This window comes from Saprospira grandis DSM 2844 (genome assembly GCF_000275825.1).
Taxonomy (GTDB): domain Bacteria; phylum Bacteroidota; class Bacteroidia; order Chitinophagales; family Saprospiraceae; genus Saprospira; species Saprospira grandis_A.
In genome coordinates, this window is sequence record NZ_JH719942.1 from 434,240 (window position 1) to 483,815 (window position 49,576).

Genomic DNA, 49,576 nt, shown 5'->3' on the forward strand with positions numbered 1-49,576 from the left:
TTTTATGCCTAATTCACAAGGTTTTTTTTAATTAGCTGGTTTTCAACTTGTTAGATTTATGCAACAAGGCCTAGAGTAATGCTTAGAAGTAGAGATGGATTTTAATAATCTTTTCCTACCAAAACTATACATTGAACTTTCTTTATATATACTTATAGTCGCATCATTAGATTCTTTCTGTGGATGATATACCATCAGCGCTACTTCCATTGTGTCATTTTCAATTTTGCTGCTAGATAACTCTGTAATCTTCCCATCGGTCCAAGTTGTATCGCCCTCAACAATAGGTTTGGCTGGACTATCCTTATTTTTAGTTTTTTGAGGGGTTTCCTCCCCACAGCTGCTGAAAAATAAAAGGCTACTCATGCTTAGTAGAAGCAAGCTCATTTTAGATGGATATTCCATAGTCTTTAAATTTAGTTTTAAGTTCATTTTTAAGTGATTCTAATTTATTCGAACTTTGGTTTAAGTCATTTAATAAGCGGTGGAGTTCCCCCCTCACTTCATCCAAATTCCCCTCTACTGTACGGTTTTTTAAATGCTGTTTTAGCTTGGCCACAATCTTAATGAGTCGAGGCTCTTTGGCCTTAGCTTCTGCTACAAAAGCGCTGTATTTCTGCTGTTTTTGCTCACTAATTTCTTGCAGTTTGTCTTGCAGGGATTTAGAGAGTTTTAGTAATCGAAGTGATAGTTGATAATGTCGCTCTTCAATTTTTTCTGGCGTTTTGGCCTTAAGTATGGGAATAACATTATTGGCGACCAAGGCAAAGGTTTTCTTGTAGGCTCGGATAATGCTAATCATCTTTTGATCATCATTTTCTTGGTCTACTTCGGCCTCTATTTGGTCAATTTCTTTTGCTTCTAGACCTACTTCTTGTAGCCCCAAATCTCCCTTAAAGATGTCTACCGCAAAGCCCAATTTCTTAAATAGCTTTTTGCCGTTTTTCTTCATCTTTGCAGGCTTGCCCTTGCCGTCATTTAAGGCAATACGCATAATGGGCGGCTCCCCCTCTACTTCCTGAAAATAACAGACCCCCTTGGCAAAGTCTTTTTCTGCCTTTCGATCAGTTTTTAGTCCCTTATAATATTTTATTAATGGGCCAGATAACTTGCCCAGCAAAATTAACGTCCCTAGCGAACCACAACTAAAAGTATAATCAGATAAAACGATAACGCCAGTTTGCCCAAAAGCAGCCGCCCGTTTCACCTCTCGCTCAATCAACTTGATGTACTGCACTTCGGTCAAGTCTTTTAGCTCTTCTAACTTAATTTTAGATTTAAAAGCCATACGCTAAAGTTTTTACGGTTACTAGATACGACTAAGCTAACGGCTTTTTTTCGCAAATGCAAGTTATATCTTAAAGTTTATTCATTTTTTTGGGGCTTGCCCGCCCGATGGGCGGGCCGGGCTGTTTCGCAGCTCGCTATTCGCTCGGCCCTGCGCAAAATTCGCTACGCTCATTTTGCTGGGTCTGCGGCTTCGCCGCCCCCTTTTCCATCCCTAAGCCTGCGGCGGCTTCGCCGCCTGTAGGATGGATATATAGCTCTAGGTTGAAACCTAGAGCAACAAAAGCGGCCATACTAAACGCAACAAAAATGAGCCGATGGTTGAAACCATCGGCCCATAACGAATTCTAACAAAAAGCAAAGAAGGACTTTAGCCCGCTCTTTGCATAGCCCCACAACCATGGGCTTCAGCCCATGGGGCCAAAACCAACTAGTTCTGAAGAGGCTTCTTTTCCCTCTCCCCAGAAAAAGTTGAGGGACTAATTAAAAGCCGCAGGACCGAAAAACCTAATACCTCCTTTTCATATAAAAAACTTCTTATCTGCCCCCTCTCCCGCAAAACCCAAGAAAAAGTTGAGGGACTAATCAAAAATCTTCTGTGCGCCCCTTTTTGCTGCCTTGGGACAAGCCCCTAGGCGATGAACAGCAGGCGGCTTCGCCGCCATGGCCGAAGGCCAAACGGCCTAGCGATGGTAGGCAGTGCGGCAAAGCCGCAGACCCAGCAAAAACTTGTTTTTTGCGCAGGGCCGAGCGAACAGCGAGCTGCCGGACGTAGCGCCCGCCGAAGGCGGGAGGCCCCAACTACCCATTAACACAACTAAGATTGCTAGTCTTAAAGGTAATAGGCCTACTAGTCTGGAGAAATACCTAGTTTAAGAAATGAGGTAAGACAACTTTTTCAAATTTTTCTTTATAAAACTTCTTCCTTCTCTGAAAAAGAGCGTCATCGCTAGTTGTAGCTCCATTAACCTGTATCAACTTAATTTGCAGAACAGAATCAAATGGATAAATGCCTAGTAAAAATTTTTCATCACAACTATCCTCTTCAATAAGATCAGTAAATTTACACTCCCAATAAGTTGAGTCCTTAATGCTAAAGAGTCCACAGCTTGAAGTTGCTCTCTCATATAATTCCTGACTGTTTAAAGGTGTAGTATACAGTATTGAGTAATAATACTCTCCGTAAATTCCTTTAGGTGCAGGCTTCATAATTTGATAACAACTACCTAAACTAAGTAATAGAAATAAGTATATTTTTTGCATATCAATTTAAGTGATTTACTATTGTTTATGGCCTTACTCCTGCCCTTACCCCCCAAATTAGGACAATAGTTTAAGGTAGAAAAAAGTCGTATAATAAAGCACTAAATTCCCGCGCCTAGAGGGAGCGAAGCGACTGGCCTAGCGATGGTAGGCAGTGCGGCAAAGCCGCAGACCCAGCAAAAACTTGTTTTTTGCGCAGGGCCGAGCGAACAGCGAGCTGCGGAACGTAGCGCCCGCCGAAGGCGGGAGGCCCCAGCTGCACATCAATGTAGATAGGGCTACTAGAGCAAAGACAGTTGATACTATCAATTTAGACGGATAATTACTTAGCGTGACCTAATATATTTCCACTTATTAACTAACAAGAGTGTGTCTAGGGACAATATTTCCCCCTCTAAAGATACTTCAGAGTAGTATCGTCTAGCTTTTACCATTTCAGGATAGGGGATAAAAAACATTCTCAGATCTAAACATTTTCCATCCAACTTACTTATATCTATTTTAATTGTATGATAATTTTTCTTTTTTATTTCCAAGGATAAAACTTTAGCCTGCTCTGACAATAAAATAACTCCTGATCTACTAATTTCTTTTCTGATAAATAATCGTTTCCCATCTATTTCAACGTCATACATAACTGTAGCACTACTATCTTTAGAGTACTCTGAAAGATCATTAAATCGAATCTGTGTTTTTTGACCGATCACATCAGCACATTCGGCCAAACTATATTCAGACCGATCACTAATTTTTTCAAAATTCAATACAAAACTCTTATCTGATTTATAATCAACAGCTCCTCTTCCGAAAATATGATAATCCAATTCAAAGTCATTTTTTACAAAAAGCTTAAACATCCCTAAAGAATCAATCACTATCTCACTTCTCGCAAAAGTAACGCTATCGAAATACGAATAAACGCCCTTTAATTCATTTTGAGCAAAAAAAGAATTTACAATTAAAAACTTACAAGCCAAAATTAACAAAATTCTCATAAAACTATTGTTTTTTTAAGATCCCAAATGGGCGAAGCCGTATATAGGTGAATTATATCAATGTTCACAATAACAAAAAGATCCCTTCCCTATTTCATAAAGAATGCTGTCAATATCATTTGAATTACTTTTGTAATAAGACCCATTCAACCAGTAATATTCATTATTAATATAAACAAATGTATCTGATTTCATATTATCGCTACTCCTAATCAAAAAAACCAATCTAGAATCTACACCAACACTCAAATGAGATTTAATACTATTTTTCAAGACCCTTTCCTGAAACTCACTTAACCTCGAACTATCCTTTATTATTGCTTTAGCATATGATTTATCACTCAAAATTTGATCTGGTTTTATGTCTGAATAGGTCATACATAGTGGTGGAGTAATATCCTCAATATCATATGTAATACAACCCTCCGCCAATAGAAAACACCAGCAATAAGGCTCTATTGAAACAACTTGTGCTTCACTCCCATCTGTACAACCCAAACACGCTATAAATAAACAATTAACAATCAGCACCACTACACCTTTCATATTTTATTTACTTTTTTTAAAAAAAAATCATTTAATCAATAGCCTCAGCTCGACCTTAGGGATTAGATAAGCCCCGTAGATTTAAGTTTTTGGTAAGCAAAAATATCATGGCTAAGTCTTCAAAAAAATGAGCAAAAGGTTAGCTAAACCCATAACTACAAAATAAGGCTTTCTACAGCAACTTAATCTCTCTAATATCCGCTTCGCTTAAATCTAAAAGCAAGATGGCGCACCAACATGAATCAGGGTCTGTTCCAAGATAAATACTTTCACTTATTCGGTAATACTTAATTGGCCCCCTACTTTCTCCAATCGTTATAAGCATAGCCGTTTCGTTCATAAAAGCAGTCATCATCTCCAACCTATGATGTTGAAGGTCATCGTCTATTTCTATCCCTAGAGAACAGCTATAAAACTCATCACTCAACTCTAAACGATTAAATTCATCATCCTCTAGTTTTTTTATTTTTTCATTATTTAATGAGACGAGATCCATTCTAGACAGAGTTTTACTGCAAGAGTCAAAAGCGGATTGAATGAATACTCCACTATTTTCACTAAAAAAATCAATAAATATTGAATCCCCCCTAAGATTTTCTCTTAAACGAATCATAAAAGGAAGATAATAATAATAGTAATCTATCAAATAATCCAAGGGCTTATCAATAGGTTTAAAATTTAGTTTTAACATGGTTAAAATTTAGTTTTTGGATAAATCAGCATAAAGTGATTAACTGCTAGAATATTTAAGCTTAGTCAATAGCGGCTATGCTTAGCGCCCTAGGCTGAAGCCCAGGCTTGCTGACTTTAGCGAACTGAAGGAGAAAGTCCTTCTTCGCTTTCATTGCTTCTAAGGGCTCAAAACTGCCCAACCGCCAAAGAAGAAAGCCAAAAGAAAAAAGACAGCTGAGCGGCCCAGCGCTGCGGAGGGGTGGCGCGAAGCGCCAGACCAAGGGCGAAACGAAGTGTAGCCCGAAGGGCCGAACAGCCCTGTGAGCCCCGCAGCATAGCGGCGGCCAAGCGAGGCTATAGCCGAGCTGGCCGCGGGCCCCAAAAATAAGCCCCCTAAAGAAAACAATCCAAATCATTTTGCTCCCGACCAATGACCTCTTTTTCTAACCATCGATCAGAACGACTCTTGAAAATAATGAGACTATCATAATCTTCATCCATTATCTCTTTGGCCTCGGCCAACAACATGGATAATTCTTTTTCTATTTGCTTTATGTCTTCCGCAGATAAAGCTTCTACATAAGTCGTTTTTCGAGCAGTGAGATACTCTATGCAGCCCTGTGCAAACCACATAAGATTGATATAAAAAAGGCGCTATTTTTTTCTTACTCATAAAAATTGCTGTTCACTAGTCTGAAACTGCTGCTCGTTTAAGCCATCTTCTACACTATATAGGCTCTCCCAATTCAATAAATAGAGATAACCGTATTCCGATTTTTCTGGATCAATAAAAGGCGCTAACTGCATTCTCAAAGCAGGAGTATCAAATAAAGAGAAAACAAATTTGGCCATAATAGCCTGCAATTGCTTGAGCAAAATTTGCTGCTGGATATACTGCTCTGCTGGATTTAATATCAAGGCCAGATAAACAGCAAATACTTCAGCCGCATCTACTCCTTCCGGACCAATGGCTGCTGGGCAAAAGCGCTCTAAAAACAATCGTTGGTCTGCACTAAAATTTGCTTGTCCCAAATCATTAAATGGCAGGACCAAAGGAACATAAACACTGATATTCTTCTGGCGAATCAACTGAAAATCTTCTTGCGCCTTCTGATAGTCCAATTGCTGCAAATGGAGCAAATAACTCGCTAGATTTTTATTTAGCAGCCCCTTATTCCACTCATTGAGGGCAAGCATGACCTTTTGATACAGAAAATCAAAATCTTTTTGCTCTAATATTCGACGATAATCCTCTTGGGTAAGATCCTTAGTCATTTTGTAGCGCAAATCATTAGCATAAAGTACCCTGGGCTCATTATGCTTAAACAAGTAGAGTTCGGCGCCTTCCTTTTTTAGATTACGGTTGATTCTTCCTGCCAATTGCTCATCACTATCTAGCAGCGACTGATTTTTGAAACCAATATCCATATCGATATCTACTCCCGCCTCTACAACTTGAGTACTGACCACTAAAATCCGTTGATTTCTATACTCTGGATTTTTTAAATAGTGAATAATCGCCTTTCTTCGGGGGCCCAAAACAGTGCCCGACAACAAAAATATTTGGTCGAAAAAAGTGGCAATTTCCGCATCTTCTTTCATTTTCAGGATAAACTCGGCAGCAGATTTCTTAAAAATGAACTCAATAATGCTGTGTACCGATCCTTTGGGTTTAGCCTTACCCAAATCTAACTGGCTATAAGCAACAGAAGCCCTGAAAACCTCTTGCGCCAAATCGTCTAAACTAATGTTTTCTCTTTCTAAGAGACCAAAATCAAAGCGAAGCCGCTGGGCAAAATTGGCATTTTGAAAAAACCTTGTTTTGGCCTCCTTAAGCAAATAGTTCACCTTTTCCTGAAGCAGCCCTTTTTCTAAAATTAGTGCTTCTAGCTTTGGCAAGGTCGCCGACATCAGGACAAAGCGCATATTAAAATACTGCGCATATTTACTAATGAAATAGAATAACTTGTCCCATTGATCAGGTGGATAAGACTGTATTTCGTCTAAAACAACCACCGAATTGGCCAAACGATGTAAAATGTAGTTATCCGATTTTTTTGGACTTACTAAAAAGTTGAAAAAACGGACATGTGAAAGTAAGACTAAGGGATAATGCAAAAACTGATAATCAATAAAATTCATCTGATCTGCCCCATAATTAGCCTGTCCTTCTGCTGTATCTCCAGCCTTTTTTGCCTTAAAATCGGCTTTGGCATGCAGGGCAATCCACTCTTCTTCTCTCAGGCCTAATAGCTGAACAAGCGTTTCTGAAGTCTGCTCAATGAGGCTAGTAAATGGAAAAACATAATAGACTTTATTGGTCCTTGGGAAGCCTTCTAGCAAGCGCATTGCCGTTAGGACCGACAAATTGGTCTTGCCTCCACCTGTAGGTGCTTCTATATAGTAAAGCCGCTCTTCTTCTTCTAGAGTTTTTAATTGGTCTAAAAGCTCTACCGCCATAGCCTGCCGCAATTGATTCAGCGCCAAAGGCGATTTTTCTTTCGGCAAAACCAATGAAACCTGATTTTCCGCCAACTCATAAGTCGCTTTATTATAAGCCGTTGATATTTTTAGGGTTTGGGCCAACTCATTTTTTCGGGCTTTAGAAAAAACGCCCAACTCAAAATCTTCGGCAGTTAGGGATTGCATATATTGAGCTGTACCCAAATAATCTGAAGCAGTAAGCACAGAAAACAATAAGCGACTCAAGGCATAAATAGGGAAATTGTCCTGAGGGTTTAAGTGATTTTTTTTTAGTTCGCCATAGAGCTCATTTAGGCTAAATAAAGGCCTTTGCTCTTTCTGCGTCCAAGCATAAGCTTCAAAATATAGGCTTAAGTCAGCCTCTTGCCAGATGTCCCATTGTTCTATCTTGTAATCCTCTAAAGCGCTAGCATGATGTTTTAATATGCTTTGTGAGAAGGCATAAATTAGGCTAATTAAAGCAAAAAAGTGATCATCCTCTTCTGATTCCTCATCTAGGGAGGTCAAGGCTTGGACCAAATAAAGAACAGCAGATTGTGGTGCATGAAAACTTTTAAAGCTATGCTTAGCCAATTTTTTGAATTGTGGATTTTTCATTTTCTCCACTTGAAAATTGGGGTTCACCTTTCCAAAATCATGGAAAACAACCGCATTCAACATCCATATTTTGGCCCGATTGCCTAATTGAAGCTGTTCTTCTTTAGAAAACGCCTCAAAAACAGCCAAAAGCAAGCGATCGACAACCCCATCTAGCTGATGGGCTTCAAATAAGCGGCAAGACTGCTGCAAAACGCAATCTATATGCTCCGCTAAGGTTTCTTTATCTTGATTATGGGCCAAGCGATGCGCCAAATAAACATCGGCTTGCGCCAAATAATCTGCTGGTCCCTTCACCTCCTGGGCCAAAGTTGCCCAACTTTTTAGTTTAGTAGAGTTGGACATACTGTTGTTCTTCCTTTAAAAAGTAAAGTTGTGGGGGCTGAAAATCGGGCTTTAGCAGATGGCTAGTATAGCTAAAATCTTCTAAAATATACTGTTGTAGTTCTTGGTCAAAATCAACCGGAAGGCGCTCAAAGTAAAGGCTTCCTCCACTACTAAAGTTGGCGCCAAATCGGCTTCTTCGGTTAGGCGCTAGGGCGCCTGCTTGGCCCAATAGGCGCTGACCTTCTTTTCTAAATAGGCTACGGATTCGATATTGTTTATCGGCTATTTTTTGCTCCCAATCATAGCTTTGGTAATTTTCCCAATAGGCCGCATGTTCATTTTTGCCAAAATAGGGTAAATAATAAGCTTGCTGTTGAGCCAGGCGCTGATCGAGTTTTTGGGCCAGCTCATCGCCTTCTTCGATAAGAAAATATAAGCGATAGGCTGGGGCAATGAGCGTAGACTCTACTAAAATAAGCGTACTGTTTTTTTGGCCAAAGCCCGTTTTATTGACGTACCTAATATTGGTTTTGGCAAAATGGCAGTTTTCGGCATCTAAAGGAGCAATAGCCATTTTGAGATGGCTTAGCTGCTGATAATAAGCGGGCAGTTCTCCTTCTTTTTGGTAACCCTCTAGGCCCAAAATGGCCCCGACTAAGCCCAAAGCCGCAGGCCGATGCAAAAAATTGTAGCTCAGACTAATATTATTATTGGTCTCTGGCTTTCTAAAAAAGCCAAATTGAGCTTTTAAATCTATAGATATAATTTTAGTCATCTTTTCTGTGTGAATAAGTTTAGGAGTGTGGTGACCATTTGGCCCAGCGCTGCGGAGGGGTGGCCGAAGGCCAGACCGAGGGCGAAACGAAGTGAAGCCCGAAGGGCCGAACAGACCTGTGAGCCCCGCAGCATAGCGGCGGCCGACCTAGGCGAAGCCTAGCCGGCCGCGGGCCCCAAAAAATAATCTTAAAGCGCTAAAAGCTGAGCATGCTCCATCAATCCCTTAATGCTTTCTTTGGGAATATTGGTATAGATCTCTAGCTTTTCGGTGGCAGCTAGTACATCTGGGCGCTGCAAAATTCTACTTAGTGCGCTAAGATCTAGTACTTTATCCTCTGTCATTTCGATCAGTTCTACAAAAGAGGGCAAAACCATCTGCTCGCCTTCCTTGAGCTCTAGCCAAATCATCAGCTCATTTTCACAGCCAATTTTAGAGGCCGAATCATAATAAGTTACCCCTCTTCTTAACGCTTCTTTGAGTTTGCGGACATCCTCCTGACTAAGGAGCTGCAAGTTGGGCAATTGCTCCTTAAAGCTTTCAATATTTTTGGGGTTGAGGGAAAAATGGTGCACATAATGGCCCTCTTGCAAGCGAGACTGTGTCCCTAAGGTCGTTTGCATGCTATCACTTTTGCTCGAGTTACGGAAAGGCGACATAATCTGCTCGCTATAAATCATTTGCTCGGGAAAGCGATTGAGGGCAGGCGTAATCTGACAGCTGCCATGAATAGAAAGGTTGGCATTTTTGCTGGCATAAGTACCACCAAATAGGCGCACATCAAGGCAAGTGAATAAATTTTCGAGCACCTTTTTCTTATCCTTAGCCGTTTTTGCATCAAAGTGATAAGCATAGGTTTCATCCAAGTTTCGAGGTTGGAAGTCCTTATTATGGCTACTAAAATAGAATACTCGCTCCCCTAAGGCCTGCTTAAAATAGTTGCGGATAGAATACTTGAGCACCTTATCTGTGGCGTAAACTGTTCCATTGGGCAAACGACGAGGTTGCTGACTAAAGTCGGCATTATAGCTAGCATTGAGGGCTTTGACCATAACGCAGCCAAAAACACGATTTTTAAAGTTAGACATATCTTTATGTATTTACATCTCTAAACAATAGAGATAATTTAATGGATGGTAGAATTGATTTTAATCGGCAGCACTAGAGAAAAGCCTATTTTTGGCAAAAAAGCCCGCTAGAAACAGCGGCTGTCCTGCCTTAATTTTGTGCTCATTGGGGTAAGTCAGCAACAAAGCGGCTAGGCGCTCAAACTTTTTGGTAAAATTTTGATGCTTGTATCGGGCGAAGCGCTCACTAACAACGGCTTGTAGACCCGACATTTTTTGCTGCTGCAAATAAGCTTCTAGGCGTTGGTATTTATGGCCAGCGGCTTGACTTTTTGATTCTAAGTAAGCCGCTAGTTGTCCCGCCGCAAAAAGCATAGCCTCTAGCGGGATCTCCTCTTTATAGTCCTCGCTATTCAGCATATTGTCTAGTTGTTCCTGATAGGCTTGCAGTTGATTAGCCATAGTAGTTGTTTTTACAGATTGATTTGGGTTAAATTTATCATAGAGTGAAAAAAGGATATTGAGTTTCTGCACCAATTTCCATTCTTCTACTCGATCTTTTAGGTCAAGCTGAATGGCCGATAAACAAAGCGATTTAAATTCTGCTTGCTGAAAGGCAATAGCTTTAGATTTATAGATAAAATCGTAAAGAGCTTGTTGGTATTTAGCGATCAGTGCCGCTCGGTCTGCCGCTATTTTATCAGGCGTCTCAAAGAAGAATGAGGTTCGGAAAAACCGTTGATCAAAGAGGATCGGCAAAAGTTTTTCTTGCAACTCAAAGCGATTGACTAACTGAATGGGCCGAGTATCTCGTTGCAGCAAATCACTGACGATCCAGCTTTTTCCATCCTCTTCCAAAAAGTAATTAAAGCGCTCTACATAATCGAGTTCATGTACAAAGAGTCCATCTTTGGTCCGGGCAAAAAAGAGGAGATAAAAGTTAGTTAGACTTTTGTCCTTATTTTTTTGCCTTTTGACTAATCCCTTGAGCAGCTCAGCATAACTCTCTATGCTTCCATCTTCGGCAAAAAGGGCTAGACTTTCTGCCTGCAATTCTTCTTCATAAATAAAGAGCGGCAAAGGATTAGGGACCAATTTTCGGTTTGTAAAGGCCTCTTTGCCCATCAACAATTTTTGAAATTGATCCAAAGCATGCGCCTCCTTCAAATGAATCCGATAAGGCAATTTAAAGTAGGCTGTTCGATGCAGCAAAAAAGGCTTTTTGCCATCATAACCATTATAGAAGTTATTGCTGCCATAGACATCCTTTTCATCTTTGGCGCTAGCCTTTTGTCTATTGTAACTATCGCTATTAAATAGCTTTTGGTCCAAATAAGCTCTATGCGCCTGCTCAAATTTTGATTGTTCTACATTGAGATAAAAACAGATATAATCGCTTTCAGCTAAAGGTTCTACAACTTGTAGCTTTAGCTTAAGATCTTTAACCTTATTCGCCAAAGCCGCTTTTTCCTCTTTCTTAGCCGTTTTTAGCGCCCCTTCTAGTTCGGCCAGATCGGCTGATAACAACTCGTACTTTTCTTGCCGCTGACGCAAAGCAGTTTCTAATAAAAAAACAAAAGGATAACCTCCACGTAAGTCTTCTGCTGGAGCAAAAAGCGCCTGAAAGGCCTTAGATTCGGCGGAAAACTCCTGCTGCTCGGCCTCTGTCAAAAAACTAGCGGCTTTTTCAAAGTAGCTCCCAAAGCGATCAAAAATTTGACTTTTTTCTTTTTGCTGATTGGCCAAATATTTCTTTCCCCCCAAATAGTTTTCTCGTTTGAAGGCCACTGCAAAGAGCTGGGCACTATGAATAGCTTTAGAAGGAGCATCTAAGCCTTTATTCGCATCCACCATCCAAGCATTTTCTTGCCGTTCGGCCAATTTCTCCCAGCCCTCGGCTGCAGAGGAGGCCTTAGCATGAATATATTGCCATTGGTGCTCCTTTAGATCTAAGGAGATTTGCTGTTCGGCATCAATATTAACCAAAAAGTGAATACCTGCTTTCAAGCGCTGCCCTCTAGCCAAAATAGCCGCTGGCAGCTTATCCATAAACTCAATTATTTCTTGTACCATCTCCCCTATTTTAAAGCGCCAAATCCAATTCCCGTGCTATTCCCCAAGCCTGTCAACCAAGCCAAACGCAGGGCTTCTGCCGAGCCTTTAATCTCTACTGGACACAAACTGCCCTTATTCGCTATGCCCTTATACTTCAGTAAGCGCACTTTAGCCTGTTCATGATCTCGTAAAAAACGCAGCTTTACCTCCTGATTCGCCAAGCCCAAAGCAGCCAACTTAGCCCGAAACTTTTCCGTCAAAAGCGCATCGGCATCTTCCTGCTCATAGGTTAAAAAATCATAGCCCTTGGCCTGAGAACGAGGCCGTTTCAATAAAAGGGGACTGGCCATCCAAAACTTATGTGTCCCATCTTCAAAGTCTGGACAAGGCTGCATGCTCATTTCCCGCACCCGCATTCCACTAATAAACTCCTGATCCTCTTGCACCCCCGCAATAAAGCGTTCGGCCTGTTCCTCCTCATAAAAAGAGATAAACCAGTCGGCCCCTTTTCCAAAGTCTAAGCTTTTTTTGTCTCGACTCAATCGCCCAGCTTGCAAACTAGAAAAAGAAAAAAGAGCCTGCCCTCCATGCCAATCATTATTAGGGCCCAACCATTTATGAACAGCCCCAACAACAGCAGGCAAATGCCCAAAAGGAACGGCTTCTTTGGCGGCACTACAGCTCAAGTAGATTCTCATAGGTCCTTGTTTTATTCGTTTAAAGAATTGCCCAAACTTACCCCCTAACTATCCACCCTATGCAGACAATTGATAGCTAAGGGCAAAAAAAATCAGTTTTTCTTTCAAAAAACCGAAGCCTACAAACCAAATATAGTATGGCAAAAGAGGCTTTGTGTTTTATTTTTCTGTCTTTTAGGTTAGGCGAAATAATAATGACCCAATAATTGAATTGCAACTTATTATTATTCTTTTTTTTATTTTTTTCTTGGGGCCCGCGGCCGGCTCGGCTTCGCCTCGGTCGGCCGCCGCTATGCTGCGGGGCTCACAGGTCTGTTCGGCCCTTCAGGCTACACTTCGTTTCGCCTTCGGTCTGGCCTTCGGCCACCCCTCCGCAGCGCTGGGCCAATCCCAGCCTTGCCCTCAGCCAACAAAAAGCCCCAAAGCAGTATGACTCTGGGGCTTTCTCTTGCTATAAAACTGTAGTTGAAGATGATATTAAAGGGTAACCGACATGAGCCAACAGATTTCCACTTGGTAGTTTCAATTCCGTAAAGGTGCAATTAAAGGTGTAAGGACGTGTGGCGTTATACAAAAGCTTTGCTTGTTTCAATTCCGTAAAGGTGCAATTAAAGGGCTTTGGCCTTTATACTACCCAGGCTTGCCTAGACAAGTTTCAATTCCGTAAAGGTGCAATTAAAGGAGCTTGAACTTATGTCACAAAATGAGCTAGAAAAACGTTTCAATTCCGTAAAGGTGCAATTAAAGGTGGCCCAAACTATTGCCAGACTAATTGCCGATAATTAGTTTCAATTCCGTAAAGGTGCAATTAAAGGCCTTGGTTGGTATTCCCTCCGCTTTATGCTTATTGGGTTTCAATTCCGTAAAGGTGCAATTAAAGGAGCTAGATACTAAGCTAGTGGCCTACTACAACCGTGGTTTCAATTCCGTAAAGGTGCAATTAAAGGCAGCAAGGTTTACGGCCTTGCTTCGCTGGTTACCTCCTAGTTTCAATTCCGTAAAGGTGCAATTAAAGGAACAGCCATCAAGATAAAGCTAGAACGAGATGGCTGGTTTCAATTCCGTAAAGGTGCAATTAAAGGAAAGGCCATTGGGGCCATCCTACAAAAAGGAGACTGGTTTCAATTCCGTAAAGGTGCAATTAAAGGAGGGGTTATCCCGCACGTAGATAGACCCGCTTTTGCGTTTCAATTCCGTAAAGGTGCAATTAAAGGTATTATAGCGGTTGAATTTGTGAGGTTAATGCTGTGTTTCAATTCCGTAAAGGTGCAATTAAAGGAGCAAAAAGGCTTTCGTTTATAGAAGATATAGACATGTTTCAATTCCGTAAAGGTGCAATTAAAGGGCTTTGCCTTGCTTAATAGCACGTTTTCGCTCCTTTGTTTCAATTCCGTAAAGGTGCAATTAAAGGGGCCGCCAAACTATCCAGTTTGATGATGATACCCTGTTTCAATTCCGTAAAGGTGCAATTAAAGGGGGCCATCAATGCCCCAACTTTACCCCATCCAAAAAGTTTCAATTCCATAAAGGTGCAATTAAAGGAAAGAAATTGTAAGTGGACATTTCGACCTAGAAAAGTTTCAATTCCGTAAAGGTGCAATTAAAGGGGGCCCGCTCAAGTCTTTGGCAGGTGCTTTGGCTAAGTTTCAATTCCGTAAAGGTGCAATTAAAGGACAAAGGCAATGAAGCAAATAGAACGATGTCTCAATGTTTCAATTCCGTAAAGGTGCAATTAAAGGGATCAGAAGCAAATCGGCCGCCCCATCGCTATCTAGTTTCAATTCCGTAAAGGTGCAATTAAAGGTTAGAGCAAGTCAAGGGGCTTAGGCCTCAAGTGGAGTTTCAATTCCGTAAAGGTGCAATTAAAGGGAGTTACTTGCAAAAGGCTAAGGCAGATGCCAAAACAGTTTCAATTCCGTAAAGGTGCAATTAAAGGCTTGGCCTTCAGCTCTTCCTCTAGCTGCTCAACCCGCGTTTCAATTCCGTAAAGGTGCAATTAAAGGAAAAATCAAAGCGCCGCTTTGGCGTATTCGCCAAAATGTTTCAATTCCGTAAAGGTGCAATTAAAGGAAATCGACCTAGAGAGCGACAAAGCGGAGCAAGCGGTGTTTCAATTCCGTAAAGGTGCAATTAAAGGGTTGAATCGCCTAGTAGCTGGTTCTACATTCTACTTGTTTCAATTCCGTAAAGGTGCAATTAAAGGGTTCACTAAAACCCAAGCAAAATGCAAGTAGTTAAATTGTTTCAATTCCGTAAAGGTGCAATTAAAGGTAGTGCGGTTCATTACTACACCTTTCTCGAACTGCTGTTTCAATTCCGTAAAGGTGCAATTAAAGGAATTTTAGGATTGTCAAGATTGACGATGAGTATTTCTTGTTTCAATTCCGTAAAGGTGCAATTAAAGGAAAATAACTGTATATGAGTATGCTAACTAGACTGTAGTTTCAATTCCGTAAAGGTGCAATTAAAGGTCAAATGGTTTTAGACCGTTTACCTTTTCTAGTGGAGTTTCAATTCCGTAAAGGTGCAATTAAAGGCGAAGGGACCTGCAAAAATTGCGGCTCAACATTTAGTTTCAATTCCGTAAAGGTGCAATTAAAGGCTCTGCGACCAACTCCACCCGCTTCGAGGTGTATTGTTTCAATTCCGTAAAGGTGCAATTAAAGGCCGTTCAAATATAGCCTTTTTATTCCCTAAAAATGGGCCTTTCCAGCTCTTTTTCAGCCAGCAAAATCTGTCGACCTCCAATAACCGGAAAACCCTTGGGGATCGACAGATTCATAAACCATTATAAAACAAACAGTTAGAAATTTATTGTAATATATCCCCACTCTCCGCCCTCTTTTTAGGCGAGGTCGACAGATTTAGCCTGCTGGCCCAGCGCTGCGCAGGGGTGGCGCAAAGCGCCAGACCAAGGGCGAAACGAAGTGTAGCCCGAAGGGCCGAACAGACCTGTGAGCCCCGAAGCATAGCGGCGGCCAAGCGAGGCGATAGCCGAGACGGCCGCGGGCCCCAAAATAATAAGATCAAGAAGAACAGCAAAAGCCGCCTCCTAAACAGAGACGGCTTTTCTAATTGGGTGGCTGGAAATGACTAATCGCTACTTCTCGATGCCTAAAGCTTTAAGGCCGTTTACCGTGGCAATCTTGGCCAACTCCTCTACATTGTAAAAGTGACAAGCCTCTAACATGACCCGCATTTCGGTCCAAAGGTCGCCATCAGAAAAAGGTTTGTAGATATCGCAAATATTGTCTGTGCCAAAAGCAACATTGAGTCCCGCCGGAACCATCTCGTCTACAGGCGTGATGGAGTTGTGACTGGGGGCCAAACGCTCACTGCGGTTGTGGTCAATCCAAGCCGTGGGACAAGAAATGATGTGTACCTCCGCCTTCTTGAGCAACTTATATACCTGCTCCCGATACTGACGAGGATGGGCCGCCAAGGAAATACAATGAATGGCCGATACCTTGCCCTGCATGCCATGCTCTATGGTTTTATGCGCGAGCTGCTCGGTCTCCTTTTCTTCATCGCTATTGAACTGGTCTACATGTACATGCACCAATTTGCCCTTTTCCTTGGCCGTAGACAACAAAATATCTAAATGCTCATCTTCTCGACCAAAATCTTTGGCTGGCAAACCGCCAATGATGTCCACAAAGTCTACCGACATGTCAAACCATTTGCGGGCCTTGGGATCAATTACGCCCTTGAGCACCTGATTGGCAAAACGAATCTCTAAGTCGTTTTTGTAGTTCTCTCTAATCTTCATGGCCGCCTTGATGGCCTTGTCCTCAATCTTATCATCGACATCTATGAAGGTGCCAATGGCCTGCGCGCCCTGCTCAATAAAAAGCTCTACGGCCTGCGACATTCTGCGGTAAATATCATCTACCGTGGCGGCCTGCTTCATCTCATCGACCAAATGCCATTTTTCCTTGAGATAAGAATAACTGTACTGGAAATTATCGGGCGTAAGGGTATAGGCCCGATCGAGATGCGCATGCGTGTTTACCCATCCGCCTAATGTTTTGATTTTTTCCTGAACCAGTTGCTTAGGATTCATAACTGTTGCTGTTATTTGAAGAAATTTGACAAAAAAAAAGGAGCTGACGTTTCCGCCAACTCCATATAAAGTTAATCGCTAAGTAGGGCAGCCAATGCCGCCTCAATTTTATCGAATGAAAAGCCCTTGAGCGTAGACTGCATCAAGGTCTCAATCTTATCATTACACAAATTACCAATGCTGCCCTCATGCTGATGCTGAATATCTCGACTCGGCTCAAATTGCCCCGCCTCAATATCTTCCCCAATCTTTTTATAGGCATCGCGGAAGGTCATCCCCTCCAAAACCATCTGATTGACCACTTCTACTGAAAAGAGATAGCGGTACTTCTCTTGGTCCAATATGTTTTGCTTGACCTTTATCTGCTGTAAACTGTAATCCGTGATCGCTAGGCAATCTTTGATCTCTGCAAATACCGGCAAAAAGCTCTCTTTGATGATCTGTAGATCTCGATGATAGCCCGAAGCCAAATTAGCCGTGATCAACATGATCTCATTGGGCAAGGCCATGATCTTATTGCACTTGGCCCGAATCAACTCAAAGACATCGGGATTCTTTTTGTGTGGCATAATGCTCGAGCCCGTGGTCAAACTAGTCGGAAAGCTAATGAAGCCAAAGTTCTGACTAATATATAGACAAACATCCTGCGCCATCTTGGCCAAGGTCCCCGCAATGGAAGCCAAGGCTTCAGCTACCAAACGCTCGGTTTTGCCCCGCCCCATCTGGGCATAGACCACATTGTAGTTCAAACTATCAAAACCTAGCAAGTCAGTAGTCATCTGACGGTTCAAAGGAAAAGAAGAACCATAACCCGCAGCCGAGCCCAATGGGTTTTTATTCGCTACCTTAAAAGCCGCCTGCAACACTAAAAGATCATCCACCAAACTCTCGGCATAGGCCGCAAACCAAAGCCCAAAAGAAGAAGGCATGGCTACCTGATAATGCGTGTAGCCCGGCAATAAGACCTCTTTGTATTTTTCACTCTGCTGCAAAAGGGTATGAAAGAGCGGCAATACAAGCTCTACAACTTCTTGTATCTCTTCTCGGATAAAGAGCTTGAGGTCCAACAACACTTGGTCATTTCTCGAACGGCCCGAATGGATCTTCTTGCCCAAATCGCCCAATCTTCGACTCAATAAAAGCTCTACCTGAGAATGTACATCCTCTATCCCCTCTTCTATCTCAAAGTTTCCCGCCTCAATCTCTGCATGTATTTTACGGAGTTCCGCCTGCAAAATAGGCAGCTCTTGGCTGCCTAGAAGATCGATGCTTTCTAGCATCTGAATATGTGCTAATGTTCCACGAACATCATGTTTGGCCAAAAGGAGGTCCAGTTCTCGGTCCTTGCCAATCGTAAAACGCTCAATTTCCTTAGACACCGCCACGCCATCTTTCTGCCAAAGCTTCATAAGAGGGATATTATCTGTTGTTTCGAATAGCAACCTGTTTCTTGGCTACTTTGTCCTAAATTGGCACAAAGCTAAGCCCTTAAAGAGAAGGACTAAAATCTTAAGGCCTAATTTAATGTTAAGCCTTTGTTAGTTGGGCGTTAATGGCTAGAAAAAGGAGCCAGGGAACCAATCCGAGATGTCCGTAAGCTTCCGTGGCTAAATTCCAAGCAACTAGCACAGATAAAATCTTAACAAAGCCTTAGGAAGTTGATTAAACTTGACCCATTTAACAATAATCTCTTTCTTTGCGTTAATCATACATATAATATAAAGCGGTATAAACATGAGCATCAAGAGAAGAATCCTTTCGGAAGCCGAAAAAGAGGCCTTAGCCCAGTTTGTGGCCCCCGAAAATGCAGCAAGCGCCCAAGAAGTCTTGGCCCAATATGGTCAGGACCATACCGAAGACCTTTGTTTTCTGGCCGAAATCCTATTGAAACCCGCCCGACTTGAAGAACTGCAGGCTATTGTTCGTTATTGTTGGGAAAATGAGATCCCCATTACGCCCAGAGGAGCGGGCACTGGCCTAGCGGGTGGCGCCCTACCTGTAGCTGGGGGCGTTTTGCTAAGCATGGAAAACTTCAAGCAGATTGTAGAGATTGATGAGGAGAATTTGCAAGTTACAGTAGAGGCGGGCGTCATTACCGAAGAGCTACAAAACACTCTAGCGGAAAAAGGCCTCTATTATCCGCCCGATCCAGCCAGCAGAGGCTGGTCCTTTATTGGGGGAAACATTGCGACCAATGCGGGCGGTCCCCGCGCCCTAAAATATGGGGTGGTTAAGGACTATGTGCTCAATCTACAGGTCGTTTTGGCCGATGGTTCAGTTATTTGGACCGGCGCCAACACCCTCAAAAACTCGACAGGCTTTAATTTGACCCAATTGATCGTGGGCAGTGAAGGCTGTTTGGGCATTGTGGTTCGGGCGGTGCTTCGCCTAATTCCCTTGCCCAGCAAACGCTTGTTGATGTTGGCCCCATTTCGCTCGGCAGAAGGGGCTTGCGCAGCCGTCTCCGCTATTTTTCGGGCGGGAATTACCCCCTCGGCCCTAGAATTTATGGAGCGGGCGGCTATAGATCGAGCGGTGGAATATATGGGCGGCAGCCCCTTGCCCGTTCCAGAAGAAACAGCGGCCCAACTCATTATTGAGGTAGATGGGCATTATCTAGACCCCCTTTATGCCGATTGCGAGAAAATTCAGGAGGTCTTGGACCAATTTGATTGCATCGAGCTCCTTTTTGCCGACAATGAGGAGCAGCAGCGGCAAATCTGGCAAAGTCGGCGCAATGTCGGGCAAGCCGTAAAAAGTCACTCTATATATAAGGAGGAAGATACGGTGGTCCCCAGGGCCAAATTGCCCCAACTTTTGGCGGGCGTAAAAGAGATTGGCGCAAAATATGGCTTTAGCTCCATCTGCTACGGCCATGCCGGCGATGGCAATTTACACGTTAATATTATTAAGGGCCAATTGAGTGAAGACGCTTGGCAAAATGAACTGCCCAAGGGCATCCGCGAAATCTTTGAACTGACCACTAGTTTGGGTGGCACCATTTCTGGAGAACACGGCATCGGTTGGGTACAGCGCCCTTATATGGACATTGCTTTTGCGCCCAGCGCTCTACAACTACTCAAAAACATTAAGGCGAGTTTCGACCCCAAAGGCATCCTCAACCCCTATAAAGTACTATAGATCAGCCTATTTTAACTAACCCTAGGTTTAAACGCTCAACATCATCTTCTCCATAAAGGAGCAAAGTTTGCTGATGTTTTGGGGCCTCCGCTGCGGCTTCGCCTTGCGGCGCTACGTTTCAGGGCTCGCAGGTCTGCTCGGCCCTGCAGCCGCCTGCGGCGGCTTGGGTCTGCGGCTTCGCCGCCCCCTTGCACATCGCTAGGCCAAATGGACCAGCTGCGCCCTAAAGGGCTTGTTGTGGCCAAATGGACCAGCTGCGCTTCGGCCAAGCCGGCCCGCCCTCTTCTAGCAAAGCCATCTCCGCCCAGAGCGCCTCGGCTGAGGGATGGTAGGGGGTGGCCGCAGGCCAGACCAAGCTTTTTGAGCAAAGCGAAAAAAGCGATGGGCCGAGCAGACCTGCGAGCCCCCGCAGAGCCCGACCCGAAGGCCCAAAGGGCCGAAGGGGCAGCCCCAAATTATCTTCCCCCTCCTAAAAAACAAAATCAATGAAATTCTCTTCGCTACTCTTTTTAGCCTTACTGCTTTTATTTGGACCAAAAAGTCAAGCCACGCATATTGTGGGCGGCGTCATTAGCTATGAATGCCTGGGGTTTAATAGCAGCACCCAAATGATGAGTATTCGACTCACCCTCAAGGTCTACCGAGATGCCATCAATGGGCAAGCCGGTTTTGATAACCCCGCTAGCCTAGGGATTTTTAGCGGAAGTAATAATTTGCTCTACCAAAACCTCAGTTTGACCAACCCTGTTATTACTACCGCCCCAATTGATCTGAGCAACCCCTGTTTGTCGGTCAGTCCCGGTAGTGTGGAGGTGGAAGAGGGGGTTTATACCACCACCATCAACCTGCCCTATGATGCCGATGGCTATTATATATCTTATCAGCGTTGTTGTCGGAACAACACCATCAATAACCTAGTGCAACCAGGTTCGGTAGGAGCCACCTACAGCATATTTTTGTCGGGCGCGGCCATGCTGTCCTGTAATAGCAGCCCTGCTTTCATCAACTATCCGCCCATTGTGATCTGCGCCAACCAACCCCTCGTTTTTGACCATGCAGCCACGGACCAAGATGGGCATACGCTTCGCTACTCTCTTTGTACGCCCTCTACAGGAGGCTCTTCATTGGCCCCAGCGCCCTCTCCCCCAGCGGCCCCGCCCTATGTCAATGTGCCTTTTTCCGCCGGCTTGTCGGCAACTAACCCCATGCCCGCCAACCCCGCCCTCAGCATTGACCCCAATACGGGCCTACTGACGGGAACGCCCACACAAATCGGGCAGTATGTAGTGGGGGTTTGTGTATCGGAGTTTGATGCCAATGGCAACCTCTTGAGTAGTACCTTAAGAGACTTTCAGTTTAATGTAGAGCCCTGTTTTTCTAACCTCAATGCCGCCATCTTTGCCGATTCTGTGAGTGCAAATGGCCAAGGATTTCTGCTCAATCAATGCGATGATAATACCTTTCGGTTTACCAACCAAAGTACAGCCAGCCCGCAGGGGCTCATTACCGCCTATGAGTGGTATTTTGATTTGAACAATGGCACAGCGGCCACTTCTTCCTTCAATAATCCCACTATTGTTTTTCCTGGCCCCGATGTTTATAATGGTTGGTTGGTGGCCAATCCGGGCCAAGTTGGCTGCACCGATACGGCTTATATTACCGTAGAGGTCTATCCGCCTATTTTTCCAAATTGGGGAGTGGTTATTGACTCTTGTAACCCCAGCGTGCCGCCCCTGCAGTTTATCGACTCGACGACTATTGGGGGGCCAGGAACCATTGCCCAATGGGATTGGGACTTTGGCGATGGGACGAGTAGCAACCAACAAAACCCCAACCATCTCTTCCCCAATGCAGGCCAATATCAGGTCAATTTGGTGGTTACGGACAGCAATGGCTGCGAGGAGCAAGTTGCCTTTCCTGTAGATTGGTACCCGCCTGCTATTCCACAATTTACCGTAGACGACCCCAATGGTTGTGAGCCGCATTATGCAACCTTTACGCATAGCTCCTTTCCCTTTACTTCAGCCTATCAGACCATTTGGGACTTTGGCGATGGGGACAGCTCCAATCTGAGTCCAACAGTGGGCCATGCCTACCCCAATCCGGGCCAATATGATGTTAGTTTGACCCATGTTTCGCCTTGGGGTTGTGTCAGTCAGGACCTACAGCCGCAACTCATAGAAGTTTATGAGGGGCCTACCGCAGCTTATAGCTACACTTATGACAGTTGTGAGTATGAAGCAGTAGATTTCTTTGATGCCTCTAGCCCCAATAGCCAGGGAGATGCTATTGTCAGTTGGAATTGGGACTTTATGGATGGAACCCTAGAAACGACCCAAAACAGCAGTCATTTATATGCTTTGGCGGGGAGCTATCCCGTTCAATTGGCCATTGCGGACATCAATGGCTGTACCGATACGATTTCGGATAGCATTCAATGGTATCCCAAGCCCGTAATTGATGTAACCTTAACGGATAACAGTGGTTGTCGGCCCTCTATCATTAGCTTTATCAACAACTCCTACCCCATTAATGGCTATAGCACCATTTGGGACTTTGGCGATGGGGCCTCGGATACGGCGGCTAGCCCCAGCCATATCTATACGCAGGCTGGGGTATACCCGATAGAATTGGTCATTACCTCTCCTTTGGGCTGTACCGATAATTTTTTGGATACCGTAGACATTTTTGAGTTGCCAACGGCCCAATTTAGTAGCAGTTTTGATCCTTGCGTCATTGGGGCCGTCAGTTTTGATGAACAGGCCCAGACCAACCCCGCAGGCACGCCCCTGCAATTTTGGCAATGGGACTTTGATGATGGGACCATTTTATCCGCCCAAGATACCAGCCATCTATATAATTTGGCGGGCGACTTTGAGGTCCAACTCATTGTAGAAGACACCAACAGCTGTCGAGATACAGTTGTACAGACTGTAGCCTGGCATCCTGCGCCCATTGTGGCCGTAGATGTTAGTGATAGTGTGGGTTGTGAGCCTTTGAATGTAGACTTTATCAATAACTCCTACCCGATTAACGGCTATAGCACCCAATGGAACTTTGGGGATGGGGGCAGCGATACCGCAGCCAGTCCCTCTTATATCTATCAACAGCCAGGAGCATATCAGGTCCATTTATACATCCTTTCCCCTACGGGTTGTACTGGCGACTTTTACGATACAATTGTGGTGCATGAAAACCCCAATGCCCAGTTTAGTTATAGTTTTGATTCTTGCGAATATACGGGGGTCTTCTTTAGCCAAGAATCAACAACTAATCTAGCAGGGGATAGCCTTCGCCTTTGGGATTGGGACTTTGGCAATGGGCAAACTGCGGTTTTATCTAGCCATCAGGATACCGTTATGAGTTATCCGCCTAGAGACAGCTACTACATCCAACTCATTGTAGAGGATATAAATGCTTGTAGAGATACGGCTATACAGCTTATGCCTTATTATCCTGCCCCAGTTTTTCCGGTCAATAGTCATTCGGCGGAGGCCTGTGTGCCAGTGGCAGTAACCTTTGATAATAATATATTGAATGATTATCCGGGCTACAGCTTCCTTTGGTCCTTTGGCGATGGCAATAGCACAACGGCTTTTGACAGCAACTATGTCTATGAGAACGGCGGGACCTACTACGCCAGCCTATTCGTCCGTACGGCTTCAGGTTGTGAGCAGACCTTCTATGACACCATTCAGGCGAATGGTTTGCCCGAGGCCCGTTTTGATAGTCGGTATGATGCCTGTGAAATTGGGGCCATGCGTTTCCGCAACCTCTCGGTGCCGAGTAATGAAGGTATTTTGACGCAGAGCTTCTGGAGTTTTGGGGATGGCAATAGCAGTACGGACCCCTTAGTGGATCATTTTTACAACTACCCTGACACGGGCTATTATGTGGTCCAATTGGAAGTAGAAGATGAAAACGGTTGTCAGGACCAAACCACCGATAGTGTATATTGGCGGCCCCAGCCCATCTTCCCGGTTGATTTGCGGCCGCTGCGACTTTGTGGTCCATCTACAGTGCCTATGCCTGAGGGCTACCCCTACCCTATTGAGGGCTACAGCTATAGTTGGGATTTGGGTGATGGTCGCCGAAGCAATGCCGCTCAGCCTGATTTGAGTTACAGCAGTTTTGGCAGTTATCCCTTGTCTTTGCAGGTCAATTCTGCTGCGGGCTGTGTAGACAGCTTTTCGGCCCAAATTGATATCTTAGAAGAGCCAGTAGCGGGTTTTAGCTTTGCGGCGGTTAATGGGGGCCAAATTTCCTTTCAAAACCCAGAGGTCCAGTTTACAGATCAATCGATGCGGGCCAACCTTTGGTCTTGGGACTTTGGCGATGGGCAGCAAGTATTGCAGCAAAACCCCATACACAACTATGCGGATACGGGCTTGTATTTGGTCCAGCAAGTGGTTTATCATCGCAATGGTTGCCCAGATACGGCCCAGGCGGTAGTGGATATTAGTCCGCAAATTACTTACTTCTTGCCCAATGCCTTTACGCCCAATGATGACGGCAAAAACGATGGTTATCGGGGCGAGGGCTACTTAGACTTTATCGAGCAATTTGATATGCGGATTTACAACCGCTGGGGCGAAGAAGTATTTCGGACGGCAGACCCCAGAGCCGAATGGAATGGGCGCATACAGAACAATGGGCGCAAATGCCAGGCGGGCGTTTATGTGGTGCAGGTCCAGATTTCGGGTGCCCGGGGCTTTAGAAAGGAAATTAAGGGCTTTGCCACTATTATTTACTAAAAGCTGGGGTTTTGGATGGGACAGGCCCAAAGGGCCGCAGGCTGAGGGGCTGTAGCAGGGCCGCGAAGCGGCAGACCGAGGCCGCAGGCCGAAGGGCCGAGCAGACCTGCGAGCTGCGTAATGGCCCGACCCGCCCGCAGGGCGGGGCAGCCCCAAAAAAATTTAAAAAAACTATAAAAAATGCTTATATTTGCCCCTCTAAACCCCAATCATCTCTCCATCTCAACTAAGAAGAAATAGATCTCTATATTTATGTTTAGCAATTTACAAGATAATTTAGATGCGGCCTTTAAGAACCTTTCGGGTGACGGTAAGTTGACCGAAATCAATGTGGCCACCTCCGTTAAAGCGATTCGCCGTGCATTGGTTGATGCCGATGTAAACTACAAGATTGCCAAATCTTTTACGGATAAGGTAAAGGATGAGGCCCTAGGAAAGCGCAACGTATTGAAATCGGTGCGGCCTGGTGATTTGATGGTTAAAATCGTTCAGGATGAGTTGGTTGAATTGATGGGTGGACAGGCTGTCGGGATTAACATCAAGGCCAATCCGGGTATTGTTTTGATTGCGGGTCTACAAGGTTCTGGTAAAACGACCTTTACGGGTAAGCTTTCTCGCCACTTGAAGAACAAGCGCAGCAAAAAAGTGATGGTGATTGCTTGTGACGTTTATCGTCCTGCGGCTATCAATCAGTTGGCGGTTGTTGCCGAGCAGGTGGGTGTTGACATCTACAAAGAGATGGACAATAAAAACCCGGTAGAGATTGCGCTAAACGGTATTGCCGAGGCCAAAAAAGGAAAATATGATGTCGTGATTGTCGATACTGCGGGTCGTTTGGCCGTAGATGAGGAGATGATGACGGAGATTGCTGCGGTAAAAGAAGCGATTCAGCCCACAGAGACGCTCTTTGTAGTGGATTCGATGACTGGACAGGATGCGGTAAACACGGCCAAGGCCTTTAACGATCGCATCAATTATGATGGGGTAGTTTTGACCAAATTGGACGGGGATACTCGTGGTGGTGCTGCTCTTTCGATCAAATATACCGTGGGTAAGCCGATCAAGTTTATCTCTATGGGAGAGAAAATGGACACCTTGGACATTTTCCACCCCGATCGTATGGCCCAGCGTATTTTGGGCATGGGAGATATCATTTCATTGGTAGAAAAGGCCCAAGAAGACTTTGATGAGAAGGAGGCTAAGCGCCTAGAGAAGAAGATTCGTAAGAATGAGTTTGACTTTAATGACTTCCTCAAGCAGTTGGCCCAAATTCGCAAGATGGGTAACCTCAAGAGCTTGATTGGAATGATTCCCGGTATGGGCAAGATTGCCAAGGACATTGACATTGACGACAATGCCTTTAATAAAATTGAGGCCATCATTCTTTCTATGACTCCTGAAGAGCGGGAAAATCCTGGCGTGATCAATGGTAGCCGCAAAAAGCGGATTGCCAAAGGAAGCGGAAACCGCGTAGAGGAGATCAATCAGTTTTTGCGTCAGTTTGAGCAAATGCGTAAGATGATGTTCCAGATGAGTAAGATGCAAGCGGGGGGCGGCAACATGCGCATGCCCAACATCCCTAGAGGATTCCGTTAGAAGATCTACCGACGATATACACTAAGAGCTGCCTTTGGGTGGCTCTTTTTTTTTGTAATTACAGGCAGAACTTATTATTTTCGGGACCTTTATTTGGGGCTGCCCCTGCGGCCTTCGGCCTTGGGTCGGGCCATTTCGCAGCTCGCAGGTCTGCTCGGCCCTGCAGCCCTACGGGCTTTGGTCTGCCGCCTTTGGCGGCCCTGCTACAGCCCCTCAGCCGCGTCGCTTCGCTCCTTGAGGCGGCTGCGCCGCCTAAAGGGCCCCCTTCTCTCCTCATCTTCTTTAGCAAAAGAAACTATGATTCAGTTTTCCTCTAAATTTCCATCGGCAGAGACCACTATATTCTCGGTCATGTCGGCCTTGGCCCAAAAGCATGAAGCCATCAACCTATCGCAGGGCTTTCCGAACTATCCGGTAGATCCTCGCTTGATTGAGCTGGTCCATAAATATATGTTGGCGGGTAAAAACCAATATGCGCCCATGGCTGGAGTGCCCGCGCTCAACCAGCGTTTGGCCCAAAAAATGGAATCCCTTTATGGGGCCAGTTATGATCCAGCTACAGAGATTACGATTACGGCAGGAGCTACAGAAGCTATCTTTTCCTCTATTATGGCCTTTGTTCGCCCAGGCGATGAGGTTATTATTATTGAGCCTGCCTATGATTGTTACCTGCCTGCCATTGAGTTGGCTGGGGCCAAGGCGGTGCCCTATGCCCTCAAAGCGCCAGATTGGGCCATAGATTGGGAAGAATTGGGCCAACTGATTACAGAGAAAACGCGGATGTTCATCATAAACAGTCCGCACAACCCCATTGGGCGCTGCTTTAGCGAAGAAGACATGCAGGCCCTGACTAATCTTTTGGCGCCAACCAACATCATTCTATTGAGTGATGAGGTCTATGAGCATATTGTCTTTGATGGGCAAAAGCATTTATCGGCCCTCTGCTATCCGGCTTTACGAGATCGGACCTTAGCGACTTATTCCTTTGGGAAAACCCTACACAGCACGGGTTGGAAAATGGGCTATGTAGTAGGAGCGGCTCGGCTCATGCGAGAATTTAGGATGGTCCATCAATTCAATGTCTTTTCGGCCAATACGGCTGTACAATACGCCATAGCCGAATATCTAGAAGATCCCAACACTTATTTGGGGCTATCCGCTTTCTTTCAGGCCAAGCGGGACCTCTTTTTGGACCTCATGAAAGATACGCCCTTTCAGTTTGAGCCCTCTGGGGGCAGTTATTTTCAGTTGGGGGATTATAGCCAGATCTCGGAGTTGAATGATGTAGACTTTGCCCGTTGGTTGACCATAGAAAAGGGCGTAGCGGTGATTCCGCTTTCTCCATTTTACAGCCAAGAGCAGCCCGATAATAAGGTGGTCCGTTTTTGTTTTGCCAAAACGGAGGAGACCTTGGTGGCTGCGGCCCAGCAATTGCAAAAGCTATAGGGCATTTTGGAGGGGACAGGCGGCGCAGCCGCCGCAGGCTGAGGGATAGTAGGCAGTGGCCGCAGGCCAGACCGAGCAGGCGAAGCCTGTGAAGGGCCGAGCGAACAGCGAGCTGCCGCATAGCCCGACCCGAAGGGGCAGCCCCAAAAAAGCATTGTCACAATTTTACAATTCTCAAAAGTTCTGCTTAACCTTTGATTAACGCCCATTAAGCGATATATTTTTTAGCTTTGTCGAAAGCCGACTAGATTGGCAAGGCAGTTTGTATTTCATACAGCTCTGTAGCAACAAGCATTTTCCTGTATTTTTTTATATCCATCATTATGTTAAGGACCCTATTTACTTTTTTGTCCCTCTTTGCCATTTTGGGCAGTTTATCGGCCCAAACGCCCGTTCGTTGGCGTCATGAGGCCAAAGCGCTAGGCAACGGGCAATACAGCATTACCTTTAAGGCCAAAATTGAAAAAGGCTGGTATGTTTATTCTCAGTACTTGCCCTCAGCAGATGGGCCAGTGGCCACCTCTGTCACGATTGAGGAGGGAGAATTTACGCCTGTGGGAAAAGCCAGTGAAAGCAGTAGCGATGCAGGGAATAAGAAATCGGGTTTTGACGAGATTTTTGAGATGCAAGTGACCAAATACAAGAACGACTTGCAGATTGTGAAGACCGTTTCGACGCCCAACAAGCAGCAGCATTTGGTCGGTTATTTGGAGTTTATGACCTGTAATGACCAAAGTTGTTTGCCTCCAACCAACTATGAATTTGACATTGACTTGGCGGCTTTGCCTCAGCCCAAGGCGGCCCAAGAGTCTACTGAAGATGGGAAATCGGGCCAAGTTGCCCCCAAAGCAAAAGATGCTTCCAATACAACGGCCCAGCTAGATCCAGCTGCGGGAATGCCCAAAGAAGAAGTAACTGTAGAGGAAACAGCGCCGAATAACAGCGCTGTAGAGGGGCAGCCCATTAGCTGGAGCTATGAAAAGCGTTTGATTGAAGGGAACAGCTATGAGCTCATCTTTAGAGCAGAAATGACTGAGGGCTGGCATACCTACTCGCAGTTTTTGGAGCGAGAAGACGGTCCAGTAGCGACCAAACTCAACTTTGTAGAAGGCGATCACTTCAAGCTACTTTCTGGTCCCACAGAAAGCACGATTGACCCTAAAAACAAGCTCTCGGGTTTTGATCCGCTTTTTGATATGAAGCTGACCAAATACAAAAACCAACTCGAGATTCGACAGCGGGTAGAAGTATTGGACAGCAGCAAGGCCCTAGAGGGCTTTTTGACCTATATGATTTGTGATAAGGAGCAATGTTTGCCGCCTACCGATTTGGAATTTAGCTTTTTTAAGGCCGCAGCGGCAACTACGGCCAAACTCGATCCGGACAAAGTATTGACGGGCATTGATCGCCCCGATATTCGCAGCAGCTTAAAAACCGCTGCGGCTCGTGGGAACTGTGGGACTGAGGTAGAAAGTGCCAACCTCAGCCTTTGGATGATTTTCTTCTTTGGCTTTATTGGGGGATTATTTGCCTTATTGACGCCCTGCGTTTTTCCGATGATTCCGCTGACGGTTTCTTTCTTTACCAAGCGCAGCCAATCTAAGGCCGAGGGGATTCGCAATGCGACCATTTACGGCCTTTCTATCATTGGTATCTATGTAGCTTTGGGGATGTTTGTTACGGTTGTATTTGGAGAAAATGCCTTGAACTGGTTATCTACCCACTGGATTCCCAACCTGAGCTTTTTTATTCTTTTCATTGCTTTTGCCATTTCTTTCTTTGGCTACTATGAAATTACGCTGCCCTCTTCTTGGTCCAATGGAACGGATAAAGCGGCCGACCGTGGTGGCTTGCTAGGTATTTTCTTTATGGCCTTTACGCTTTCTTTGGTGTCTTTCTCTTGTACGGGTCCTATTATTGGGACGCTTTTGGTACAAGCTGCAGAGGGTGGCCAATTGGCTCCGGCGGTAGGGATGCTTGGATTTTCTTCTGCTTTGGCCCTTCCTTTTGCGCTCTTCTCGGCCTTTCCGGGTTGGCTCAACTCTTTGCCCCGCTCTGGTGGCTGGATGAATGTGGTCAAGGTAGTTTTGGGTTTTGTGGAGGTCGCCTTGGCCTTCAAATTCCTTTCTAAGGCCGATATGACCATGCATTGGGAGCTGCTCAAATATGAAACCTTTTTGGGGATTTATGTGGTGGTAGCTTTTGCTATGGGGATTTACCTTTTGGGCTTTATTCGTTTTCCACATGATATGAAAGGCGCTAAAATTGGCCTTCCCCGCAAAGGCTTGGGCTTGTTTAGCATTGCTTTGGCCACTTATTTTGCCCTAGGCTTTACGGTAGATGAAAAAACGGGGACTTATGCCACACCTCCTATTATGAGTGGATTGGCTCCTCCTGCCTGCTACTCTTACTATCATCCTTGCGACTGTCCCGCTGGACTACAAAACTGTTTTCACGATTATGAAGAAGGCTTGGCTTATGCTAGAGAGCAGAAGTTGCCTATCATGATTGACTTTACGGGTTATGGCTGTGAAAACTGCCGTAAGATGGAAGACCAAGTTTGGGTTAAGCCCGAAATCAATAAAATTTTGAATGAAGAATATGTGCTCATTTCGCTCTATGTAGATGATCGCACAAAATTAGAGAAGACCCTTATCGCTCCCGATGGCCAGAAGATTCGGAATGTGGGTAATAAGTGGGCGGCCTTCGAGCGCCTCAACTTTGGCCAAGTTTCTCAGCCGCTATATGTGCTGATGGCCCCCGATGAGACCATCCTCAATACCCCTGTGGGCGCTGTCTTTGATGCCGATAAATATCAGGAATTTTTGGAGTGCGGATTAAACAATTATGCACTTTGGGGCAAGGGAGAGTTAAAATAGCTTGAGCTTGTTGACAAAAAAGCCCTGCTCTTTGGAGCAGGGCTTTTCTGTTTTTGGGCCTTATTTATTTATCACCGAATTACAGGATTCGTATTTGACATATTTGCCTAACTTTTTGTGGCCCTGCAAAATATTGATTTCCGTCATGGCCTGATAGACCCCTCTTTGGTGGGCCATACAAAGGTACTGCATGGCTTTGATGCACATCTCTTTGCGTTGTTTCTTGCCATTGCCAAAAAGGCCGCGGCGGTCTTCGGCCATCTCGATCAGGCTGGCGGCAATTTGCATATACTCTCTATTGATTTGATCATTGACCGCTTGGTTTTGTTTTTGGGCCTGCTTCACTTGATCTTCAATCTGCCGCAATCTGTTTTCGGCTTCTTGGACTGTAGCTTGGGCGGCCTGCAAATCATTAGATTGTCGTTCAATCTTGGCTGTTTTAGTCGCATTTTCTTCTCGGAGCGTGCTATTTTCGACCTCCAGTTCTTCTACTCTACCGCTCAGGCGGTTAATTTCTGCTTGTTGTTCGGAGAGCAATTTTTTCTGGGCCGCAATACTTCTACGCAGGCCGGCATTATTCAGTAAACTGGATTGCGATTTGGCCAAATCGGCTTCTAGGCGTTCAATTTTGGCAGTGCTGGCCTTAATGATCTCTTCAATATTGCCTAGGCGTTCTGCCTGAGAGGCATCAGAGAGGTCAATGCCCCCGGCTTCTAGGCCTTCTTGGGCGGCGGTATAATCTAGCACCTGCTCAATAGCCTCGTCAATTTCGGTCATTTCTTGGCCCATTTCGGCCAGCAGGATACTATCTTGACGGATACGGTCATTGAGTTGGCTAATTTCGGCGGCCTGTTCATTGGCACAGCCAAGCAGCAATAGCGAAAGGGCCAAACTAGCCCCAAAAAAGGTCTTTTTCATCTGTTGGTTATTTTAAGTAAAAAATTACAATGCTTTTAGGCTCGCTTTGGGCAAATCGAAGTGGAGCTTTCCAGCTTCTAGGCGGTAGCTTCCTTGGCCCAAGCCTTCGAGCTCTAGGGTTTGCCCCTCAAAGCGGAGCTCGCCTTTTAGGTGGCTTTTGGCCCGCCCAAACACCTTATACTGAAAGCTAATTCCCTGCTCATGTTTCTCTTGGCTTTGGATGCGGATACGGCGCAGACGGCCATTGATTTTCCCTTGAAACTGAATGGGCAAACTGCTCAAAGGAGCGCTAGTTGCTGCCTTAGGGCTAGGCGTTTTTTCTGCTTTGGCGGGCGTTTCTTTTTCTTGGGCTTCGGGCCAATCTTCGGCCAGCAGGCGTTCTTGGCTATTGGCAGAAATGCGCAGGCGGCTGCTGTCTTTACTCCAGCGCAGCTCTTCTAATTGAAGCACAAATTTGGGCCGCAGGCAATAGGCTTCTAGCGACTCGAAAAGCAGGCCTTCCGTTTCCGAGATGGCCAAAGTAAAATCAGTTTTGGGGTAAGCTTGGCGCAGGCAGGCAAAGGTTTTATAGCGTTCTTCGGGCAGCAATTGGTGCATTTTGGGCAGATTTTCTTGCAGTTGTTCTAGAGAGTTTGGCCCACAATCTTGGGCATAGCTAGCCGCAATATGCTGCAGTTCTTTTTTTGCTGTTTTTGCCTTTGTTTTTGGCCAAAATTGCAGGCCCAAAAAGAGCAGTAGACCCAGGCCCAAAGCGCCGCCGGCCCAGGGCGCTATTTTGCGCAAAAGGGGAGCATAATCTTTTTTAGGGGGAACCACCTCTAGGGTTTGCTGCACCAATTCGCCGGGATTTTCGCCCCAAACCTTGAGCTCATAGGATTGAGCTTGGGTGGGCAGATCGAGCAAAATTTGTTCTCTTTGCAGGGGAATTTCTTCGCCATTGAGGCTTATTTTTTTGGCCCCGCTCAGTTGCCAGCTCAGCTGTAGTTGCTGGCCCAAAAACTGCTGCGAAAAAGAGAGGATTTGGGGAGCGGGATAGACCAGCAGCCGTTCTGTCGTCTGAATATTAGAGTCTAAATTGAGGGCAATGAGCACAAAATTATAGGTTTTTTTGGGGTCTCTTCTGGCCTTATATTGCTGCTCAAAATGGAAATTGCCAATAGATTGTAGCTGAATGCTATGGGCATTTTCGGTGGTCCAGCTCAGTAGAATCTGATCGGCATCTAGTTGGTCCAACTCAAAAGAGAGGATTTTAGGTACATTATTCATTTGTGTTTTATTTCTTTTGTTTTGGGGCTGCCCCGCCCTACGGTCGGGTCGGGCTGTGTCGGGGCTCGCAGGGATGCTCGGCCCTGCGCTTTTTCGCTATGCTCAAAAGCTGGGTCTGCGGCTGCGCCGCCCCCCTATCCATCCCTCAGCCGAGGCGGCTGCGCCGCCTAATGAGGGCCAATCTACTTTCTCTGCGTAAAAATACGGAAGAAACAAATAAAATTTTGATTTTTTCAGTAAGTTTGGGAGGAAAAGATATTGCGTTTTGCAGGCGGCGAAGCCGCCGCAGGCTTAGCTGCCTGTAAGGGTGCCCCAAAGGGGCAGACCGAGGCGGGCCCAGCCCGCCGAGGGCCGAGCAGACCTGCGAGCCCTGCAAGGGAGCGACCTGAGCGAAGCGAGGGGAAGCCCCAAAAAATAACAAAAAAGACTATAAACATTCCCATGAACGTAAAGAAATACAGTCCCCTTTTATTGGCGGCCTTGGGCCTAACGGCCTGTGGTGGCGGGGGTGATGCTGCCCTAGAATCTGCCATTCGGAAAGCCCTAAAAGATGGGCAAGTGACTACAGAAGAGTGGCAAGACTTGCAAGCGCAATCGGCCAATGGGCCTTATTCTGATTGTGCAAAATTATTGACATTGGTAGAGCAAGTGAACGCCAATGTTCGGCAAAAAGCGGAGCAACTGCCCAGTTGTGAGTCGGTTAAGAAAGCGGAGCAAAAAACGGCCCTATCCTTTGCCCTATTTGTGGAGAACTCGAACAGCATGATGGGCTATTTTACGGGCAATACGGCCTTTAAGGACGCCATGATGGATTTGGGGAGTCGGATAGAGGATAAGGGAAAAAAGAACGACTACTACTTTATTAATGATCAGCCGCATAAAATTGGGCAAGACTACGAGGAATTCATTCAGAAAATGGACCGTAAAACGGCCATAAAAGTGGGGAACATCCGTATTTCTAAGCTCGATGAGATGTTGGGCGAGGCGGTTCGGCAAGTAACCGAAGAGGGAAAAACGGCCATTTTGGCCTCTGATTTTATTTATGATGTGAATCGACAGAACCCCAAGGATGCTTTTCCAAAATTGAAATACTCGATTAAGGGGAAGTTGCAGAAATTGAGAGAGCGGGGTGATTATGGCCTACTTTTGCTCAAGATGAGCTCCTTATATGATGGCAAATACTATGATTATCAGGATCGGCCCACGAGCATTAAGGAAGAGCGGCCTTATTACATTTGCATTTTGGGCAAAAACGCTCAATTGCAAGAAATGTACTTGCATTATGACTTGAAGAGCATTCGGGGTTTTGAGGAAGCGATTATTTTTTATCAGCCAGATGGACAGGCCTATTATCATTCGGTTTTGGGGCAGAGCTATAAGGCGGGGCAATTTTCTCGGCCAAGAGGGCAAGAATTGATTCAGGCCATAGAAAAGCCGGAGCTAGACAAGCGCAGCGGTAGTTTTGAGATGGCCCTAGCGGTAGATCTTAGTACATTGCCTGCGCCTGCTTCTTATGCTTTGGACAAGCTAAATTACTCGGTTGATGGCGGAAACTTTAGCATTAAGGAGATTTTGCCCCTAGCAACTGCTGAAATTCATAAAAATGATCAGCGATATTTGGGGACTGCCAGCCATATTTTTATTTTAGAGAGTTCGGAATTACCCAAAGATAATTTCGAGATCAAACTAGCGCTCAAAAAGCAGTTGCCTGCTTGGGTAGCCGCTGCACATACCGAAGACGACCGTAAAATTAAGGAGCAAATGGATAAAACCTTGGGCCTTCAGTATTGGGTTTCTGGCATTTCGGAAGCCTTTAATGAGTTGGGCGAGGATAACCACTATTTTCAAATAAAGCTTGCTGTAAGCAACTAAAGACTAAACAATGAACGGATTTTTTGCAAAAATGATCGAGCTGATTTACAGTTCACAAATGACCAATGACCTTTACGATAACAACATATATGGCGTAGCGGGTTTGGTGATGATCTTGGTGCCTGTTTTAGGGGCCCTTATTTTTTACTTTGGCTTTGACAAAGCGCGTTATGTGGGTTGGAAAGCCTGGGCCCTAAGTTTTTTGCTCAGCATTTTGACTTGTTTTTTGATTTGTTGGCTTTGGCCACAATCGGCCATGGGCAAAGCGGGTTTAGACTATGCGAGTAGCGAGTACGTCTACTTTTCGGCCATCACCTCTATTTATTCGGTGATTATTTTTATGATTTGCACCTTTGTCTTCCGTTTTCGGACCACCAACCTACTTCACTCTCCTTTTTAGGCTTTAGGGCCACTAAAAACCTCATTCATGGATCGTTTATTTTTATTTTGTATTGGCGGAACGGGCTCTCGGGTCTTGCGTTCTTTAGTCCATTTACTTGCTGCGGGGGTAGAGCTGCCTGTCCGCGAATTGATTCCCATTATTATTGACCCCGACAAAGAGAACGGCAATGTCGAGCAAAGCATCAAATTGCTCAATGCCTATCAGGAAATACGAGACAAGGCCCATTCTGCGGGCAGTAGTTTTTTCAAGACCTCCATTCGCCGCCTCTCCGAGGTAGTTGATGGCGATATTGCTGGCCTGAGCAATGAGTTTCGGGCGGGGGCCCAAACGGGCGAGCGGCAGACCTTCAAGGACTTTTTGGAGTTTGACAGCATGGATGCGGCCACTCGTTCTTTGCTTCAGCTCTTGTATAGCGAGCGCGACAATTTGCAGTCGGATCTCAGCATTGGCTTTAAGGGCAATCCGCATATGGGGACCGTAGTGCTGAATAAATTTCAGGAATCGGCCGATTTTCGGGCCTTTGTCAATATGGTCTCAGATAACGACCGCATTTTTATTGTCAGTTCTATTTTTGGCGGAACGGGAGCCGCAGGTTTTCCGCTTTTGGTCAAAAATATCCGCCATCCGCATAGCGATTACCAAAGTAAGCAGGCCACCCTCAAGCAGGTCCCTTTGGGCGCCCTGACGATGCTCCCTTATTTTGGGGTAGAAAGCAAGCCGGGCAGCCCTATTCAGAACACCTTTATGGGCAAAACTAAGTCGGCCCTTTCTTTTTATGGCGATGACCTTCGGGGCATCAACAGCCTCTATTATTTGGGCGATGACCACCAAAAAGAGGTCGATAATCAGCCTGGGGGCGCTAGCCAACAGAACCGCGCTCATTTTGCCGAGTTGGTGGCCGCTTTGGCCGTTATTGATTTTGCCAAAACGCCTCAGGATCGCCTAAAAACCAATGCAGAGGGTATTGCTTTACAGCCTTCTTTTAAAGAATTTGGCCTGTTGGTCGATGAAAATAACCCCGACCAATTGAGTTTGCGCAATCTTGCGTCTAGCAGCAGGCAGCAAATTGGTCCGCAGCTCATCAAAATGTACTATGCGCTTTTGTTTGCCAAAAACCAATTGGCCGAGTCGCTAGCCACCAAAAACCATCCTTTTGTCAAGGGCAGCACGGGGGTTCCGCTCAGTCCTTCGCTCATCAATGCGCCCTTTTTTGCCGATCGGCTCAACCCTTACTTTACCCAATTTCACGATTGGCTCATCGAATTGGCCCAAAATAGCCGCGCCTTTGCCCCTTTCAATCTACAAACCGAGGCCCTAGACGCCAAAGTAGTGGGGGTCGAGCAACTCAAGAAAGGCTTTTTCAGAAAAACTTCGGATTGGGATTATGCCGTTTTTGAGGGCTACCTCAATGATGTAGAAAGCAAGATGGGCGGGCTCTCTGCCGAGCAGAAACTACTGGCCCTCCTCTCTCAAGGAACCGAAGAGCTCTATAAAGAACGCATCCAAACGGGTTTGTTGGGCTAATTTTTTTGGGGCTTCCGCAGCAAGCTGCGGCGCTACGTTTCGGGGCTCGCTATTCGCTCGGCCCTTCGCTTTTCGCTGCGCTCAAAGCTCGGTCTGGCCTGACGGCCACCCCTGCACATCGCTAAGCCGTTTTGGCCCAAGGGCCAATATGGGCGGGCAGCAATATTTAAAACGACCATCACAAGATAGATACAGATGAATTTAAAAGAAGAAGTACTGCGTTTGCATTCGGCCAATCAGGTAGGCAGCGACTGGCATGAAACGGGCAAAATGCACGATAGCCAAATTGAACAGATTAAAGACCCTTCTGGGGAACATCATAATATTGCCATTACCTCTATTCCTTCGCCTTTTGCGCGCATCCACCTCACAGAAAATGCCTTTGAGCGGGTGCACAAAATGGCCGATTTAGATCCCTCTCGCTTACATGGCAACAGCATCCACCACCGCCTTATTTCCGAGGCCCTAGATGTGGCCCAACTCTTTTTTGAGTATGATAATGTACGGGCCCGAAATATGGAGGTAGATATTGTTCGCTGGAATATTGAAGATAATATTGCCGCTCTCAATCGCAATCCCAAACATGCCGTTTTGGGCCATGCCTTAGAGCTATTTATTAAGAACTCGGCCAAAAACTCGGGACTTTCGCTCCTCCAAGATATTTATATCTTGCGCTGGAACTACCTGCCCGTGGGCGGTACCTGCGCCTCTACCCTATTCTTTTCTTCGCCCAATATTCCAGACCCCAAAGAACAGGGCCAACAAATCGTCTTTGGAGAAGACAGTTTATTTGACAATAGCTTTTGTCCGCTCTACAATCGAGAAAAAGACTTTATTCGCTACCTCTATCAATTGTTTTATCGCTACCCGAGCCTAAAACAAAGCGCCAACCTGATGTGGAAATACATGGAGGTTAGTCTGCGCCAAATTAACCGTACCGATCCAGACCTCTTTAAAGAGCTCAAGGCCCTAGAAAATAAACTGGAGGATACCCTGCGCCAAGATATGGACCGCAGCTATAGCATCGCCAATTTTGCCGGCCCCAATACCCAAATCGAAATTCTTCCCGATGTCGTTTTGTACAAACGCAAAGAAGGAGAAAGCAGCGCAGAAACCGACTTTGCCATTGGCTCCTTTAGCCAGCCTGGAGAAGTAAACCAAAAATATAATCAGCTGCATCCCGAGCAAAAAGTGCCGCTTCTTTTACAAGATAAATTGCAAGCGAGCTTGCTCTATATGGGCAGCCGCTGGCGCTTTGAGACCAAAGTCCCCCCAGTGGACCACAAGCCATTGCAAGAGCGTCAGCTGCCCGATATTAACAATAAATACCCCTATCTCACTATTTCTGATTTCTTAGAAGACTATCTACTCGAGCTGCCCTTTGAGGCCGAACAGGATAGCTTCTTCATGGGGCATTTACTCAACTTTAACCTTACCGACCGAGCACAGGCCATTTTGGGAGACCGCCACTTTGCGCTCCCCATTAAGCCTTTGTTCTTCTCCTTTTTCGAGCCAGAAGACCTCATGCGGCAACTGCCCGATGGGCGGCCCGTCTTTAGTATCGAAAAACTGAGTAGCTCTTCTTTTAAGGTCAATCTGCGCCTGCCTATTAGCAAAAACAACCAGTTTTTGAACCTAGAGCGCATCTATTACCGCAATGCAGAACCCCATATTGATGCTCAGCACAATGATGGCGCTATCCGAAGCAGCCAACTCAATCTAGCCATTATGCCGCTGCTCCAAACAGCCAAGCATCTTCGGGTTGGTTTGGTCGATATTGAACATAAGGATTATGACATTAAGTTCTTTAAGGCGAGCCAAGAGGTGCACTTGCAAAATGTAAAAGAACAAAAACGAAGCTTAGGCAGTACAGGCGCTCTAGCTAGCTCGCAATACTTTGCCCTACAAGAACCCTTTGACTATTTACAACTTGTACAAGAAGGCCGCTATCCCGCTATTATTTTGCCCAAATGGCGAAAAGTAGCCAACCAAAGTAAGTCTTTTAGCTTTGCCATTGACTTTGGGACCACCAATACGCATATTGAATACTCGGAGGGACATGGTAACCCCAAAACCTTCGATATTGGAAAAAATGATGCTCAATTGGCCCAACTCAATAACCAAGAGTATCGCCTGAGCTTCCCAGAACTCAATAGTTACTTCCTCAAAGAACTCCTCCCCCTAGAAATTGGTGGAGAATACCACTTCCCTTCTAGAACCGCACTCACAGAAAGACAAAACCTAAACTGGCAACAGGCTGCACAAAGCTACCTAGACTATAACCCCACCCTCTATTTTGAACAAGATAGTAGCCTGCCCCAATCTAAAATTATTACCAACCTCAAATGGGGAGACCTGAGCGGAAACTCCGATGAGGGCCAAAGAAGAGTGCGCGCCTACCTCGAGTCACTCATGTTTATGATTCATAATAAGGTGCTGCTCAATGGTGGCGACCTCAATAAAGTAGAACTCCTCTGGTTCTACCCCTCTAGCATGAGCCGAAGAAGCAAAAGTGAGCTCCGCCGAAATTGGGAAGACCTCGCCAAAGCCTACCTTGGCCCAAATGCCAAAATTAGCGACCTTCCCGAATCAGAAGCTCCCTACTACGAACATGCAGATACAGCTATCGGTAGCCAACCCTCTGTAAATATCGATATTGGTGGAGGAACGACCGATGTACAAGTTTTTGAAAAAGGACAACCTACTTTCCATACCTCATTCCGCTTTGCTGGAGATACCCTCTTTGGTAATGGCTATGGTAGACAGCAATCTTTAGAAAATGGCTTTGTCAAGGCCTTCTCTAACCAAGTAGAAAACTACCTAGATGCCAATCCCGAACTAGGCCGCTTTATGAGCGTCTACCAACAACTTAGCGATCCCGCCAAAGGACGCTCTGCCGACCTCAATAGCTTTTTCTTCTCCCTAGAAGGAAATATCCGCAATACAAATCCAGACCTACACTTCTCTTTTGCCGAAAAACTCCGACAAGATGAAGACTTTAGTATTGCTTTCTATACCTTCCACTTGGCCATTTTGTACCATACAGCCTGCTGGATGAAGGAACAAAAGTTAGAGATGCCACAGTATATTTTCTATTCAGGGAATACCTCCAAAAGCTTAGACTATTTGGATAATGACCCCAGAAAAGAATTACTAGAAGAATTGGCCGGACGGGTCTTTGAAAGAGTGTACCAAAAAGAATATGGCCACATTCGTCTAGAATTAAGAGTAAGTAGCCAACCTAAGGAGGCCACCTGTAAAGGCGGACTCAAACTTCTCCGCCACCAGAACCGTAATAGTGGGCGCATCTCTTCTACCGTTCTTTTGTCTAGTCATGCTATGTTGCTCGGAGATCGAACGGGTCCCCGCCTCACTTATAATCAAATGATTGAGGATAAGGAGCGAAACTTCAAGGAAGGGGCCCTCAAGTCTTATCTAGATTTTGTCGACCTTATTCTAGACCTCGGCTATGAGTTCCGCTGGTCCGATTTAGGTATCCCCGTCGGAAAAATCCAAGACTACAAGCAGGTCCTTTCTTATAATCTAGAGGCCTTCTATGAAGCTGGACTAAGAGAACGGCTCCAACTCACTGATCCCGCAGACCTCATTGAGGAAACCCTCTTTTTCTACCCCCTAGTTGGGGCCCTGCACCGCCTTATTTTGGAGATTGGAAATAAGCGCATCTAAATACAATGGAGCGCTGGCCCTCAGGGCCAGCGCTCTCCCAAACCATAACCCTATGTCAAAATACAAAACACTGCTATGCGCTGCTTTTCTGCTCCCAGCTAGCCTTTGGGCCCAACAAACAAGCTGGAATCCACAAGAACAAACAGCCATTATTGAAGAAATAAAAACAAGCTGTAATTGCCAAGTTGATGGATTTAATTTGGTCGATGTCACAACTACCTTTAAACAATCTTTTGGCGCTGAAGGAAAAGATAAGGGCAATGATATTTTATTAAGCGCTTACCAAGGCTTAAAACTACACGAATGGGCGCCCAATACAGATAGTAGCTTTTGGGCCAAAAAGCTAAAAGATTACCCTAGCGCTAACCCCAAATGGGATAGCATTTTTCGACAACCCACGATCGCCCTTCTCCGAAAAGAAACGGAGCAACAAAAACTGGCGCAAATCCTGATTTGCCAAAGCATAGAAAAGATACATACCTACTATCTTCAACATCCAGAAGAACTTCAGGCAGCTCCCGCTCAACTAGCCTACTATCAATCTCTCACTAAGCTAGAACAAGCTCCAGCAAAAGCCGAAAAGCCCAAGGCAAAAGCAGCCCAAGCAGAGGCCTCCACGGGCTTGCCCTATGGCTGGATTAGTGGCGGTTTGGCTGTTGGCTTTTTGTTGGGCCTATTTATTGGCGCCGCTGTTCGACCTGGCAACAAGAAGGAGGAAAAGAACAATAATGGCTTGGCCAGCCCAGAAGAACAGCTCCAAAGTAAAAACAAGCAGCTCCAAAAAGAAGTGGCTGCCGCTCAACAACAATTGCAAGATTCCGAAAAAAATATTCAGCGCTATAAACAAGAAATTGAACGGCTGAAAGATGATTTAATCACCCAAAACCGAGAAAAACGGCCTTTGCAAGAGCATAAAATAGAGCAATCCCCTATTCATCAAAAACCTAAAATGAAAGCCTACCTCAACGCTCCCCCTGACCCCAAAGATGGACTATTTTATGGCCAAGACATCAGCCAAACAGCTAGCCCCACCAGCCTTTTTCTACTAGAGTATGTAGATGAACAGAGCCAAGAAGCTAACTTTAGTCTGCGCCTAGAACCCGCTGTCCTCGCTAGAGTAAATACAGACCATCGAAATTATTTACGGGCCTCTGCCGATATTTATCAAGATGGCCAAATCCCCCCTCAGGCCAAAATCACCCCCGGCCTATTGGTCCGACAGGGCCAAGGTTGGCGAGTAAAGAAAAAGATGATTATCAACTGGTAAAATGATAAGCTGCTGATTTTTTCGGCAGCTTTTTTTTTGGGGCTGCCCCGCCCTTTGGGCGGGTCGGGCCATTTATTCCCGTTGGTCATCGAACTGGCGCCCCTATAGGGGCTGGTTGTCGCAGCTCGCAGGTCTGCTCGGCCCTGCGCGGGCTACGCCCGCTGGGTCTGCCGCCTTCGGCGGCCCTGCTACAGCCCCTCAGCCTGCGGCGGCTTTGCCGCCTGCAAAACCGTTTACTGCAGCCTAAAGGCCGCAGCCAATCTTGTTGGTCCTCATTTTTCTTGCCGCAGGAGCTTAAAAGCGCCTGCTTCTGATTTTTATGGAGGGCAGCTATTTTCAGGTCCAGCGGATTTTGATGGCCGAAGGCCATTCGGCCTAGCGATGCGGCGGGGTGGCCCGCAGGGCCAGACCGAAGGCGAAACGAAGTGTAGCCTGAAGGGCCGAGCAGACCTGCGAGCCCCAAAGCGTAGCGCCGCAAGGCGAAGCCGCAGCGGAGGCCCCAAAAACAACAAGTCTTAAAGAAAACAAAAGAAGGAAAAGAGCGCCCACTATTGCGAAAAAAGTTGCATCTTCTAGAAGATCCCCTTTATCTTCTTTCATTAAAACGAAGCCAATGAAACGATACCCATTATGGCTATTATTTAGCCTTTTAATTAGTACCCAGATGTTTTCCCAAAACTATGAAAAGGCCTGGCTAAAGATTGATTCTTTAGATCGGCAGGGCTTGCCGGAATCGGCCCTAAAAAAGACGGACAGTTTGCTGCAAATTATTCGAAAAGCGGAGGCTGGACCGGCTAGAACGGCGCATTATGTCAAGGGCTTGTTGTATTACAATAAGTTTCAGGGCAGTTTGGAAGAGGACGGTTTAGTGAAGTCCATTTATCGCTTGGAGGAAGAGATGCAAAAGGCCGAGGGCAGTGAGAAAGCGCTCTTGCAGTCTATGGTGGCACAGCTTTATCATGAGTATTTGAGCAATCATTATTATAAATTCTCGGATCGGAGCAAGGTGAATGAATTGGAGCTCAAGGACATTCGGACTTGGGATATTGAGCGGATTAGTGAGCAGGCTTTTGCTTTGTATTGGGCATCTTTGTCTGATCCGGCGGCCTTAGAATTGGAGTTAAAGCAATTTGCGCCCATTTTGTCTCGGACAGATTTTGATGCAGATTTGCAGCCTACGCTTTATGAATTATTGGCCCAAAGAGCCCTCAATTTCTTTGAAAATGAGAACAGCTATTTGAGTCAGCCCGCTTATCAGTTTTATGTCGAATCGCCTACGCTTTTTGCGGTTGGGCAAGAGTTTGTTGGGCAAAAAATTGAGAGCCGAGATAGTTTTTCGCATAAATGGCAGACCTTAAAGCTCTATCAGAAAATTGTGGCCCGATCGCTAGAGCGGAAATCGCCTTTGGTCCTCTTACAGTTTGAGTTACGTCGCTTGAAGTGGACTTATTCACAATCTATTAATGAGGATAAAGATGCACTTTATTTGGCTGCCTTGACCGCCTTGGAAGAAAAATATGAGGAGCAGGCTGCTGTGGCCGAAATCATTTTTGCCAAAGCGACTTATTATAAGCAGTTGGGGCAGGGGTATTCGCCTAGTCAGCCAGATCCCAAGGCGCGTTGGGCCTTAAAAGTGGCCGATTCTATAGCCACAAGCATTATTGCGGATTACCCCAAGAGTTTTGGGGCCAAGCAGGCACAAAGCTTAAAGGTGGAGTTGGCGCAAAAACATTTGAAGCTTAGAATAGAGCGTTATTTACCCTTGAATCAGGCGGGGCTTATTCGTTTGGATTATAAAAACTTGAGTCAGGTTCATTTGCGCCTCATCAAATTGAGTGAGTCGGAACTAGAGCGTTTTCAGAATATTCGCTATGAATATCAGGAGCAAATAGACTTTTTGGCCAAAAGAGATCCCGTATACAGGCAGTCTCATCAGTTAATTGACTCTGGAGATTTTCAGCGGCATGGGACCGAGCTCATGATTCCCGCCCAAACAGATCCAGGCATTTATGTTGTTCAGCTTTCGGCTAATGCAGACTTTAGTTATGCGAAGAATGCGAATAGCATTGCGGTGGTTCAGTTGACCAATTTGGGCCTCATTCAGCGGCAAGAAAAGGGCCTCTATGAGTTTATTGTCGTTAATCGCTGGACTGGAGAGCCTCAAAAAGGAGTCAAGGTAGAATTTAGAGAGCAGCAATATAATCGCTTGAGCAAAAAATACAACTGGAAGCGCCTGAAGTCGGTGCTGACGGATGGAATGGGCTATGCCTTGAGTAAAAACGTCAAGAGAGATGATTATTATAGCTATAATATTCGGGTAGAGAAAGGGAAAGACTTTCTTTTGCCAGAAAGCAGCTTTTCTAACTACGACTATGAAAAGCCTAGAGAAAATGGCAGTACAGAAATCCGATTTTTTAGCGATCGGGCTATTTATCGCCCCGGACAGACGATTTACTTTAAGGGGATTGCCTTGTATAGCAAGGGCGAGCAATATAAAGTTGTCAAAAATCAGGAATATGCCATCTCGCTATTTGATGTCAATGGGCAAAAGCTAGAAGAGCTGAGACTCACCACCAATGAATACGGTAGTTTACAGGGCAGTTTTACGGCTCCCACCACCGGCTTAATGGGACAAATGAGCATTCGGAATACTAGCCTAGGCTACTACAGTAGCCATAGCATTCGGGTAGAAGAATACAAGCGTCCCAAGTTTGAGGTCAACTTCTTGCCTCAGGAAGAAGCCTATAAGCTGAATGATCAAGTTACTGTTTTGGCTCAGGCGGAAGCCTTGGCTGGTCCAGCGATTAGCGAGGCTAAATTTAGCTATCGAGTAGTGCGAGAAGTGCGTTTCCCCTATTGGCGCTATTGGGGCTGGAACCCCTGGTTGGGCCAAAGCCAAGAAATTACCAAAGGAGAAGGCATAACGGATGAGAAAGGAGTGGCTAAAATTGACTTTGAGGCCATTCCCGACAAAAGCATCAGCCTAGATAAGCAGCCCGTTTTCAACTATACGGTTTATGTAGATGTAACAGACATCAATGGAGAGACCCGTTCTAGCCAAACCGCTGTTCGAGTAGGTGCCATAGCCTTAGACCTCTCTGTTAACTTGAAAAGCGAGTTGGACCAAGGGCAAAAGCTAGGCAAGCTAAAACTCAATAGCCGCAACCTCAATGGTGGTTTTGAACCCGCTCTGCTCGAATTGAGCTGGGAGCGCCTAGAAGAACCCAAAAACATTTATGTTAAGCGCCAATGGGAGCAGCCCGATTATTACAGCTTGGGCGAGCAGGAGTTTAAGGCTGCTTTTCCGCATATTGCCTATAAGCAAGAGGACAAAAGCCGCAACTGGAAGGTCATCAAAACACAGGCTAAAAATAAGATCAATACCGCAGAGCAAAAAGAAATTGACCTGCAGAAATTGCTCAAGAAGTGGCCCGCAGGCTACTATCGCCTAAGCGTAAAAACTACCGATAAGTATGGCCAAGAGATCCAGCTAGAACGAGAGTTCCGCTTGTTTAATAGCCAAACTAAAAAAGCAAATGTACAAGATATTCTCTTTGCCAACCAAAAAAGCTTTACCGTAGAGCCCGGCGAAACAATTGAATTTGCCCTAGCTTCAGCTACCGATTTTCCCGTACTCTTTGAGCGCGATCAAAAAGGGAAAGGCATTAGCCAGCGAAACTGGTTGCAATTAGGCGAAAAATGGAACAAACAAAGCTATACCGTTCAGGAAGATGATCGAGGGAATCTCTATTTCCGCCTAATCGGCCTGCGCTATAACCGCAACTTTAGCCAACGCATCAATGTCTATGTGCCACATAGCAACAAAAAACTCAATATAGAGCTCTCTACCTTTAGAGATAAGTTGCAGCCTGGCCAAGAAGAACGTTGGGAACTTAAAATCACAGGACCCGATAAGGCCGCTGCAGAAGCAGAGCTTGTCGCCTCGCTCTATGATGCTTCTCTAGATGCTTTGGTCAGCCATAATTGGGGGCTATCACTATATGGCTCTTATTATGGCAGCAGCAATTGGTCCACCAACTGTATGTCCGTAGAACATGCTAGCCTAGTAGCTGCCCAGGACTGGAACCTCTCTTATAGCTACCCTAGCCACAAATGGAGTAGCCTCAACTGGCAGGGCTTTTCTTTCTATGATTGGGGCTTTAGCCCTAGAAGAATGTATAAGTCTCATTCTAGAGCTACAGGCCGTGCAGAGAAAAAAGAAGTACAGGTATTGGGAGAAGCTACAATGGAAGAAGTAATGATTGATGACACCGCAGGAAAAGCGGCCCCTCCCCCCGCTCCCATTGCAGATAGTGGATTTGCCGAAGCGCCCGAAGAGCCCAGCGACAAAGATGCAGGAGACTTAGGAGACGTAAAGGTCCGTACCAACCTCAATGAAACTGTCTTTTTCTTCCCACAACTGCGCACCGATAAAGAAGGAAATGTCATTTTGTCCTTTACGATGAATGAGGCCCTTACTCGCTGGCGCTTGATGCTTTTGGCCCATACCCAAGATCTCAAAGTAGGGCAAAAAGAGGCCTTCGTACAGACGCAAAAGGACCTCATGGTAGTTCCTAATGCCCCCCGATTCTTCCGCCAAGGCGATAAAATGGAGTTCTCGGCAAAAATCAACTCTTTGGTAGATAAGCAGCTAGAAGGCGAAGCCCAATTGTTGCTTTTTGATGCCTATAGCATGCAAGCCATTGATGCCGAATGGGCCAATAAAAACAATCGCCAAAGCTTTAGCCTAAAGGCCAAAGGCGCTACGGCCCTAAGCTGGAAATTAGAGATTCCCAGCAACTGGACAACTCCTGTGGTGCATCGTATTGTCGCCAAAGCTGGACAATTTAGCGATGGAGAGGAAAGTAGCTTGCCTGTTTTGAGCAACCGCATGTTGGTGACCGAAAGCATGCCCCTACCCGTTCGAGGAAAAACCGATAAAAACTTTGAGTTTAAGCGTATGCAAGAACTCAGTAAGTCAAATACCCTCGAACACTATAGCTATACTTTAGAGTTTACGCCTAACCCAGCTTGGTATGCGGTGCAGTCGCTCCCCTACCTTATGGAGTACCCGCATGAGTGTAGCGAGCAGTTGTTCTCTCGCTATTATGCCAATAGTTTGGCCGCTAATGTGGCCAATTCACATCCCAAAATTAAGCGGGTGTTTGAGGCTTGGAAAACAGCAGGCTCTAAAGCTCTAGAAAGCAATTTGAGCAAAAATCAAGAACTCAAAAATGCGCTTTTGGAAGAAACCCCCTGGGTTTTGCAGGCCCAATCAGAAGCCCAACAAAAGAAGCATCTAGGCGTTTTGTTTGACCTCAATCGCATGGGCCAAGAACAAAAACAAGCCTTGCGCAAATTGGCCGATCGCCAACTGGGCAATGGTGGCTTCCCTTGGTTCCCCGGTGGCCGCGATAGCTGGTACATCAGCCAATATATTGTAGAAGGCATGGGCCATTTGCAAGTAATGGGCGTGGCCCAAGAAAATGAGCCAATGAGCCAAGATATGATCATCAAAGCAGTTCGTTATATCGATAATCAATTGCTCGATCAATACGATCGCTTGTTAGCTACCGCCAAACGCCAAGAAGATCCAGAAGCTTACCTCAAAAAGGACCATCTGGGCTATATGGCGATCCATTATTTCTATGCCCGAAGCTTTTTCCCTAAAGTGGAGTTGAAAAACCGCCGCCTAAGAGAGGCTAGAGCCTATTATACTGGACAAATGCAGACTTACGCCCTCAAGAAGTCAATTTACATGCAAGGCATGATTGCCCTTGCCCTGCACCGCGATGAAAACCTTCCCAAAGTACAGGAACAAATCATCAAATCCTTGAAAGAACGAGCCCTCAAATCGGAAGAAATGGGTATGTACTGGCAGTCGCCACATGGCTATTTCTGGTACGAATTGCCCATCGAACGCCATTGTTTGATGATCGAACTCTTTGATGAGGTGGCCAATGATCAAGAAACGGTGGAGGCACTCAAAACTTGGTTGCTCAAGGCCAAGCAAACGACGCATTGGAAAACCACTAAGGCCACCGCCGCCGCCTGTTATGCCCTCTTGGCCCGTGGAGAAAACTATTTGGTCGATAGCCAACCCGTTGATATCAAATTGGGAGGAGAACTACTAGACCAAAAAGCTTTGAATCCCGAAGCCGGAACAGGCTATATCAAAAAACGCTGGTCGGCTAAGGAGATTGAGCCGAAAATGGCCCAAGTAGAAATCAAAAATCCCAATGCTTCTGTGGCTTGGGGCGCCATCTACTGGCAGTATTTCGAGCAACTCGATAAGATTGAAAGCTTTGAAGAAACGCCTTTGCAACTCAAAAAGCAGCTCTTTAAACAAGTAAAAGGCGATCGAGGTCTAGAATTACAGCCCATCACCGCCGAAAAAGGCCTAGAAGTAGGCGATTTGGTCATGGTCCGCATCGAACTTCGTGTGGATCGAGATATGGAATATGTACATCTCAAAGACCAAAGAGCCGCCGCTTTCGAGCCCACCAATGTGCTCAGCCAATACAAATACCAAGGCGGATTAGGCTACTACGAAAGCACCAAAGATGCCGCTACGCACTTCTTTTTCTCCTATCTGAGCAAAGGAACCTATGTCTTCGAATACCCTGTTCGAGTGGCCCAAAAAGGCGACTTTAGCAACGGAATTAGCAGCATTCAATGCATGTACGCCCCCGAGTTTTCTTCACACTCTCAAGGTATCCGCCTAGAAGTGAAATAAACAAGGCCCTTTAGCATTTTTTACCCCTCATCAGGATCTTCTGATGGGGGGTCTTTTTTTGGGGCCTCCTGCCTGCGGCAGGCGCTACGCTTTGGGGCTCGCAGGTCTGCTCGGCCCTTCAGGCTACACTTCGTTTCGCCTTCGGTCTGGCCCTGCGGGCCACCCCGCCGCATCGCTAGGCCAAATGGCCTTCGGCCATTTTTGGATAAAAATTTCAAAGCTGTTTTGCGTTTATATGTAAAAGTTACTACCTTTATGTAAACACAAAAGCAAAACGATGAAAGCATTAGCCATTTTTCTGTTATCGAGTTTATTTTTTGGCCATCTAAATTTATTACAGATGAAGCAGCGAGAACTTTTTTTGGCAAAGCAGCAGCAGTATCAAGAAGATACAGCCCTTTATGAAGAAACCTTGGCCCAATATCTAGAGCTATATTCACTTTATCAGGAACTTCCTGCAGAGGATCCCGATCGCCCGAGCCTAAAGGCGGCTTTGCTCAAGACCAAAGAGGGCTTAAAAGCCTTTAAGCCGCAGCTCAAAATGGAAAAGGCCAATTTGGAGCAGCTATTTTTGGCCCTTAAGGAAGAAGATATTCCCAAAACTGATTTTTTATTAGAGTTTGCTCTAAATGCTCGAAAAGTTGCTTTAAAAGCACGAAAACTTCAAGGCAATATCCCAAAAAGAACGAATTGGAGGGAAACCTTACACCTTGATGAGCTTTACATTAAATTCAAGGAAGGTAAAAAGCTCAAAGTTTGCCGTCTGATTGCGGCAGATATTAAGGCTTTAGTAGAGCAGGCAGACAACAAGCCGCCCAGTATATTTTTAGAAGAATTGGCCCAAATTTTTGAGCGTTATGATACGGTAGAAAAGATTAAGAAGTATAGAGCTAAATCCCGCTTTATTGAGTCTAGCATTGCGCCTTATGTCCTTTCCCCAAACCAACTAGAACCCATTTTGGACCAAGCCCTGGCCAAAGATGACTTTTTGACGGAGGAGGAGTTGAAGGAGAAGTTGGCCAAAGAGGAACAACAAGCAAAAGCAGAAGAGGGATATTTAGCCCAAGTTAAACTAGAATTTGATAGTACTTTGTCGCTGGCCGATTTTATTTGGCAAAAGGCAGAGCTTCTAGACAGCTTAAATAGCTTAGCTAAAGCTAGCCAAAGTCCTATGGCTAAAGCACTAATTGAGGGTTTAATTGCACAGCTATCAGGAACTCAACTAGGGCTCATTCAACTCAATACTATTGAGGATTGC

The 49,576-nt window shown here is 45.6% G+C and carries 27 protein-coding genes, 1 pseudogene and 1 CRISPR repeat array; of the genes and pseudogenes, 12 read left to right on the top strand and 16 right to left on the bottom strand.

What is annotated here, in order from left to right; translation table 11 throughout:
- Nucleotides 1-42 precede the first annotated feature (42 nt).
- From SAPGRDRAFT_RS02230 to argH, 14 genes are all read right to left on the bottom strand, one after another.
- Nucleotides 43-405 (bottom strand): hypothetical protein, encoded by a 363-nt coding sequence (locus tag SAPGRDRAFT_RS02230; RefSeq protein ID WP_002656841.1) that lies wholly within the window; start codon nt 403-405, stop codon nt 43-45.
- Nucleotides 389-1,288 carry a hypothetical protein gene (locus SAPGRDRAFT_RS02235; protein ID WP_002656844.1) on the bottom strand — a complete coding sequence of 300 codons (900 nt, stop codon included), beginning with the start codon at nt 1,286-1,288 and terminating at the stop codon, nt 389-391. The genes SAPGRDRAFT_RS02230 and SAPGRDRAFT_RS02235 overlap by 17 nt, the downstream gene beginning before the upstream one ends.
- 866 nt (nt 1,289-2,154) lie before the next feature.
- The gene (locus SAPGRDRAFT_RS02245) at nt 2,155-2,550 is read right to left on the bottom strand and encodes a hypothetical protein (protein WP_002656846.1); all 396 of its coding nucleotides are present in this window, start codon (nt 2,548-2,550) and stop codon (nt 2,155-2,157) included.
- Nucleotides 2,551-2,876: 326 nt separating this feature from the next.
- Entirely contained in the window at nt 2,877-3,545 is a 669-nt protein-coding gene (locus SAPGRDRAFT_RS02250; protein ID WP_002656848.1) for a hypothetical protein, read from the bottom strand.
- A gap of 57 nt (nt 3,546-3,602) precedes the next feature.
- A complete protein-coding gene (locus SAPGRDRAFT_RS02255) occupies nt 3,603-4,091 on the bottom strand; it encodes a hypothetical protein (protein WP_002656849.1) in 489 nt (162 codons plus the stop codon).
- Between the two features lie 172 nt (nt 4,092-4,263).
- Entirely contained in the window at nt 4,264-4,782 is a 519-nt protein-coding gene (locus tag SAPGRDRAFT_RS02260; RefSeq protein ID WP_002656851.1) for a hypothetical protein, read from the bottom strand.
- 374 nt (nt 4,783-5,156) lie between these two features.
- The gene (locus tag SAPGRDRAFT_RS02270; RefSeq protein WP_002656853.1) at nt 5,157-5,396 is read right to left on the bottom strand and encodes a CRISPR-associated endonuclease Cas2; all 240 of its coding nucleotides are present in this window, start codon (nt 5,394-5,396) and stop codon (nt 5,157-5,159) included.
- 36 nt (nt 5,397-5,432) lie between these two features.
- Entirely contained in the window at nt 5,433-8,189 is a 2,757-nt protein-coding gene (locus tag SAPGRDRAFT_RS02275; protein WP_037349741.1) for a CRISPR-associated helicase/endonuclease Cas3, read from the bottom strand.
- Nucleotides 8,173-8,946 carry a type I-B CRISPR-associated protein Cas5b gene (gene cas5b, locus SAPGRDRAFT_RS02280; protein WP_002656857.1) on the bottom strand — a complete coding sequence of 258 codons (774 nt, stop codon included), beginning with the start codon at nt 8,944-8,946 and terminating at the stop codon, nt 8,173-8,175. Before cas5b ends, SAPGRDRAFT_RS02275 begins: the two co-directional genes overlap by 17 nt.
- Before the next feature lie 188 nt (nt 8,947-9,134).
- On the bottom strand, nt 9,135-10,034 hold the full coding sequence (locus SAPGRDRAFT_RS02285; RefSeq protein WP_002656859.1) for a type I CRISPR-associated protein Cas7: 900 nt from the start codon (nt 10,032-10,034) through the stop codon (nt 9,135-9,137).
- 60 nt (nt 10,035-10,094) lie between these two features.
- Nucleotides 10,095-12,086: a hypothetical protein gene (locus SAPGRDRAFT_RS02290; protein ID WP_002656861.1), complete on the bottom strand. Its 1,992-nt coding sequence runs from the start codon at nt 12,084-12,086 to the stop codon at nt 10,095-10,097.
- A 5-nt stretch (nt 12,087-12,091) separates the two neighbouring features.
- Nucleotides 12,092-12,766 carry a CRISPR-associated endoribonuclease Cas6 gene (gene cas6, locus SAPGRDRAFT_RS02295; protein ID WP_002656863.1) on the bottom strand — a complete coding sequence of 225 codons (675 nt, stop codon included), beginning with the start codon at nt 12,764-12,766 and terminating at the stop codon, nt 12,092-12,094.
- Between the two features lie 519 nt (nt 12,767-13,285).
- Nucleotides 13,286-15,433: a CRISPR direct-repeat array (repeat unit 30 nt; unit sequence GTTTCAATTCCGTAAAGGTGCAATTAAAGG).
- 433 nt (nt 15,434-15,866) lie between these two features.
- The gene (locus SAPGRDRAFT_RS02305) at nt 15,867-16,829 is read right to left on the bottom strand and encodes an amidohydrolase family protein (RefSeq protein WP_002656866.1); all 963 of its coding nucleotides are present in this window, start codon (nt 16,827-16,829) and stop codon (nt 15,867-15,869) included.
- A gap of 71 nt (nt 16,830-16,900) precedes the next feature.
- Complete coding sequence (argH, locus tag SAPGRDRAFT_RS02310; RefSeq protein WP_002656868.1) at nt 16,901-18,238, bottom strand: argininosuccinate lyase; 1,338 nt, start codon at nt 18,236-18,238, stop codon at nt 16,901-16,903.
- Between the two features lie 325 nt (nt 18,239-18,563).
- Between argH and SAPGRDRAFT_RS02315 the strand changes: the two genes are divergently transcribed.
- The 5 genes from SAPGRDRAFT_RS02315 to SAPGRDRAFT_RS02345 all read left to right on the top strand — a co-directional run bounded on the left by SAPGRDRAFT_RS02315 (nt 18,564) and on the right by SAPGRDRAFT_RS02345 (nt 30,645).
- Nucleotides 18,564-19,970 (top strand): FAD-binding oxidoreductase, encoded by a 1,407-nt coding sequence (locus tag SAPGRDRAFT_RS02315; RefSeq protein ID WP_002656870.1) that lies wholly within the window; start codon nt 18,564-18,566, stop codon nt 19,968-19,970.
- Between the two features lie 485 nt (nt 19,971-20,455).
- Complete coding sequence (locus SAPGRDRAFT_RS02320; RefSeq protein ID WP_002656872.1) at nt 20,456-24,724, top strand: PKD domain-containing protein; 4,269 nt, start codon at nt 20,456-20,458, stop codon at nt 24,722-24,724.
- Nucleotides 24,725-24,976: 252 nt separating this feature from the next.
- Complete coding sequence (ffh, locus tag SAPGRDRAFT_RS02330) at nt 24,977-26,320, top strand: signal recognition particle protein (RefSeq protein ID WP_002656873.1); 1,344 nt, start codon at nt 24,977-24,979, stop codon at nt 26,318-26,320.
- Between the two features lie 297 nt (nt 26,321-26,617).
- Complete coding sequence (locus tag SAPGRDRAFT_RS02340; protein ID WP_002656876.1) at nt 26,618-27,766, top strand: methionine aminotransferase; 1,149 nt, start codon at nt 26,618-26,620, stop codon at nt 27,764-27,766.
- 323 nt (nt 27,767-28,089) lie between these two features.
- Nucleotides 28,090-30,645, top strand: coding sequence for a protein-disulfide reductase DsbD family protein (locus tag SAPGRDRAFT_RS02345; protein WP_002656877.1), 2,556 nt, complete (start codon nt 28,090-28,092; stop codon nt 30,643-30,645).
- Nucleotides 30,646-30,705: 60 nt separating this feature from the next.
- Here SAPGRDRAFT_RS02345 and SAPGRDRAFT_RS02350 read toward each other — a convergent pair whose 3' ends face one another.
- Complete coding sequence (locus SAPGRDRAFT_RS02350; protein WP_002656879.1) at nt 30,706-31,563, bottom strand: hypothetical protein; 858 nt, start codon at nt 31,561-31,563, stop codon at nt 30,706-30,708.
- 24 nt (nt 31,564-31,587) lie between these two features.
- Complete coding sequence (locus SAPGRDRAFT_RS02355) at nt 31,588-32,829, bottom strand: hypothetical protein (RefSeq protein ID WP_002656881.1); 1,242 nt, start codon at nt 32,827-32,829, stop codon at nt 31,588-31,590.
- 441 nt (nt 32,830-33,270) lie between these two features.
- On the opposite strand from SAPGRDRAFT_RS02355, the gene SAPGRDRAFT_RS02365 reads away from it, so the two are divergent.
- From SAPGRDRAFT_RS02365 to SAPGRDRAFT_RS02400, 7 genes and pseudogenes are all read left to right on the top strand, one after another.
- Nucleotides 33,271-34,701 (top strand): hypothetical protein, encoded by a 1,431-nt coding sequence (locus tag SAPGRDRAFT_RS02365; protein ID WP_002656883.1) that lies wholly within the window; start codon nt 33,271-33,273, stop codon nt 34,699-34,701.
- Between the two features lie 10 nt (nt 34,702-34,711).
- Nucleotides 34,712-35,101: a hypothetical protein gene (locus SAPGRDRAFT_RS02370; protein ID WP_002656885.1), complete on the top strand. Its 390-nt coding sequence runs from the start codon at nt 34,712-34,714 to the stop codon at nt 35,099-35,101.
- Nucleotides 35,102-35,128: 27 nt separating this feature from the next.
- Nucleotides 35,129-36,628, top strand: a complete 1,500-nt coding sequence (locus SAPGRDRAFT_RS02375) for a hypothetical protein (RefSeq protein WP_002656887.1) — start codon at nt 35,129-35,131, stop codon at nt 36,626-36,628.
- A gap of 195 nt (nt 36,629-36,823) precedes the next feature.
- On the top strand, nt 36,824-40,315 hold the full coding sequence (locus SAPGRDRAFT_RS02380; RefSeq protein ID WP_002656889.1) for a hypothetical protein: 3,492 nt from the start codon (nt 36,824-36,826) through the stop codon (nt 40,313-40,315).
- A 52-nt stretch (nt 40,316-40,367) separates the two neighbouring features.
- Nucleotides 40,368-41,582 (top strand): hypothetical protein, encoded by a 1,215-nt coding sequence (locus SAPGRDRAFT_RS02385; RefSeq protein ID WP_002656891.1) that lies wholly within the window; start codon nt 40,368-40,370, stop codon nt 41,580-41,582.
- A gap of 613 nt (nt 41,583-42,195) precedes the next feature.
- On the top strand, nt 42,196-48,318 hold the full coding sequence (locus SAPGRDRAFT_RS02395; RefSeq protein ID WP_002656892.1) for an alpha-2-macroglobulin family protein: 6,123 nt from the start codon (nt 42,196-42,198) through the stop codon (nt 48,316-48,318).
- 277 nt (nt 48,319-48,595) lie between these two features.
- Nucleotides 48,596-49,576 (top strand): annotated as a pseudogene (locus SAPGRDRAFT_RS02400) (hypothetical protein); the annotation flags it as partial.

What these genes read in the sequence shown, in the direction of transcription:
- SAPGRDRAFT_RS02230 (WP_002656841.1), bottom strand. Translation starts at nt 405, where the DNA reads ATGGAATATCCATCTAAAATGAGCTTGCTTCTACTAAGCATGAGTAGC.
- SAPGRDRAFT_RS02235 (WP_002656844.1), bottom strand. Translation starts at nt 1,288, where the DNA reads ATGGCTTTTAAATCTAAAATTAAGTTAGAAGAGCTAAAAGACTTGACC.
- SAPGRDRAFT_RS02245 (WP_002656846.1), bottom strand. Translation starts at nt 2,550, where the DNA reads ATGCAAAAAATATACTTATTTCTATTACTTAGTTTAGGTAGTTGTTAT.
- SAPGRDRAFT_RS02250 (WP_002656848.1), bottom strand. Translation starts at nt 3,545, where the DNA reads ATGAGAATTTTGTTAATTTTGGCTTGTAAGTTTTTAATTGTAAATTCT.
- SAPGRDRAFT_RS02255 (WP_002656849.1), bottom strand. Translation starts at nt 4,091, where the DNA reads ATGAAAGGTGTAGTGGTGCTGATTGTTAATTGTTTATTTATAGCGTGT.
- SAPGRDRAFT_RS02260 (WP_002656851.1), bottom strand. Translation starts at nt 4,782, where the DNA reads ATGTTAAAACTAAATTTTAAACCTATTGATAAGCCCTTGGATTATTTG.
- SAPGRDRAFT_RS02270 (WP_002656853.1), bottom strand. Translation starts at nt 5,396, where the DNA reads ATGTGGTTTGCACAGGGCTGCATAGAGTATCTCACTGCTCGAAAAACG.
- SAPGRDRAFT_RS02275 (WP_037349741.1), bottom strand. Translation starts at nt 8,189, where the DNA reads ATGTCCAACTCTACTAAACTAAAAAGTTGGGCAACTTTGGCCCAGGAG.
- cas5b (WP_002656857.1), bottom strand. Translation starts at nt 8,946, where the DNA reads ATGACTAAAATTATATCTATAGATTTAAAAGCTCAATTTGGCTTTTTT.
- SAPGRDRAFT_RS02285 (WP_002656859.1), bottom strand. Translation starts at nt 10,034, where the DNA reads ATGTCTAACTTTAAAAATCGTGTTTTTGGCTGCGTTATGGTCAAAGCC.
- SAPGRDRAFT_RS02290 (WP_002656861.1), bottom strand. Translation starts at nt 12,086, where the DNA reads ATGGTACAAGAAATAATTGAGTTTATGGATAAGCTGCCAGCGGCTATT.
- cas6 (WP_002656863.1), bottom strand. Translation starts at nt 12,766, where the DNA reads ATGAGAATCTACTTGAGCTGTAGTGCCGCCAAAGAAGCCGTTCCTTTT.
- SAPGRDRAFT_RS02305 (WP_002656866.1), bottom strand. Translation starts at nt 16,829, where the DNA reads ATGAATCCTAAGCAACTGGTTCAGGAAAAAATCAAAACATTAGGCGGA.
- argH (WP_002656868.1), bottom strand. Translation starts at nt 18,238, where the DNA reads ATGAAGCTTTGGCAGAAAGATGGCGTGGCGGTGTCTAAGGAAATTGAG.
- SAPGRDRAFT_RS02315 (WP_002656870.1), top strand. Translation starts at nt 18,564, where the DNA reads ATGAGCATCAAGAGAAGAATCCTTTCGGAAGCCGAAAAAGAGGCCTTA.
- SAPGRDRAFT_RS02320 (WP_002656872.1), top strand. Translation starts at nt 20,456, where the DNA reads ATGAAATTCTCTTCGCTACTCTTTTTAGCCTTACTGCTTTTATTTGGA.
- ffh (WP_002656873.1), top strand. Translation starts at nt 24,977, where the DNA reads ATGTTTAGCAATTTACAAGATAATTTAGATGCGGCCTTTAAGAACCTT.
- SAPGRDRAFT_RS02340 (WP_002656876.1), top strand. Translation starts at nt 26,618, where the DNA reads ATGATTCAGTTTTCCTCTAAATTTCCATCGGCAGAGACCACTATATTC.
- SAPGRDRAFT_RS02345 (WP_002656877.1), top strand. Translation starts at nt 28,090, where the DNA reads ATGTTAAGGACCCTATTTACTTTTTTGTCCCTCTTTGCCATTTTGGGC.
- SAPGRDRAFT_RS02350 (WP_002656879.1), bottom strand. Translation starts at nt 31,563, where the DNA reads ATGAAAAAGACCTTTTTTGGGGCTAGTTTGGCCCTTTCGCTATTGCTG.
- SAPGRDRAFT_RS02355 (WP_002656881.1), bottom strand. Translation starts at nt 32,829, where the DNA reads ATGAATAATGTACCTAAAATCCTCTCTTTTGAGTTGGACCAACTAGAT.
- SAPGRDRAFT_RS02365 (WP_002656883.1), top strand. Translation starts at nt 33,271, where the DNA reads ATGAACGTAAAGAAATACAGTCCCCTTTTATTGGCGGCCTTGGGCCTA.
- SAPGRDRAFT_RS02370 (WP_002656885.1), top strand. Translation starts at nt 34,712, where the DNA reads ATGAACGGATTTTTTGCAAAAATGATCGAGCTGATTTACAGTTCACAA.
- SAPGRDRAFT_RS02375 (WP_002656887.1), top strand. Translation starts at nt 35,129, where the DNA reads ATGGATCGTTTATTTTTATTTTGTATTGGCGGAACGGGCTCTCGGGTC.
- SAPGRDRAFT_RS02380 (WP_002656889.1), top strand. Translation starts at nt 36,824, where the DNA reads ATGAATTTAAAAGAAGAAGTACTGCGTTTGCATTCGGCCAATCAGGTA.
- SAPGRDRAFT_RS02385 (WP_002656891.1), top strand. Translation starts at nt 40,368, where the DNA reads ATGTCAAAATACAAAACACTGCTATGCGCTGCTTTTCTGCTCCCAGCT.
- SAPGRDRAFT_RS02395 (WP_002656892.1), top strand. Translation starts at nt 42,196, where the DNA reads ATGAAACGATACCCATTATGGCTATTATTTAGCCTTTTAATTAGTACC.